This window comes from Massilia sp. MP_M2 (assembly GCF_039123635.1).
Classification (GTDB): domain Bacteria; phylum Pseudomonadota; class Gammaproteobacteria; order Burkholderiales; family Burkholderiaceae_D; genus Telluria.
The window spans coordinates 1-57671 of record NZ_JBCHJF010000014.1 but is presented as its reverse complement, the minus strand read 5'-3'; the positions used below and the strand labels follow the sequence as shown (position 1 = coordinate 57671).

Here is a 57671-nt window from a genome sequence, read left to right as displayed (position 1 = left end):
GCCTGCCGCGCGTGGCAGCTGGCCGGCATGCTCGATCCGCTCGCACCCGCGCCGCCACTGGCACCGGATTGCACGGCCGATGGCGCCGCGCTGCCGTACTTCCTGGCTGGTGGCGTGCGCACGGTGGCGCCGCACGTCGGCCGCGCCATCGGCGGCTTGCACACCGCCTCGGCCGGGGCTACCTGGCTGCTGGCGATCGAAGCGCTGCTGGGCGTGGAGCGCAACGGTTCGCGCCTGCACCTGACGCCGCACTTGGCGCCTGGCTGGGCCGGTTTCATCCTGCGCTACCGCTATCACAGCGCGATCTACGAGATCACGGTGCACGCGGGCGACGGCATGGAAGGCTTGCTGCTCGATGGCCAGCCATGTCCTGACTGGACGTTCGAGCTGCAGGATGACCGGCGCGATCATCGGGTGGAACTGTGGATTGCGGGGACGCCGGCCGGTGCATAGGGGGCTGGCGAGGGAGCGGCGCATGGCCGCCGCACCGCACCGCCCGGGGCGTGGTGGCGCAGCCACAACGGATGCTGAAATTTGCGGCATGTGGTGGCCGGGAGCGCGTTGGGAGTTGGCTGGCGCTATATAATGGAAGACACCCTGAAGCGCCATTTCCCTTCCCTTATTGCACGACCGACCGCGCTTGCCGCAGCCGGCGCTGACACCGACGACTGCATGACACTAGCCACTGACCAGAATGTTGATCGCCTCGGCATTTGTTCCACCGGGTTGCAATTCATTTCCATCCGCGACGCCGTCATGGACCGCTGGGAACGGGAAGTGCGCGCGCGCGTCGAGGGCGCCGAAAGTCTGCTGCGGCCCGTGTTGACCAACACGCTGCCAGCGTTTTTTGACAATATCGCCGAAGCCCTGAGCCCGGATCACCCGCGCACGCAGGCGGTGAGTGGTAACAATTCGGCCAGTGTCCACGGGACCGAGCGGGCCCGCATGACCCCGTTCGGCCCCGACCAGGTGGTCCACGAATACCAGATCCTGCGCGAGTCGATTGCAGTCGTGGCCAAGGGCAGGGTGTCGCTGGACGAGGACCACTGGCGCATCATCGACGCATCGATCAATGCCGCCATGCGCGAGGCAGTGCGCTCGTTCACGCAGATCCACGAAGATCTGCGGCACAAGATGGCGGCCGCCCTGTCGCACGACATGCGCACGCCGTTGTCGGTGGTCGCTCATGGCGCGCAGTTCATGACCATGACGTCCGACTGGGCGCAGGTAAAGAACGTCGCCGCCCGAATCGGCGCCAACGCCGACCGGCTCAACGAGATGATGGCCGAACTGCTCGACGCCCTGACGTTCCAGGGCGCGGCGAAGATCCCATTGCACCTGACGAACTTCGACATCCTGGGACTGACGCGCGAACTGGGCGAGCAATATGCGCATGGCCAGCACGGCACGCAGGTCGTCGTCGACGTGACCGGCGAGCCGGTCACCGGCCACTGGTGCCGCGCTTCGCTCTGGCGTGCGCTGGAAAATCTGGTCAACAATGCGATCAAGTATGGCGACGGCGGCACCGTCAGCATCATGGCGCACCAGACGCGCGGGCGTCTGATGCTGAGCGTTCACAACGAAGGCAATGCGATTCCCGAAGAGCAGCACAACCGGATCTTCGAGTACCTGCGCCGCGAAACGGGGCCTTTCTCGGCCACGGGCTGGGGCATTGGCCTGCCGTTCGTCAAGGCCGTGGGCGAAAGCCACGGGGGCAGCGTGTCGGTCGACAGTTCGCCAGAGCTGGGCACGACGTTCCTGATCGACGTCCCCGTCGATTGCCGTCCTTTTGTCGGTGACGGCGCCCAGCGCGCTATGTCGGACTGATGCCACGGCAGGGCGCGCTCAGCGGGTGACGGTCACCTTGCCGAGCAATGCCCGGACGGCGCCGAGGCTTGGTGCCTGCGTCCAGCCCACCCGGCATGCGGCGCCCCCTGCCGCCACCGCGAATGCCAGGTGCGCGTCCATGCCCGCCTCGGGCCACTGCTGCAGCGAGTAAATCAGACCAGCCATTCCTGCATCACCTGCGCCCAGCGTATCGACGACGTCGAGCACGGGCGCCTTCGCATGCCACGTCTGCGCGCTGTGATACAGCGACGCCCCACCATCCCTGCGCGTGAGCAGCACCAGCGCTGCCGGATTGCGTGCGCGCAGGCGCCCCAGCGAGCCAAGCGTGTCGTGGCTGCGAAACAGCGCACGCAGGTCGTCGTCGGCCACCTTGATCACGTCGGCCAGCTCGCTCATGCGTCGCAGCGTCGCGTCGTACGCTGGCCCCATCAGGTCATGCCAGTGCGGGTCATAGCTGATGCGCAGCCCGTGCGCTTTCGCCTGCTCGGCCAATCCGATCAGCGTGAGGTCGAGCGGTCCGCGCGCCAGGCTGATGCTGCCGACGTGCAGCCACTGTACCTCTTGCTGCCAACCGGACGGCATGTTGGTGGGGTCGAACAGCAGGTCCGCCTGGTCGTCGTGCGGCATGCCGGCCCGCTGCAGGTAGCGCAGATCCAGCCCCTCCGCCTCGCTGGCGCGCCACAGCGCATCGCCAGCCACGCAGCAGCTGATGGTGCCGGCAAAACCGCTGGCTGCGCCCAGCGCCGCCAATGCACGCGCCACGTTCCAGGTCGGGCCGCCGGCGTGGCTGCGCTTCGTGTCGCCGTCCCGGCGCAGCCGGTCGATCAGCGCTTCTCCCGCGCAGACAATGGCCGCGGGCGCAGTCATCGCGCCTCGCCGGTGCTGCTCTCGCGCGCCATCAGCCGTAGCGTGAGTGTCTGTTCGAGGTCGCATCCGGTGCGCTTGTCGAGCAGCAGGTCCACGCCCATCCGGCCCAGCAAATCCTTGTCGATGTTGATGCTCGAGAGCGGCGGCAGCGCAGCTGCGGCGGCGCTGATGTCGTCGAAGCCGACGATGGCGATGTCATGCGGGACCTTCAGGCCGCGCGCCAGGCAGTGGCGCATCGCTGCGAGCGCGGCGCTGTCGTTGTAACAGAACAGCGCATCGGGCCGCGGCTCGCGCGCCAGCAGGGCGTCGAGCGCCCCGTGCAGGTTGTCCTGCGTGTCGCCGATGCTGGGCAGCTGGATTTCAAGATCGGGATCGGCCAGCATGCGCGCCTCGAACAGGGCCTTGCGAAAGCCGCGATAGCGCTCGAGGATGCTGTGGTGCGACAGCGGGCCGGTGAGCATGGCGATGCGGCGACGTCCCAGCGTGATCAGGTGGCGCGTGGCCAGGTAGCCGCCCAGTGCATGGTCGGGATTGACCGAGCGGTAGCCGGGCAGGCGCATGTCGAGCAGCACCAGCGGCTTGCCGGTGTTGTGTAGCGCAGCGACCAGTTCCGGTTCAAAGAAGCCGGCGCACAGCAGCGCGTCCGGCTGGTGCAGGCGCACCAGATCCAGCATCGGCTCGGCCGGGCCGACCACGACGAACGAGAGCGCGATACCGCGCCTGCGGCAGGCATTCTCGGCGCCGTGCAGCACCGGCAGATAGAACGGACTGGCCGCCTGCGTGTTGTGCTGGCGATGCAGCAGGAAGGCGATGCGGCGAATCTCGCCCTGGCGCAGGTTGCCGGCGTCGTGCCCCTGCGCGCGCGCGATGTCGTGAATCGGCATCGACGGCGCCGGTCAGTACGCGCTTTGCGTGTACGGACGCGCGTCTTTCGACGTGCCCCAGTCCTTGTTCGGCGTGGCCTGCATCGTAAACACCAGTTCACCGCCGGCCGTGATGTCCTGGTGGCGCAGGAAGGTGCGCACGAGCGGCTTGCCGTTCAGGGTCACGCGCCCGACGTAGCCATTGGTGGCTGACAGGTTCTCGGCGCGCACGGTAAAGCGCTTCCCGTTTGGCAGGTTCAGCGTCGCCTTGTCGAGGAACGGGCGGCCGATCACGTACTCGTTGCTGCCCGGGGCGACCGGATAGAAGCCCAGCGCCGTGAACGCGAACCAGGCCGACATCTGGCCCAGGTCATCGTTGCCCGACAGGCCATCGGCCTTGTCGCTGTATTGCGTGGCCATGATATTGGCCAGGCGTTCCTGCGTGCGCCATGGCGCGCCAGCGTAGTTGTACAGGTAGGCGACGTGGTGCGACGGCTCGTTGCCGTGGGCATAGTGGCCGATCAGGCCCGAGATGTCTTCCATGTGGGCGTACAGGTTTTCGTCGACCTTCGCGTCGAAGACTTCGTCCATCCTGGCCACAAGCTTTGCGTCGCCACCGAGGAAGCCGATCAGCCCCGCATTATCGTGCGGCATGTACCAGGAGTACTGCCACGCGCTGCCCTCGGTGTAATCGCTGCCGAAGTTCGACTGCGCCGGATCGAACGGTGTGCGGAATTCACCGGTGGATTTGCGGGCGCGGATGAAGCCCGTGTCCTGGTCGAACACGTTGCGGTAGTTCTGGGCGCGCCGGTAGTAGCGCGCGGCGACGTCTTTCTTGCCCATCTTCTCGGCCATGCGCGCGATGGTCCAGTCGTCGTACGCGTATTCGACGGTCTTGGAGGCCGCTTCCTTTTCCAGGTCGATCGGCACGTAGCCCAGCTTCATGTAGTGTTCCAGCCCGCCGTACGGGCCGTATTCGGCGCTGGCGGTCATCGCGGCCAGGGCCTTGTCGGCGTCGAAGCCGCGGATGCCCTTCATGTAGGCGTCGGCGATCACGGGCACCGCGTGGTAGCCGATCATGGTCCAGGTTTCCAGGCCGTGGAACTGCCACACCGGCAGCACGCCATAGGGGCTGTGCTGCTGCGAGGCGATCAGCGAGTTGACGAAGTCGGCGTTGCGCTGTTCGGGCGCGACGATCGTGAGCAGCGGGTGCAGCGCGCGGAAGGTGTCCCACAGCGAGAAGGTCGAGTGGAAACGGAAGCCCTTGGCCTTGTGCACTGCATTGTCCGGGCCGCGGTAGCTGCCGTCGAGGTCCATGAACAGCGACGGCGCCAGCATCGTGTGGTACAGCGCCGTGTAGAACTGCGTGCGCATCGGCGCCGGCGCGTCGACCTTGACGGCGCCCAGTGCCTCGTCCCAGGCCTTGCCGGCGCGGCGGCGTTCGGCGTCGAAGTCCCAGCCCGGCATCTCGGCCAGGTTGGCAATCGCATTGTCTTCGCTGACGGGCGAGAGCGCGACTTTCACCAACAGGGTGCCGTCGTTCGGCACGCCGAAACTGAAGTCACCCATCAGCGCCTTGCCTTCGACCAGCGCCCGGTCGCCCGGCGTCTTGCCCGGCTGGGCAAAGCCCTTGTACTCGACCGCTTCTTCGCGGTTGAGCAGCTGGCGCGTGTCGATCGGGCGCGAGAATTGGATCGCGAAGTACAACTGGCGGCCCGGCGCCCAACCGCGCGTCTCGCGCATGCCGGTGACGGTGGTGGCGTCGCGCATGCGCAGGCGCGACCACAGGTTCTTGCCGTCGTGGTTGTAGATGCTGGTGCGCAGGTCGAGCAGTACCTTGGCTGGCTCGCCGGCCTTGAACTTGTAGCGGTGCAGGCCGACACGCTCGCTCGCGGTCAGTTCCACATCGACGTTGTGGTCTTTCAGGCGCACGGCGAAGTAGCCGGGTTCGGCCTGTTCCTGGTCGTGCGAAAAGCGCGAGCGGTAGCCCGAAAATGGCCGTTCCGGGTAGCCCGGCTCCAACTTGGTCGCGCCGCTGTAGGGCATCAGGAGCACGTCGCCCAGGTCCGAGTGGCCGCTGCCCGAGAAGTGCGTGTGCGAGAACCCGAGGATCGAGCCGTCGTCGTGGTGGTAGCCGGCGGCCCACGGATAACTCTGGCGGAAGTGGCGGTGCTGGGTATCGGGGCTGAGCTGCACCATGCCGAACGGGCGGCTCGCGCCCGGGAAGGTGTGGCCGTCGCCGCCGGTGCCGATGAAGACGTTCACCGCCGCGGCCGGGGAGCCCGGTTCGGCTGCCTGCAGGGGCGCCGCACTAAACAACAGGACCGCGATCGCGGCGAGGGGACGGGAAAGGAATTGGGGCTTGAAACAAGCTGTCATTGGTGTCTCCACACGTGGCGGGAGCGCAAAGCCCGCCGCCTGTTCTTGATACGCTGCGCCAGAGGCATGCGAGCGCGCGAAGCGATGCTGTCAACGCGCGCGCTCGAGCCTGTATGCAACTTATAAGTGGAGTCAGGTATCCCGGCAATCATTACCGGATTTTACTGTGTAGTTTAGCCAGTTTACTAAACGACGCGGCAGGTTAGCGCCGGTCGATCTTGGCGACGGCTTCGATTTCGACCAGGGTACCTGGTGACGCGAGCGAGGCGACACCGATGCCGGTCAGGGCGGGGCGGGGCAAGCCCAGGTACTGCACGAGAATCGGCGCCACGGTATCGAGGTGCTCGCCGATCTCGCCGCGCACGTAGACGCGCAGTTGCAGGATCTGTTCGACCGACGAGCCGGCAGCGTCCAGCACCGTGAGCAGGTTGCGCGCCGCGCCTTCGGTCTGCGCGGCCAGCGTGGTGTGCCTGACCTGGTAGTCTCGGTCCCAGTCGACCTGGCCGGACACGAACACCAGGCCGGTGTCATGGTCGATCGTGGCGTGCGACAGGCCGTGCGGCGCGCCGTCGTACAGGGCAGGTGGGTTGATGCGTTCGATGGTCATGGGGCGTTCCTCTGAAGGTGGCGGTAATCGGCCAGCATAGACAGGCCGGCCCCGCGCAGCAATCGTGCGCCGCTTGTAGCCGATACAAGCGGGGCTAAGCCGGGGCCTGGGCCGCTGCCGCCAGCCGCACCCTGACCCGCGCCAGCATCCACATCATGAACGGATCGTTCTGCGCAGTCGGGTGAAAGGCCGCGACCACGCCATAACCGGGCGGATACTTGGGCAGCGCAATCTCGTGGATGCCGTCGCATGGCAGCAGGCGCGCCGGCATGAAGGCCACCATCGCCGATCCCCTCAGGTATTCGAGCGCCATGAAGAACGACGGCGCCGATGCCACCACGCGCCGCTGCAAGCCCTGGCGCGCGAACCAGCCATCGGCCGATCCCGTGAAACCGGGCCCACCAGGATTGGTGACGATAAAGTCGTGCGTCACCAGTGCGGCCAGCGACATCGTTCCGGCGTCGGCCAGCGCGCGCTCGGCCGTCACGCAGCGGTACTGCTCGAGAAACAGCGGCATCGATACCAGGCCAGGGGCGGCGATGCCTTCGGCCGTGAAGATCACATCGATCTCGCCCTGGTGCAGCTTGCGTGTCAGGGAGCTCACTTCGAGGTCGACCACCGCAATCTTCACCTTCGGCGCTGCGCGGCGCAGGTCGCGCACCAGATCGGCCACGATCACCTTCTGCGTGTAGTCGGTGCCGGAGACCACCAGCGTGCGCTCGACGTCTTCCGGCCGCACGCTTGATGGCAGCGGAATCGCATGCAGGCTCGCCAGCACCTGCGCGATATGCGGCGCGATCAGCCTGGCGTACGGCGTGGCCGCCATGCCCTGGCCGGTGCGCACGAACAGCGGGTCGCCCAGGATGGTGCGGATTCTTTTCAGTTGCAGACTGACCGCCTGCTGCGACACGTCCAGATGTTCGGCCGCCGCCGAGATGGTGGCAAAGCGCGCGAGCGCGTCGAGCGTGCGCAGATGGGAGATATCGAGTTTGTCGATCATGCAGCAATATAACGAAAAGCGGGGGTCAGGTCTGACATTCGGACACGATCTCGACAGTCGCATAGTCGGAACTAGCTGGCCCCGGGCCATGCAATGCTGAGCAAGACACCATTGGAAGTGGCTAAAGCTGAGGTCGTGTCTGAATGTCAGACCTGACCCCGGCTGTGTGAGTTTGAAACTCATCAATGAACATGATCAGGATGACAACCGTAGCACGCATGGCGCAAGGTGACAGGGCGGGTAAGTTGCAAGCTTGTCATCATGAAAACTGCATATCTGCCCATTCTCGCCCTGTCGTTGTGCTGCAGCCAGGCCAGCGCCAGTCCTGCCGAACACCAGGAGTTTGACGCCACGCTGTACGCGCCATTCCACGCTGGCGCGCTGGCGGCACGCACGTTCACGCTGACGTTCGCGTATCCCGGCCTGGCGCAGCCGGCCAACGTCCACTGGCGCGTCGAGCTGCGCGCGCCGGGCGGGCGCATGGTACTGCAGTGGCGCGGCCAGGTGACGCTGACCGGTGACGAGATCACGGTGGCGGTGCCATGGTCGGGCCGCCTGGGCAAGCGGCCGGCGCCGGACGGCATCTACCGCGTGCACCTGCACGCGCTGATGCAACACGAGGACGCGATCAGCCAGGAATGGGAGATCGCGGTCGGCACGCCGCGCGCACTGGCCACGCCCGCCTTTGCACCGCTGCCCGGCGCCTTCATGCCGGGGGCAGCGCCGGCACCGGGCGCGTTGCCTTATACCGTTTGGCTGGGCAACCTGCACAGCCAGACCAACCACAGCGACGGCGGCGCCGATATCGCCAACTGCCGCAGCGCGCAGCGGCCGCAGGCAGGGCGGTATGGTCCGGCCGACGCTTTTGCCTATGCCCGTGGACGCGGCCTGGACATCCTCGTCGCCTCGGAACACAACCATATGTTCGACGGCTCGGCAGGCAGCGCGCCCGACGCCGATCCAGTCGCAGCCCGTGCCCTGTACCACGCGGGCCTGGCCGCCGCTGATACGTTCTCGCTGCAGCATCCGGGCTTTCTGGCGCTGTATGGCCTCGAATGGGGCGTCATCGAGAAGGGCGGCCACATCAACATCTTCAACAGCGACGAGTTGCTGGGCTGGGAGACGAATGCCAACGGCGCGCCCTTCGCCGACACGGTCACGCCGCGCAGCGATTACGCGGCGCTCTACACGCTGATGCGCCAGCGCGGCTGGGTGGGCCAGTTCAACCATCCGGCGCCATCGGGCCAGTTCCAGATGGGGGGCGTGCCGCTTGCCTATACCGACGATGGGGCTGCGGTGATGGTGCTGTGCGAAGTGATGAACACCAGTGCGTTTTCGAACAATGTGACCGAGACCGAAACCCGCCGCAGCAGTTTCGAAGGCGCTTGCAACCGCCTGCTCGAAGCGGGTTACCGGCTCGCCTTCAGCACCAATCAGGACAACCACTGCGCCAACTGGGGCGCATCGTACGCCAACCGCACCGGGGTGCTGCTGCCATCAGGCGTAGCGCTGAACCGCGCCAGTCTGGTCGACGCCCTTAGGGCGCGGCGCGTGTTCGCGACGATGGACAAGGCATCGCAACTGGTATTGACGGCCAACGGCCACGTGATGGGCCAGCAGTTCTCCAACCGCGGGCCGCTCACCCTGACGGTGAATTTCGCCAGCCTCGCTGGCCGGCAGGTGGCGGCAGTGGCGATCATGGAGGGCATCCCGGGCCGCAATGGCGACGTCACGCGCCTGTCGCAGCAGGCCCAGACCACGTTCACGCCGGCGCCGGGAGAACACTTCTATTATGCGAAGGTCACGCAGGACGACGGCAATGTGCTGTGGTCCGCGCCGGTGTGGGTGACGCAGGCAGCGTTGGCGGCTTCGTCAGCGACGCGCTAAGCGCTGCCGCTTTCGGTCTCCGGCACGTTCCCCGGGCGCTTTCGCCGGCCCGGCGCCCATGCTATTCTGCTTCCGCCCTCAGCCCGGCCGGGCTGCCATTACCCGCGAGAGACCATGAATAAAAGCACCCTGCTGCGCGCCACCACCGCAGCTTTCCTGGGCGCGTGGAGCGCATACGCGTTCGCGCTCGATCCCCTCAGCTACGCCAAATACGACCAGGTCAAGACCACGGCCCTGCACCTGGACCTGAAGGCCGACTTTGCAAAGAAAAGCCTGGACGGCTACGCCGAGCTGACGCTGAACTGGATCGACAAGAAAGCGACAACGCTCGACCTGGACACGCGCGAGCTGACGATCTCGAAGATCGAAGCGCAGGACGCGAAGGGCGCCTGGCGCAAGGCCGACTACACGCTCGGCAAGTTCGATGAAGAGAAAGGCCAGCCCCTGCAGATCAAGCTGCCGGCCCGCCAGACCCGCGTGCGCATCCATTACCGCACCGCGCCAACGGCCACCGCACTGCAATGGCTGCAGCCGGTGCAGACCATGTCGGGCAAGTACCCGTTCATGTTCAGCCAGTCGCAGGCGATCAATGCCCGCTCGTGGGTCCCGATCCAGGACACGCCGGCCGTGCGCTTTACCTACACCGCGCGCATCCAGGCGCCGGAAGGCCTGCGCGTGGTGATGAGCGCCGATAACGACATGAAGGCAACCGGCAAGGGCGGCTGGAAATTCACGATGCCGCAGCCGATTCCATCGTACCTGCTGGCGATCGGCATCGGCGAGCTCGAAGCGCGCACGCTGGGCGGCCGCACCGGCGTATATGCCGAGCCGCAGCGTATCAAGGCGGCCGAATACGAGCTGGCCGACACCGAGAAGATGGTCGCGGCGGCCGAGAAGCTGTACGGCCCGTATCGCTGGGGGCGTTACGACATGCTGGTGCTGCCGCCATCGTTCCCGATCGGCGGCATGGAAAATCCGCGCCTGACCTTCCTGACCCCGACCATGATCGCGGGTGACCGCAGCCTGGTCGACCTGGTGGCGCACGAACTGGCGCACAGCTGGTCGGGCAACCTGGTGACCAATGCGACCTGGAAGCACTGGTGGCTCAATGAAGGTTTTACGACCTACGTCACCACCCGCATTCTGGAAGAAATCTACGGCAAGGAAGTCGCGCTGATGAACCTGCAGCTCGAGCAGGAAGAAGCGCTCGAGATGCTCAAGGATCTGCCGCCGGCGAAACAGGCGCTGGTCTCGCGCCAGCCTGACACCAACGCAGCCGATTACCCCGACACGTCGCTGGCCTATCCGAAAGGCGCCTGGTTCCTGCACACGCTCGAGCAGCGCGCCGGCCGCGCCGCGTTCGATCAATTCCTGCGCGGCTGGTTCGACCAGCACGCGTTCCAGAGCGTGACCAACGAGCAGTTCATCGCCTACCTGCGCGCGCAGCTGCTGGCCAAGAATCCCGCCATCATGAGCGACGCGGAGCTCGACGAGTGGATTCACGGCCCGGGCATCCCGGCCAGCGGGCAGCGCGCCGTGTCGCAGCGCCTGGCCAAGCTCAATGCCTCGATCGACGGCTGGACGAAGGGCACGGTATCGACCACGCAGTTGAGCGCCAAGGACTGGAATGCCGTCGAGTGGATGAAGTTTCTGAACGATATCGACAAGAAGGCCGATGCCGCCAAGCTGGCGGAACTCGACCGCGCCTATGGCCTGGCCAAGTCGACCAACAACGAAGTGGCGTTTCGCTTTTACCGCGCGGCGGTGCACGCCGGCTACCGCGACGTGCGCCCGGACATGGAAGCATTTCTGATGAGCGTGGGCCGCCAGAAGTTCGTGGTGCCGCTGTACGCCGCGCTGCGCGAAAAGGCCGAGGACCGCACTTGGGCCGACGGCGTCTACAAGAAGGCGCGCGAGCGTTACCACCCCGAGACGCAATCGAGCGTCGACAAAGCGATGGGCAAGCCATGATGACGCGTACTTCCAGCGCACTCCTGACACACATCGCCGGCGCGGTGCTGGTCGCGTTCTGCGGCGCCGGCCTGGCCGTCGCGCAAACGGCGGCAGCGCCAACCACCACGGCAGCAGTCCCAGCCTACAACCTGGACGCCGACGTCCAGCGTGTATTGAAAACCTTCGACGTGCCGGGCATCGCCATTGCGGTGGTCAAGGACGGCAAGGTCGTCGTCACGCAGGGCTTTGGCGTGCGCAAGCTGGGCGATCCGACGCCGGTCGATGGCAAGACGCTATTCGAGATCGCGTCCAATTCCAAGGCCTTTACGGCCGCCGGCCTGGCGATGCTGGTCGACCAGGGCAAGTTGAACTGGGACGACCCGGTCATCAAGCACTTGCCGGACTTTCGCATGTACGACAGCTACGTGACGGCCGAGATGACTGTGCGCGACCTGCTCACGCACCGCAGCGGCCTGGGTCTTGGCGCCGGTGACCTGATGTGGTGGCCGACCTCCACCTTCACCAGCGACGAAATCATCCACAACCTTCGCTATATCAAGCCGGCGACGAGCTTTCGCAGCAGCTACGCCTACGACAACCTGCTCTACATCGTGGCCGGCAAGATCATCGCGCAAAAGTCCGGCAAGGACTGGGGCACGACGATGCATGAGTGGATCCTCGATCCAGTCGGCATGACCGCCACCACCACCAGCCTGGCCGCGCACACGGCCGGCATGAACGTCTCGGCGCCGCACAGCAATATCAATGGCAAGGCGGCGGTCGTCAAGCCGATGCCGGTGGCGAACGCCGTCGGCGCGGTGGGCATCAACACCAATGCCGAAGACATCGCGCGCTGGATGAACGTGCTGCTCGATAACGGCCGCCTGCCGACGGGGGCGGGCGGCAAGGAAGTGCGCCTGTGGTCCGACAAGCAGGCACGCGAGATGTGGACGGCGCAAACCCCGATGGCGATCAGCCAGCCCAAGCCGCCGCTGGCGGCGACCAGGCCCAACTTCATGGCCTACGGCCTGGGCTTCCAGCTGCGCGATTACCAGGGCAAGCTGGTGGCGATGCACGGTGGCGCTCTGCAGGGCTTTTATTCGCGCGTGCTGCTGGTGCCCGAAGCAAAGCTGGGCATCGCGATCTTCACCAACGCCGAAAGCGGTCCGTCGCTCAATGCGCTGCAATACCGCCTGCTCGATGGGTACCTGGGCGTGGCGCCGACCGACTGGATCGGCCGCATCGCCGCCATCGCGAATGAAGCGAGCGCGAAGGAAGCGGCCCGCATACAAGACGAAGGCGCCACCCGCGCGAAGGCCTCAAAACCATCGCTGGCGCTGCAGGAGTACGAAGGCGAGTACGAGGATGCGTGGTACGGCAAGGCGACGATCCGGCGCGCCGGCAGCAAGCTGGTGATGTCGTTCGCGCGCACGCCAGACCTGACGGGCGAGATGGAGCACTTCCAGCACGACACGTTCATCGTGCGCTGGAAGGAGCGCAACTTCAACGCGGACGCGTATGCGACGTTCTCGCTCGAACCCGACGGCACGATCGAGCGGCTGCGCATGAAGCCCGTATCGACCGAAACGGATTTCAGCTATGACTTCCAGGACCTGCTGTTTACGCCCGTAAAGAAGGCGAAGTAAACGCATGACGCCCGCAGGCCGGTGCGGGCGTCGTCATGGTGGTGGCAGCACGTCTTACCGCTTCTGCCACACCTTCATCATGTCGTCCGAGCCTTGCGAGCGCACGCCGTTATCCGACAAGATCGCCTCGGTCGCGTCCAGCGTCGCCTGCCGTGGCAGGATCATCGTCTCGCCATAGCGCTGATCGAACTTCATCACCACCTGCTCGTCCTTCAGGTCGCGCAGCACGGCCACCAGATGCGCCAGGCTGCGTACCGGCTTGCCATTGACCGATTCCACGACCGACCCGAAGCGGTTGCTGTAGCCGCTCACCAGCTTGTGCGGGAAGAACGGCGCGCTGATCACGACCAGCTCTTCGCGCTCTGGCGTGGGCGAATCGCCGCGCTGCGTCACGAGCGGACTGGCGTTGAACGCATACGCATTCATCCCCGGCGCGCTGCCGCTGACGAAGGCCATGAATTCGCTGCTCGCGCGCGAAAACACCACCGGGCCGTAGATGAAGTACGACGGATAACCGCCATCCAGGTCCGGGATCAGGAGTGGCCGTGCGCCGGTGGCAGGCACCTCGACCTTCATCGGCTTGCCGCCGCGGATGATCGTCATCGGCACCTTGCCGTTTTTCGCCACCTGCTGGATGCGGTACTGGAAGCGCACGCGCAGGCTCGAACCCAGCTTGACCATCGCCTGGTTGTCGATCGCATGCTCGCCGATGTGGGTGATCACGTCCCACTCCTTGAGCGGCCAGGCGGCGTCGGTGCGGTACGGCCGGTGCACCACCGCGCCCTCGACCGACTTGTCGAGCTTGAGGTACTGGCGCAGCGCCGGGCTTTCCAGCGTCTGCACGCTGTCATGCAGCAGCGGCTTGCCGTCGTAGGTGCCGTCGGCCACGTCGCGCAGGAACAGTTCGATTTCTTCGTTCGGGATCACGTAGCCGATGCTCTGCGCATTGGTCACGTTGGCGAACGCCAGGCCGATCATGCGCTCGCCGGCGATCACCGGCCCGCCGCTGTTGCCCGGGTTGATCGGCGCATCGATCTGGATGCGCAGGCCCGAGCTGAACGCGCCGTAGTTGACGAATTCCACGCGCGAGATGATGCCGGTGGTGGTCGAGAGCGAATTGCCGCCGACCGGGTAGCCGTAGGCGAACACCTGCTGGCGCACGTCCGGCAGCACGGCCGCGCGCGGCACCGGCGGGCGTTTGTCGAAGAAGCTGGGATCGTCGAGCTCCAGCACCGCCAGATCGAGCCCGCGCGCCAGCGCGATGACCTTCGCCGAGACCTTGTCGCCCGACTGGCTGGCCTGCACCTCGACCTGGCTGGCGTAGCCCACCACGTGGGCATTGGTCAGGATGCGCTTGCCCTCGATGATGACGCCGGACCCCGTGACGGCCGCCGGTGCCGACTTGGTCCAGGGCTTGTACGGGTCGGGCCGGCGCACGGTGGCAAAAATCTTGACGACCGAGTTTTCAACGGCAGGCAGGGCCGGGGCGGGCGTGGTGGTGCGCGCTGCGGCCGGGACTGCGGGGGTGGGAACGGCGGTGGCGGTGGCCGGCTGGGCCTCGGGCGGCGCGGCTTCCTGGGCGTGGAGTGCGCCGGAGACTGCCAGCGCGAGAACGGCGAATCGCAAAGTCTTCATGGTTTCCTTCGGTTGCGCGAGAGGGCTATCAACCGGAAGAATATACACGTGCGCCGCAAAAGAACATACGGGGAAGGCCTTGGCCTTCCCACGTCATGCAGGCTGCTTACTTCTTGACGAACTTGAGCGTCATGCGATCGCTCTCGCCGATCGCCATGTACTTCTCGCGGTCCTTGTCCTTGTTGGCCAGCACCGGCGGCAGCGTCCAGACGCCTTTTTCATGGTCGGCCTTGTCCTTCGGATTGGCGTTCACTTCCGATTTGGCGGCGAGCTTGAAGCCGGCCAGGTCGGCCATGCGGATCACATACGCTTCGTGCATGTAGCCGCTCGATGCCTTCGCATCCTGCGTCATCTTGGCTGGCAGGCGGTGCTCGACCACGCCCAGCACGCCGTTTGGCTTGAGGACCTTGTGGACTTCTTTCAGCGTCGTGACCACGGCTTCGTCGCCGGCGCCCAGCCAGTTGTGCAGGTTGCGGAAGGTGACGACCATGTCGGCACTGCCCGGCGCGCCCAGCTCGAAGCGGGTCGGCGGCTCGAACACGACCGGCATGACCTTGTCGTAGACCTTGGCGTCGGCGGCCAGTTTGTCGCGATAGGCCTTGCCGCCGCGGGACTCGGGCGAACCGGCAGCGCCAATCAGCTTGCCGTTATCGCGCAGGTAGGGCGCCAGGATCTCGGTGTACCAGCCGCCGCCCGGCGAGAGTTCGATGACCGTCATCGTTGGCTTGATGCCGAAGAAGGTCAGGGTTTCGTAAGGGTGGCGGAACGCATCGCGCGCCTTGTTGGCAGCGGTGCGGTGTTCGCCGGCGATGGCGGATTTCAGGGCGTCGTCCGCGTGCGCGGCGCCGGCCATGCCGGTTGCCAGCATTGCGGCCAGGATCAGTCGTTTCATCGTGCGAGGTCTCCATGATGGTGGACGACGGGCGGTGCGCCGTCGTCTCTGCGCTGATGATCCGGGAGGCACGGCGCACAGTCAAGCGTTCGTCACATATGCATATGCTGCGAGTGTTCGCGCCCGTATTGACGGGATGCAGGGAGAAAAGAAGCTGCGCAAGATACGTACAAATTTGTGCATTAAGGTGGCATAACATTTGCCTATTCAAAGTCTTAAGTTACTGCTAAGGTTGCGCGGTTTGTCACGTTTTCATCTGTCATGAAACCAGAGCATAAGAGCTGTAATTACAAGAGCGGCCCGAGCTGTTTGCGGAACCGCTGCCCGGACGAAGGTTATTCAGGAGATCTCATGGAACGCCGTACCTTTCTTAATCTCAGCAGCGGGGTAGCCGCCTCGATGCTGCTGCCTTTCGGACGCGCCATCGCTGCCGAAGAGCTCACCAGCAGCATGCCAGTGGCCGCCAAGAAGGCGCTGGCCGATGTCGCGCTCAACGCCGCCACCAAGGCCGGCGCCAGCTACGCCGACGTGCGCATCGGTCGCTACCTCAACCAGTTCATCACCACACGCGATCTGAACGTCGAAAACGTGGCCAACACCGAGTCCGCCGGCGTGGGCGTGCGCGTGATCGTGAATGGCGCCTACGGCTTTGCCGCGACGTCCGACATGTCGACCGATGGCATCGCCAACGCGGCGCGCCAGGCCGTGGCAATCGCCAAGGCGAACGCCAAGCTGCAGACCGAACCGGTGCGCCTCGCACCAGTCAAGGGCGTGGGCGACGTTTCGTGGAGCACTCCGATCAAGAAGGACTGGCGCACCGTGCCGATCGCCGAGAAGACCGACATGCTGATCGCCGCGAACAAGGCCGGCATGGAAGGCGGCGCGAACTTCATGCAGTCGATGCTGTTCCAGGTGAACCAGCAGAAGTATTTTGCCTCGACCGACGGCTCGTATATCGACCAGGACGTGCATCGCCTGTGGGCGCCGTTCTCGGCCACCGCCGTCGACAAGGCCAGCGGCAAGTTCCGCTCGCGCGACGGCCTGAGCTCCCCGGTGGGCAAGGGTTACGAATACTTCGACGCGCGTCCCGAGCACAAGATCAAGGCAGCCGGCGGCATCGCCACGCTGTACACCGAATCGTATGACATCGTCGAGGATGCCCGCGCCGCCGGCCGCGACGCCAAGCGCAAGCTGACCGCCAAGTCGGTCCAGCCGGGCAAGTACGACCTGATGCTGGCGCCCGAACACCTGTGGCTGACCATCCACGAGAACGTCGGCCACCCGACCGAACTCGATCGCGTGCTGGGCTTCGAAGCCAACTACGCTGGCACCAGCTTTGCCACGCTCGACAAGCTGCAATCGAAGACCTTCAAGTACGGCGCGCCGATCGTCAACATCTTCGCCGACAAGACCACGCCAGGCTCGCTGGGCGCCATCGGTTTCGACGACGAGGGCGTGAAAGCCAAACGCTGGGACATCATCAAGGACGGCATCCTGGTCAACTTCCAGGCCACGCGCGACCAGGCTCACATCATCGGCGAAAAAGAATCGCATGGCTGCTCGTATGCGGACGGCTGGAACACGGTCCAGTTCCAGCGCATGCCGAACGTCTCGCTGGCACCGGGCAAGACCAAGCTGACGCCGGACGAGATGGTCAAGGGGATCAAGAAGGGCATCTACATCGTCGGCGACGGTTCGTTCTCGATCGACCAGCAGCGCTACAACTCGCAATTTGGCGGCCAGCTGTTCTACGAAATCAAGGACGGCAAGATTGGCCAGATGCTGGAAGACGTGGCGTACCAGTCGAACACCCAGGAATTCTGGGGCGCCTGCAGCGCCATCTGCGATGAACGCGACTGGCGCATGGGCGGCTCGTTCTTCGACGGCAAAGGACAGCCGCCGCAGATCAGCATCGTCTCGCATGGTTCGTCGACCACGCGCTTTAACGGCATCAATGTGATCAACACCGCTCGCAAGATCGGCTAAGCAGGGGCGCACATGAGTATCTTGACCCAGGAACAAACCAAACGCATCACCGACCGCGTGCTCTCGCTGAGCAAAGCCGATGAATGCATCGTCAACATCGAGGGCAACCGCATCGGCAATATCCGCTTTGCGCGCAACGCCGTCTCGACCGCCGGCCTGGCCGACGACGCCCGCATCCAGGTGCAGGTGGCCTTCGGTAAAAAGCAGGGCACGGCCACCATCAACGAATTCGACGACAAGTCGATCGAGCGCGCGGTGCGCCGCGCCGAAGACCTGGCACGCCTGGCGCCGGACAACCCGGAATTCATCCCGGCGATCGCCAAGACCGCCTACAAGCCATCGGACACGTTCGTGCAGAAGACCGCCGACATCGATCCCGAATACCGCGCGCAGGCTGCGGCCTACGCGATCGAAGGCTGCCGCAAGCGCGGCCTGGTGTCGGCCGGTTTCTTCACCGACCGCACCAGCTTTGAAACGATCGCCAACTCGAATGGCCTGTTTGGCCACCAGGTGGCGACCTCGCTCGACTTCACGCTGACCGTGCGCACCGAAGACGGCCGCGGTTCGGGCTGGGTCAAGCGCTCGGCGCGCGACGTTACCAAGTTCGATCCGCGCGAAGCGGCCGAAATCGCGATCGAGAAAGCACTGCGCTCGGTCGACGCCAAGGCACTGGAACCGGGCCGCTACACGGTCATCATGGAACCGGCCGCCACGTCCGACCTGCTCAGCTTCATGCTGGGTGGTTTCGATGCGCGCCGCGCCGACGAGGGCCGCAGCTTCCTGTCGAAAGCGGGCGGCAAGAACCGCCTGGGCGACAAGCTGTTCGACCAGCAGGTCAATATCTGGTCCGACCCGTGGGACAAGGATGTCGCGGTGCTGCCGTGGGACGACAACATGCTGCCGCGCGAGCGCGTGGAGCTGGTCAAGGACGGCAAGATCAATGCGCTGGACTACTCGCGCTTCTGGGCGCAGAAAAAGAATCAGCGCGCGGTGGGCGCGGCCGGCAACATCATCATGGCCGGCACCAACAAGAGCACCGAGGAGCTGATCGCCAATACCAAGAAGGGCGTGCTGGTGACGCGTACCTGGTATATCCGCATGGTCGATCCGCAATCGGTGCTGCTCACGGGCCTGACGCGCGACGGCACGTTCTACGTTGAAAACGGCAAGATCAAGCATCCGATCAAGAACTTCCGTTTCAACGAAAGCCCGGTGTCGATGCTGAACAATATCGAGGAAATCGGCAAGCCGGTGGTCATCGGCGCCGACGAAGCACGCTACTCGATGCTGATCCCGTCGATGAAGATCCGCGACTTCAACTTCACGTCGCTGTCGGACGCAGTTTAAGCCCCATCGCTGCAAGACCGTCATTCCCGCCAACGCGGGGATGACGCGCAAACGCAAACGGATAACACATATGGAACGTCGACAATTCCTGCATATCGGCGCCGGCACGGCTGGCGCGCTGTTCATTCCGGTATTCGGCAACGCGATCGCGGCCGAAGACCTGCTCAACCCGATGGCGGCAAGCGCCAAGAAAGCCCTGGCCGACACCGCGATGAACGCGGCGACGCAAGCCGGCGCGTCGTACTGCGACGTGCGCATCGGGCGCTACCTGAACCAGTTCGTCATCACGCGTGACCTGAACGTCGAGAGCATCAACAACACCGAATCGAGCGGCGTCGGCGTGCGCGTGATCGCCGGCGGCGCCTACGGCTTCGCCTCGACCAACGACATGACGGTCGATGGCGTGGCCGGCGCCGCACGCCAGGCGGTGGCGATTGCCAAGGCCAACGCCCGGCTGCAGACCGAGCCGGTGCGCCTGGCGCCCGTCAAGGGCGTGGGCGAAGTGGCATGGGCAACGCCGCTCCAGAAGGACTGGCGCACGATTCCGGTCAAGGAAAAGGCCGACATGCTGATCGCCGCCAACAAGGCCGGCCTGGATGCGGGCGCGAACTTCATGACCGCATCGCTCTTCCAGATCAACCAGCAAAAGTACTTCGCTTCGACCGATGGCTCGTACATCGACCAGGACATCCACCGCCTGTGGGCGCCGATCAATGCCACTGCCGTCGACAAGAAGAGCGGCAAGTTCCGCTCGCGCGGCGGGCTTGGCGCCCCGGCGTCGATGGGGTATGAATACTTCGACGCGCGAGCCGAGAACAAGGTGCGCGCCGCTGGCGGCGTCACGAGCTTGTACAAGAATTCGTACGACATCATCGAAGACGCCCGCATGGCCGGCAAGCAGGCACGCGAAAAGCTGTCGGCCAAGTCGGTCGAGCCGGGCAAGTACGATCTGGTACTCAGCCCCGAACACCTGTTCCTGACGATCCACGAAAACGTTGGCCACCCGACGGAGCTGGACCGCGTGCTCGGCTACGAAGCCAATTACGCGGGCACCAGCTTCGCGGGCCTCGACAAGTGGGAAACCAAGAAATTCAAGTATGGTGCGGAGCGTGTCAATTTTGTGGCGGACCGCACCACGCCAGGCTCGCTGGGCCTGATCGGCTACGACGATGAAGGCGTCGCGGCCAAGAAGTGGGACATCATCCGCAACGGCGTGCTGGTGAATTACCAGGCCACGCGCGACCAGGCTCACATCATCGGCGAGAAAGAATCGCACGGCTGCTCGTATGCCGACAGCTGGAACACCGTGCAATTCCAGCGCATGCCGAACGTTTCGCTCGAGCCGGGCAAGGGTCGGCTCACCCCGGATGAGATGGTGGCCGACGTCAAGAAGGGCATCTACATTCTGGGTCGCGGTTCGTACTCGATCGACCAGCAGCGCTACAACTTCCAGTTTGGCGGCACGCTGTACTACGAGATCAAGAACGGCAAGATCACGGGCCCGCTGGAAGACGTGGCTTACCAGGCCAATACCCAGGAATTCTGGAATGCCTGCACGGCCATCTGCGACGAACGCGATTGGCGCATGGGCGGGTCCTTCTTCGATGGCAAGGGCCAGCCAAGCCAGGTGAGCGCCGTGTCGCACGGGTCGAGCACCACGCGCTTCAATGGCATCAACGTCATCAACACCGCACGCAAGATCGGCTGAGGAAACCAAGATGAAAGCGCTCAATCAGGACCAAGCAAAACGCATCACCGACCGCGTGCTCGCCATGTCGAAAGCCGACGAGTGCACCGTGTCGATCGAAGGCAGCCGTGTGGGCAACGTGCGCTTTGCGCGCAACAGCGTCTCGACCGCCGGGCTGACCGAAGACATGCAGCTCGTCGTGCGCGTGGCCTTCGGCAAACGCAGCGGCACCGCGATCGTCAACGAATTCGACGACAAGTCGCTTGAAAAAGCCGTGCGCCGCGCCGAAGAACTGGCGCGCCTGTCGCCGGAAAACCCGGAGTTCATGCCGGCGATTTCCAAGCAGGCCTACCGCGCCACCAGTACCTTCGTGCCGGCCACCGCGGCGATCGACCCGGAATTCCGGGCGGCGGTTGCCGCCACCAGCATCGAGATGGCGCGCGCCAAAAAACTCGTCACGGCGGGCTTTTTCACCGACAGCACGCGCTTTTCGACGATCGCCAATTCGAATGGCGTGTTCGGCCATCAGGACTTCACCGACCTGTCGTTCAGCCTCACCGCGCGCACCGAAGACGGCCGCGGTTCGGGCTGGGTCACCCGCGCCGCGGTCGATGCGGCGCGCTTCGATGCGCGTGAAGCATCCGAGGTCGCCATCGAAAAGGCACTGCGGTCGGTCGAGGCCCGTGCGCTGGAACCGGGGCGCTACACGGTGATCCTGGAACCGGCGGCGACGTCGGAAATCCTCGGCAATATGTTCAGCGCGTTCTCGGCCCGTTCGGCCGACGAAGGCCGCAGCTTCCTGGCCAAGAAGGGCGGGGGCAACCGCCTGGGCGACAAGCTGTTCGACAGCCAGGTCAATGTGTGGGCCGACCCATGGGACAAGGACGTACCAGTCGCGCCATGGGACAACGAATCGCTGCTGCCGCGCGAGCGCACCCAGTTGATCAAGGATGGTCGCATCGCCTCGCTGGATTACTCGCGCTACTGGGCGCAAAAGACCGGCAAGCGCGCCACTGCAGGTCACGGCAATATGATCATGGCAGGCGGCACCAAGTCGCTGGAAGAGCTGATCGAAGGGACCAAGAAGGGCATCGTCGTCACGCGCACCTGGTATATCCGCATGGTCGATCCGCAGTCGCTGCTGCTCACGGGCCTGACCCGCGACGGCACGTTCTATGTCGAAAACGGCAAGATCAAGTACCCGCTCAAGAATTTCCGCTTCAACGAGAGCCCGGTCACGATCCTCAATAACATCGATGAACTGGGCAAGCCGCAGATCATTGGTGGCGATGAAGTGCCGTTCCAGATGGTGCTGCCGCCGATGAAGGTGCGTGACTTCAACTTCACGTCGCTGTCGGACGCGGTCTGACGGTCGGGCTTATACATGGCCAGTTTTGACTTCTACTTCACGCGCCTGATGTACGAATCGGGCAACTGGGACGTGGATGTCCGCATGCCGAGCAACGTGCTGAACTCCCTCGTGGAGTACACCACGTTGCGGGTCGATACGACGGAACGCATGGTGGCCTTGTCCGACCCGAAGATGCTGGGGGCGCCGTTCTGCTACCTGGCCGGCCACAAGCTGGTGCAGTTCACACCAGCAGAGCGGCGCAACTTCGAACAATACGTGCGTGGCGGCGGCTTTGTGTTTGTCGACGACTGCAACCACGACATCGACGGCCTGTTTGCCAAGTCGTTCGAGGCCGAGATGGCGAAGATCTTCGGCCTGAACGCGCTGAAAAAAATCCCGAACAAGCACCCGCTGTACTCGTGCTTCTTCAAGTTCGAAGATGGCCCGCCCACGACCGGCATGGAGCTCAATGGCTGGGGCGACGATCTGGTACACGAATACCTGAAGGCGATCGAGATCGGCGGGCGCGTGCGCGTGCTGTACTCGAACAAGGACTATGGCTGCGAATGGGATTACGACTTTCGCAACAAGCGTTTTCTGGCGGTCGACAACACCCGCTTTGCAGTCAACATCATTCAATATGCGTTGGGAGCATGACCAGTGGCTGAAACGAGTTTTACACCTCCTCCGATAGCGTGGGACGAACAGGAAATCGCGGCACTCACGGCAAAAGTGGGCGAGCTCAAAGCCAGCATGGCGCGCGTGATCATTGGCCAGGAAGACGTCGTCAATCTGCTCGTCACGTGCCTGCTGGCCGGCGGTCACGCGCTGGTCGAAGGCGTGCCGGGGCTGGGCAAGACACTGCTCGTGAAATCCCTGGCGCAGGCGACCGACATGCAGTTCCGCCGCGTGCAGTTCACGCCCGACCTGATGCCGTCGGATATCGTCGGCACCGAGATCCTCGAAGAAGACCAGGTCACGCGCCAGCGCGCGTTCCGCTTTCAGCCTGGCCCGGTGTTTACACAAGTGCTGCTGGCCGACGAGATCAACCGCGCGCCGCCGAAGACGCAATCGGCGCTGCTCGAAGCAATGCAGGAACGGTCGGTCACCTTTGCCGGCCAGACCCACAAACTGCCGCGGCCATTTTTTGTTCTGGCCACGCAGAACCCGATCGAGCAGGCCGGCACGTATCCGCTGCCGGAAGCGCAGCTGGACCGCTTCCTGTTGCGCATCGATGTCGTGTACCCGACCGAAGACGAAGAAGTGCTGATGGTCTCGCGCACGACGCATGCCGGCTTGCAGGATGCCGAGCCGGTGATGGATGTCGCCACGCTGCTGCGCCTGCAGCAGCTGGTGCGTGACATCGAGATTGGCGAGCATCTGGTGCGGTATGCCACGCGCCTGGTGCGCGCCACGCGTCCTAGCGAGACCACGGTCGATGCCGTCAAAAAGCACATCGGCTGGGGCGCCGGGCCGCGTGCCGGCCAGGCGCTGGTGCTGGCATCCAAAGCGCGCGCGCTGATGCAGGGCCGGCTGGCCGTGACGCGCGACGACATCGGCGCGATGCTGCTGCCGGTGCTGGCGCACCGCGTGCTGCGCAACTTCGAGGCCGAAGCCGATGGCATCGCCATCGCGGACGTGTTGCAGTCGCTGCAGCGCGAGATCAGGGTAGCGTAATTGGCGATCGCAGAATGTCGTCCGTGAATCCGGCGCTGATCGCGCATACGACGCGGCTCGATCTCGTCATCCGCCACGTGCTGGCCGGGCTCGGGCACGGCATCCACGCGGGGCGCGAGCGCGGAGCCGGTGTCGAGTTTTCCGAGTACCGCTCGTACGTGCCGGGTGACGAGTGGCGCCGCGTCGACTGGAAGCTGGCCGCGCGCGCCGACCGTTATTTCGTGCGCGAGGCGGAGCGCGACAGCCACGTGGCTGTCTGGCTGATCCTCGACGCCAGCGCATCGATGGCCGAACCAAGCCGCAGCATTGAGGGCATCGATAAACTGACCTGCGCGCGCACGCTGCTGGCCTGCGTGGCCGCCATTGCGCAGCGCCAGGGCGATGCGTTCGGCCTGGTGATCCTGAGCGACGGCAAGGTGACGTTCACGCCCGCCAATCGCGGCCCGCGCCACCTGCAGCGCGTGCTGGCGCAGTTGCAGCGCGCCACGCCTGCCGGCCAGTTGCCGGACGCCGCAACGCTCAAGGCCAGCCTGCACTTTGCACTCTCGCCCAGCGCCATCTATGCGGCGAGCGACCTGCTCGACTGGCCGTCGCCGCTGTCGCTGGCATTGACCCGGCTGCGCCAGATGCGCCACGACGTGCGCGTGCTGTGCCTGCAGACGCAGGCCGAAATCGACGCCAGCTTCCCGGACACGCAGGCATACCGCGACCCCGAGCATGACGAAGGGGTGTTCCGCTTTGGCGCCGACCTGAAGGACGGCTACCGCCGCAACCTCATGGAACACTTCGACCGGGTGACGGCCCAGTGCCGCAAGAATGACATGCCATTGACGCTGGCCGCCATCGAGCAGGCGCCGGGCGACGTGCTGCGGCGCTGGCTGCGCCGGCCAGCGAGGTAATCGCCCATGAATGCACTCTGGTGGTTTGCGCTTCCCATATTGTTGTTGCCAGTCTGGTGGCACCGGCGCAAGCGCGTGCAGAACCAGGCCGCGCCCATGGCCACCGCGCGCTTCCTGCCGCGCACCGAGCCGAAACAGACGCGCGTGTGGCGCTGGAGCGATCCACTGCTGCTGCTGGTCCGGCTGTTGTTGCTGGCCTGCCTGATTGCGTGGCTGGCCGATCCCGTCTATCCGTGGCGCGGCGACACGGTCGTCGTGACTGCCGGCGCCGATCCGGCCTGGGTCGAGCGTGAAGCGGTGCAGGCCGGGCTGGCAAAGGCCGAGCGTGTGACGCTGCCGGCGGCGCAGGCACTGAGCTGGCTGCACACGCACGAGCGCGAATGGACGGGAGACGCCCGCCTGCTGGTGCTGGGCGATGTACCGATGCCGGCTGCGAAACCTGTGTTTGGGCGCGAGGTGACGGTGCGCACGCAGCCGACCGCGCCGACTAACGTGGAACGGCATGTGGTCATCGCCAGCGAGCGCCCGCAAGCGTGGCGTCGCCTGTTTGCGGCGCAGGACGGCGTCGACAAGATCGTCGTGGATGATGCACCCGGCGCCAGGACAGACCTGATCATCTGGGACCGCGCCGAGGCACCCCCTGCGGCGCTGCGGGCAGCGTTGTGGTGGGTGACCCATCCTGCGGCGTTCCCCGAGCTGGCAAAGGCGCGCACGCTGAACGGTTTGCAGTACGCCGACAGCGCGCGCGGGCGCCTGTGGCATCACCCCGCATGGCCGCCGCAGGATGTCGACGCCGCGCGTGCGCTGCTCGACACCTGGCAGCAACTGCACATCGGGCCGCGCCCCTATACATTGCCGTCGCAAGCGTTCGCCGCATCGAAAGGCGCCAACGCACCGGCGCCGAGCGGCGCATTGCGCGACATCCTGCTGGCCATCCTGGTTGGCTTGTTCGTTCTTGAAAGGAGTCTCGCGCATGCACGCAGGCGTTGAGATCACCAAGCGCGTATGGCGCGCAGCACAGCTGCGCCGCATGCCGCTATGGATCGGCGGGGCCTTGCCCTGGCTGGTCATTCCGTCGGGCCCGGGCTTGCTGGCCTGGGCCGGCTGGTGCGCGCTGGACTGGGTCAAGCTGCGCCGCCGCGTGTCCTATGAATGGCCGGCGTGGCTCGATGGCGCCGTGCCCGAGATGGAAGACAGCGCGGCCCTGCTCGACGCTGCCGATTCTCCCATCGCCCGCCTGCAGCAGCAACGCCTGTTCGCGCGGCTCGATGCGGCCGTCTCGCGCCAGCAGCTGCGCCAGATCGCGCGCCAGCATGTATCGAACGGCGCGCCGATCCTGCTGGTCAGCGCAGTGCTCGCGGGGATGGTGTGGTACGCGACCACGCGGCCGTCGGAAGAGGGCGCAGTCACGCCGCCCAGTCCCGTCAGCAGTGCGACCGCTGCCACGCTGGCCGGCCTGACGCTCAAGCTCGCGCCGCCCGCCTACACGGGCGTGGCGGCATCGGAATCCGCGCCGCGTGACTTGCAGGTGCCGGAGCAGACCGTCGTGACGTGGTGCCTGACCGGTGGCACCGGCGGCAACAACAGGATCGAGCTGGGTAATGGTCAGGTGCTGGAGCCGGGCGCGCAATGCGCGCGCTGGACGGCCACCGAATCGGTCGTGTGGCGCTGGCGCGGCGCGCGCCACACGCTGCGCGTGATTCCCGATGCGCCGCCCGAGATCACGATCAGCGCCCCGGCGCAGATGATCCAGGACCTGCGCGACAACGCGACGGGCACCACGATGACGGTTCAGGTGAAGGACGACTACCGGATCACCCGCGCGACGCTGCACATGACGCTGGCGCAGGGCAGCGGCGAGAACGTGCGTTTCACGGACCGCGAGATGCCGCTGCCGGCATCGAACAATCCAACGCTGCGTAACTGGTCCAAGACATGGGCCCTGAGCGAACTGGCGATGGCGCCGGGCGACGAGCTGTATTTTTTCGTCCGCGCGACCGACAACGCGGGCCGCGCGCAGACCGTGCAGTCGCCCACCTACACGGTGCGCCGGCCCGCGCCGGAACAGGAAGCCGAAGAAGAGAGCGCGGCGATGCCGTCGCTGGTGAAGCCGGCGTCGCTGCGCAGCCAGCGCCAGATCATCATCGACACCGAACAGCTGATCGCCGACATGCGCAGCACGAAGCTCGCAGCCGCCGACGTGCGTGACCGCAGCGAGCGGATCGGCGACGACCAGGCGCAGCTGCGCCGCCGCTACGGCCAGTTCCTGGGCGAAGAGTCGACGCTGTTCGGTGAAGAAGCGGCCAAGGCGCCACGCGCCGCCGAGAAGCCTGCCGAGGAAGAGGGCCACGAGGGCCACGACCATGCACCCGGTGGCCATGACCACGATCATGGCGAGCCAAATCAGCGCAAGGGCGGTATCGTCAACGAGACGCAGCAGATCCTGGCAACCTACGGCCACGCGCACGACGAAGCCGAGAACGCGACGATGTACGACGAAGGCACCAAGAAGGTGCTGCGCCGCGCTTTGGTCGCGATGTGGGACGCCGAAAAATCGCTGCGCGCGATCACGCCGAAAAGCGCGCTGGCCCCTGAACACAAGGCCCTGGAAGCGATCAAACAATTGCAGCAGGCCGAGCGCATCTATCTGCACAAGACCGCCTTCACGCCGCCACCGATCAAGGAAGAAAAACGCATGACCGGTGAAATGGATGGCGCCGCGAGCTACCGCCGCACGCAGGCGGACCAGGGCGCGCCGCTGCCGGAAGAACTGCGCACGCTGGTGCAGGCGCTGTCGGGCGAGGCCGCGCTGCCGGCGCTGTGGATGCGCACCGCGAACGACTGGGTGCGTACGCGCCTGGTCGAGGACGAGCAGCGCCTGGCGGCGCAGCGCGCGATCCAGGACGTGGCCGATGGCTGCATCGCCTGCCGCCCGGTGCTGCGCGCCTGGTTGCGTTCCGGCGCGGGGCAGGGGCAGGTGCTGTTGCAGGCCCGGGCCAGTGTCGACACGGCGTTCGCGCGCCGCTGGCGTGAGTCGGCCGCTGAAGCGGCCAAGCCATGAATCTGAACTGGGCAGGGACAGCCATGAACCAGCAGTGGCTCATCGCCGCCATCGCAGTAGCGGGCCTTGTCAGTGCCGGCCTGTATCTGCGCCGCCGCCAGTGGCTCGATGCGCTGCTGGTCATCGTCGCCGCCGCGAGCCTGGGCCTGTTCGCGCTGGACTTGCGCATGCCGGGCGAGGGCGGCCGCACGCTCGCCATTGATCCGGCCGCGCCGCCGGCGTCGCTGGAGGGTATCAGCAGCCTGACGCTGAAGGGCGACGGCCTGCGCGCCGCCGAATGGAACGATTTGCCGGCACAGCCGTTGGCCTGGGAAGCACCACGCGGCGGCGCGCTGCGGCTCGCGTTTCCCAGCCAGGTAGCGCTGGGCCGCCAGTTCACGCTCACGATGGAGCGCGAAGACAAGACCGACGCGCGGCTGCAGCTGCTGGCCGAAAATGGCCAGCAGCTGGCAGAGGCGCGTGGCACCGGCGACTTGCGCGTCGACTGGATGCCGCCGGTGGCCGAGCGCGTCGTGCTCAAGGCGCGGCTGCTCGACGCCCAAGACAAGTTGATTGCCGAGGGGCCGATCCCGTTCATCGTGCACGAGCCGGCGCCGCTGCAAGTGGTCGGCCGCTTCGGCGCGCCATCGTTCGACCTGCGCGCGCTGAACGACCTGCTGACCACCGGCGGCGCGCTGCTCGACTGGCAAGTCACGCTGGGCCGCGCGATCACGCGCACCGAGGCGCCGCGCGCCGAGATGGCTTCGCCCAACCTGATGGTGATCGATGCCGCGCGCTTCGAGCGGATGGCGGCCGGCGAACGCACGGCGCTGCTGGGCCGCGTGGCCGACGGCATGCCGCTACTGGTCCTGGGTGGCAATGCGAACGATCCGGGCGTCTGGTCACGCACGCTGCAATTGCCGCTGCACGCGCAGCCATTGGGCGCGAAGATCGACACGCCGTTAGAAATGCCAGTGGCCTCGCTGCTGCCCGCATCGCGCGACGCCGGCCCATGGCGCGGCACTGACAATATGGTCTGGACCCGCGACTGGCAACAAGGCCGCATCGCCTGGCTGGGCGTGACCGAATGGCACCGCCACGCGATCGCCGAGCCACGCGCGCTGGCGCTGTGGTGGCAAGGTGTGCTCGACCGCGTGGGCGTCGAAGAGCGGCAAAAGACCGAATGGCTGGCACCAGGCGACATGCCGCTGGCAGGGCAGCGCCTGGAACTCTGCGCACGCGGCGTCAGCGGCCAGGTGACGCTTCCTGATCTGAAGCAGTCGCTCGCCTGGCAGCGTCGCGCGGACCGCGCCGATGCATCGTGCGCAGCACTGTGGCCGCCAAAGGCGGGCTGGTTGCAACTGCAGGATCAGAACGCCGGCCTGCATGCGATCTACGTGTATGCCACGAACGACTGGCCCGGATTGCAGGCAGCCGAGCGACGCGACGCAACGGCGCGCTACGCGGCCCGTTCGCAGATCCAGCCGGTGAACGGACCAACACGACCTGCGCCATCCTGGCCATTCGCACTCGCGTTCGCAGCTGCCATGCTGCTGCTGTGGTGGCGCGAGCGGCGCTAAAAAAAAGCCGGGGTCAGGTCTGACATTCGGACACGGCCTCAACTTTAGCGATGCGTTTTCAGAACGGCTGTGCAACAGCAGCGCCGAAATCGATCGCAAAGGCGCACCTTCGCTTTACTTTTCTAGGCTTGGATTGAGTCCCTACTGCAGAGGTCGTGTCCGAATGTCAGACCTGACCCCCGCTGTTCTCATCAGAACGTGTAATCCGCCTTCACATATGCCGTGCGACCGTTCATGCCGAACGGGCAGGTCTCCCAGCAATAGGTGAAGCCCAGTTGCGGGAAGGGGGCTGCGCGTACCGGGTCCCATTTGGTCGGGTAGGTGTCAAACAGATTGTTGATCCCCGCCGACAGGCTCAGGCTCTTGTTGAACGTGTAGCGCCCGGTCAGGTCGACGATCCATTTGGCTTCCCACGTCTGCACGAACGGCGCCGTGAAGCCCTGGCCCTGCACTTCGCCGAAGTAGTTCGCACGCCCCGTCACGTTCCACGCGCCGGCCGTGTAGTCCGCCGACACCACGTGGTGCTTGCGCGGTTGGCCGCGTTCGATCAGCGTCACCTGTGCATCGTCGAACAGCTGCTCGCCGGTCAGCACGGGCGATTGCGAATTGCGCGCCTTGACCTCGGTCTTGTTGAAGCCCAGCTGGCCGGACAGCACCAGAGTCGAACCCTGGCCGCGGATGGTCTGCTGCGCCACCAGGTCCAGGCCCGTGGTCGACGTGTCGATTGCATTGGTGAAGAACTGCGCCTGGCCCACGCGCAGCGGATCGAGGATCGCGCGGATCGGGCACGCGGCGGGTGTCGCGCAGGCACCCGACTCCGGCGAGATCGTGCTCGAGAAGACGATGCGGTCGTCGATCTTCGTGCGATACACGTCGGCGGTCAGCGAGAACGTCGTGGTCGGCCGCAGGATCACGCCGATGCTGGCGCTCTTCGACGTTTCTTCCTTTAGCGGTGCGATGCCGAAGGCGCGCGTGACGGCGCTGTCTTCGCGCGCCGTCAGCGTTTCGGTCAGCACGCCGGCCGAATTCAGGTTGGTCGAGACCGAGCTGTAGAACTTCTGCTGCACGCCCGGTGCGCGGAAGCCCGTCGATACGCTGCCGCGCACGCCCAACGAGCGGCTCGGATCCCAGCGCGCATTGAGCTTGCCGATCGTGGTGTTGCCGAAGTCCGAATAGCGCTCGTGCCGCACTGCCGCGCCGACCGAGACATCCGGGCCGAACTTGCGTTCCAGGTCGAGGTAGAAGGACGTGTTGTGACGGCCCTGGTCGACCGCCGTCGATGGCGTGTAGCCGGGGAAGCCCTGGATGCCGGAGGCAGCGATGCCGCCGTTCTGGTCGCGGATGATGATGGCGGGATTGTTGGTGCGCCCGTACTGGTACGAGACCGGGTCGCCCGCCTCGATCTCGTAATTGTCGCGGCGCCACTCGACGCCGGCGGCGACGAACAACTCGCCGCCCATCAGGTTCACCGGGCCCTTGAAGTCGAGGTTGAACGTGGTCTGCTCGAACTTGAGCGTGCCAGTGTCAGCCTCGCGCGGCGATGCGCCGTTCTCGTACCAATAGCTGACGTTGATCGAGTTACGTTCGTGGAACTGGAGTTGGCTGCGGCCGTGGTTGACGCTCGCGTCCATCGTCCAGTCCCCGCTCAGGTCATGGCGGTAGCCGACGGCGAGCGAGGCGTCCTGCACGGTGGTGACGATGTTCGGCAGGAAGCCGTTCGGATACACGGCGGGCACGTTGCGCCCATCTTCTTTCGGGCGGAAGAAGCCGCCCGAATCGCCCTTGCGTTTCGAGGCGCCGCCGAACGCATACAGCTCGCCGCCGCCCATCGGCAAGGCCGAATTCATCCACAGGTAGTAATCCTTGGCGTTGCTGTCGCCCAGACGCTGGGTCACGCGCGGTGGATTGACGCGCGCCGTGTCCAGGCCGGCGCGGTTGGTCTCGTCGCGCTTGCGCGCTTCGACCGACAGGTTCAGGTAGCCGCCGTCGCTGCCCAGCGCGAAGCCGCGGCTGGCGCTGGCCGAGTAGTTGTCGCCATCGCCTTCGTCGGTCGTGCCGGCGCTGGCGCTGACGATGCCGTTGCCCACGCCCTTCTTGAGGATGATGTTGATGACGCCCGCGATGGCATCCGACCCGTACTGGGCGGCGGCGCCGTCGCGCAGCACTTCGATCGACTGGATCGCCGACAGCGGGATCGCGTTGATGTCGGTACCGGCCGAGCCACGGCCGATCGTCTGCTGCACATTGACCAGCGCCTGCTGGTGGCGGCGTTTGCCGTTGATCAGCACCAGCAACTGGTCGGGGCCGAGGCCGCGCAGCGTGGCGGGGCGGATGATGTCGGTGCCGTCGCTGACAAAGGTCGACGTGAAGTTGAACGATGGATCGAGGCCTTGCAGCACCTTGCCCAGTTCGAGCGTGCCGGCCGACTGGATGTCTTTCGTGCTGATCAGGCCCACGGGCACGGCAGTGTCGAGCGCCGTCTTGGCCTGGGTGCGCGAGCCGAGCACCACGACTTGCGACATATTGCTGTCGGCTTCCTGGGCACCGGCTGGTGCGAGCGCCGCCAATAAGGCCGACGCCAGCAGCGCGCGTCGTGGCAGTGTGTTCTTCTTCATCCTCTGTCCCCTCTTTGTATGGATTTTCTATGTCGCTCTGTCATCAGAGCATCATTTAATCTTAGCAACGGGGTGGGGTGACGACGACGACATACTTGAAATAAGTAAATACCAACGTGGCTCTAAAGCAAATGCGTAGTACAAAAGAGACAGCTTTGCCTATCCAACGATACTTTTATGAGTACAGAGTAATGCCTTGCGTATTGAGTAATTTTTTTGAGGAAATAATGTTTGAAAGGTATTGTTTATTTGTTACGTTATTTAACAAGTTTTTCAAATGTGCGCGCCAAAAGACACGCTAGGATAGACACGAACTGATGCCAAATAGGCATGACGGCAGGCGGGAAGCATTCCGCCACTGGATCTCGACCTTGTCTGCGCGCCGCGCGGGCCGGATCCGCCGACAACCGCAGGCAGCACACCATGATCCAGCGACGAACCGACGAGCGGACCGCGCTTGCCACCGAATACGCGCTATTTCTGGCCGAGACGCGCGGCGTCAACGCGGGTCTGGTGTACCTCGAAAGCTGCAACGTCTCACGAGCGATCCTGCTGCGCGCCATGCAGGATCCCGCCGCCCGGCGTGTCCGGGAACGGCGCCAACGGCAACGGAACGATTAGCATGAATATCACCCAGCTTTGCAAACGCTATGGCCTCGAGCATTACGGCAGTCTGGAAAGCGCCTGGGATGCCCACAGCGCCACCGGCATCGTGCTGATGCAGCTCTGGCACGCGCCCAACCAGAAGATCAACGACCACCCGCTGCCGGGTGCGCAGTTGCGCGTGCGCTGTCTTGACGCGCCGGAGATCCCGGTGCCGCCCGACGACGTGCGGGCCGCGCGCGGGCGCAGCATCGAAGCAGTGGAGGGCGGCGCGCGTGGCTATGCCGCGATGTCGATTCCGCCGACGCAGTCGCGCGGGGCCGGTGCCTGGGCCAAGTACGCCAACCTTGAACGCGTGTTCCCCGTGCTGGCACTCGAGCGCGAGTCATGCGGCGCCGTATTCGCGGTACTCGGTGCGCCGGTGCCGGCGTCCGAACTGGGCGTGGCGTCGCCCGAGCCTGGGCATCGGGCAGCCACGGCGCGTCATGTCAGCCTTGATGGTCGCGCATCCATTCCTTGAGACCGTTCACCCAGTTCTTGGCCGGCAGGTTCAGGCGCCGCTTGATTTCGCCGGCGCGTTCGTAGAGCACTGAAAAGTCGAGCTGCGGCGCATCCCTGAACGCCACCACCACCACATTGGCATCGTGCACCTCGGGCAGCCACACGACGGCGTCGAAGACCTGCTCCATGTTCAGAAAATTCTTGTCGTAGTTGCTGAAGTCGCCGAACACATTGGCGGTCATGACGCCGCCCGGCGCCAGGCAATCCAGGCAGCCCTGGTAGAACGCTTCCGAATCGAGCACCGGGCCGCGCGCGTCCTGGTCGTACAAGTCCACCTGCAGCACGTCGGCCTTGCCGTGATTCGCCTTATCGAGCACGAAGTCCATGGCGTCCTGTTCGCGCACGGCCAGGCGTGCATCGTTCTCGGGCAGGCCGAACATGGCGCGACAGATCGCGATCACGTTGGGGTTCAGTTCGACGGCCGTCACGCGCGCATCCGGAAAGCGCGCGTAACAGAACTTGGTCAGCGCGGCGCTGCCCAGGCCAAGCTGCACGATGTGGCGCGGCGCGCTCTGGAACAGCGTCCACATCATCATCATCTGCACGTATTCGAGCTCGATCGTGTCCGGCTTGGCCAGCCGCATCGCGCCCTGCACCCACGAGGTGCCAAGGTGCAGAAAACGCACGCCCTCGAATTCGTCGATGGTGGCGGGTGGATGGCCGGGCTGGGCAAAGCGCGGATCGATGACGGTGGGTGACTTGGCGGACATGGCACGAAGCGGTGGGAGGCAAAGCCGATGTTACCAGAGCCGCCACTGCGGGCTCTCAGGTCGCCGCCAGCGCCGGCAGGAACAGCGTCACGGCCAGGCCGCCGCCGTCGCGATTGGCCAGCAGGATGCGCCCGCCGTGCGCCTCGGCGATTTCGCGCGCGAGCGCAAGGCCAAGGCCGGTGCCGGCGCGCTTGGTCGAATAGAAGGGCACCAGCGCATGCGTTAGCACCGCTTCGCTCATGCCACTGCCGCGGTCCGTCACGTCGATGCGCACCTGGTCCTGCACGCGCCGTATCTGCAACTGCACGGCCTCCGGCCTGGAGCCTGACTCGTGCGCGTTCTTTAAAAGATTGAGCAGCGCCTGTTCGAGCTGCGCGGCGTCGATCCAGGCTGCATCCGGCGGCAGCTCGCCCGCAACGGTAAAGGTCACCTGGTCGGCCAGGCGCGTGACCACGGCTGGCCAGCTGCAGGCTTGCAGGTGGGGCGTCGGCAGCTTGGCAAAGCGCGCGTAGCCCGAAATGAAGCTTTCCAGGTGGCGCGTGCGTTCGCCGATCGTTTCCAGGATCTGTGGCAGGCGCTCGAGCTGACCGCGCCGTACCAGCTCGGCCCCGGAGTGCGCGAGCGACGCCAGTGGCGCCAGCGAGTTGTTCAATTCGTGGCTGATCACGCGGATGACCTTTTTCCAGGTCTGCACTTCCTGGCGCCGCAGTTCGACGGTCAGGTGGCGCAGCAGCAGCAGCTCGTGGCGCCGGCCATTGAGCGTGAACGTGCTGCGCGCCAGGTGATAGACCTCTTCGGCCTCGCCTTCGCCGGCCGTAAACGGGCCATCCCCGCCACGCGCCAGCGCGTCGCGCAGGGCCGCCGAAGCGCCATCGAGCACCGCCCGCAGGCTGTGGCCTTCGAGCTTGCGCCCGTGCGCCAGCAACTGGCGCGCGGCGATGTTGGCGAACACGATGGCGCCACCGTGCGTCGTGGACTCGGCCACCAGCAGCATTGCCACCGGCGTGTTCTGCACCATCGAGTCGAGCAGCAGCTCGCGCTGTACCAGGTCCAGGCGCTGCTCGCGCAGCACCTTGCCCAGATCGTTGTGGGCCGCGATCAGGTCACGCAGTTCATCGTTGTGCGGCCAGTGCAGGCTGCATGAAAAGTCGCCGTCGCGGTAGCTGTCGACGGTGCCTTCGAGCGCCCGGAACAGTGACAGCACGGGCTGCAACTGCGCACGCAGCGTGATGACGGCCAGCGGCACCAGCGCGAGCAGGCAGATGGCCAGCACCAGCAGCGGCCGGGCGGGCAGCAGGTGATCCAGCAGCAGCGCGGCGAGCACCGCCAGCGCGAGCAGGGTACCCACCAGCGCCGACAGCCGCGTGACCAGGGAAAACCTGGGCTGGTGCGCGCCCTCGGTCATGGCCGCGCGATGCCCAGGCGTTCCATGCGGCGGTACAGCGCCTGGCGCGACAGCCCAAGATCGGCCGCCGCCTGCGCCACCACGCCGCCCGCACGCCCCAGGGCCGCCACGAGCGCGGCGCGATCGGGTTCCGCTTCCTGGTTTTGCGCAGGCACTGGCGTGCTCGCTGCCGGCAGCCCCAGGTCGGCCACCATGACGGTGTCGCCATGGGACAGCAGGCTGGCGCGTGCCATCACGTTTTTCAGTTCGCGCACATTGCCGGGCCACGGATAGGCCATCAGCGCCGCTTCGCTGGCCGGGTGCAGCGCCTTGCCGGCGGCCAGGAACGAACGGGCCAGCGGCAGGATGTCGCCCGGGCGCGCGGTGAGTGGCGGCAGGCGCAGCTCGATCACGTTCAGGCGATAGAACAGGTCTTCGCGAAAGGTGCCGGCGCGGATCATCGCGCCCAGGTCGGCGTTGGTGGCGCTGATCACGCGCACGTGCACCTGGCGCTCGCGGTTCGAGCCCAGGCGCTCGAAGCGGCCCGTTTCCAGCACCCGCAGCAGCTTCATCTGGCCGGCCAGCGGCAGGTTGCCGATTTCGTCCAGAAACAGCGTGCCGCCATCGGCCGCTTCGAACTTGCCTTCGCGCGCTTTCGACGCGCCCGTGTAGGCGCCAGCGTCAGCGCCGAACAACTCGGCCTCGATCAGTTCGGACGGCAGGGCGCCGCAATTGAGCACCACGAACGGGCCGTCGGCCACCTGCGAGTTGGCCTTGATGATGTCGGCGATGCGCTCCTTGCCGGCGCCATTCGGGCCGGTGATCAGCACCGGCACGTCGGCGCGCGCGACCTGGCAAGCCAGGTGCAGCACGCGTTCGGTGGCCGGGTCTTGCCAGACCAGGCCGCGCAGGTCGAAGTTCTGCTCGAGCGCCAGCCGCGCCTTGCGCTCGTGCTGCAGGCGGCTGGCCAGCGCGCGGTTGGCTTGACCCAGTTCGATCAGATTGCTGACGGTAGCCAGTAAGCGCTCGTCGTTCCACGGCTTGGGCAGGTAGTCGGCCGCGCCGGCCTTGACCAGGTCGACCGCCGCGTCCAGGTGCGTCCACGCGGTCAGCAGGATCACCGGCAGGTCGGGATGGCGCGCGCGGATCGCGCGAAACAGTGCCACGCCTTCTTCGCCCGATGTGGTGTCGGCCGTGAAGTTCATGTCCTGGATCACCAGGTCGATTGGTTCGCGCCCCAGCAAATCCAGGCCTTCTGCGGGCGAGAGCGCGCGCAGCGTGGCGATGTCGTGCAGCGAAAACAGCACGTCGAGCGCCATGGCGACGGCGGCATTGTCGTCAATGATGAGAACAGTGGGCATGGCCGCCAGCATAGCATTCGCGCGCATGCTCACAGGCTGCGCGTGGCCAGCGCCGGCGAGGTGCCTGCCGCGCGCCAGGCCGGGCCGAACGCCGCCAGGATGCCGATCACCCAGAACATCAGCGCGCCGCCGATCAGGTACGTCACAGGCAGGCGCGCCATCTCGAGCTTCGTCACCAGCAGAGCGTTCAGGCCCACGCCCAGCAGCACGCCACCGGCCACACCGGCGCTCGTGATCACCACGTTCTCGACGATGAAGTAGCGCAGGATGTCGATTTTTCGGGCACCCAGCGCACGCCGCACGCCGATCTGCTTGCGGCGCTGGGTCACCCACAGGCTGGCCATGCCGACGATGCCGCTGCAGGTCACCAGCAGCAGCAGCACGCTGACCGTCACGAGCATCCACGACAGCGCGATGTCGGCGCGGTAGCGGCTCTGGCGGTCTTGTGCGACCGTTTTGACGCGCAGGATCATCGGCGTGGCCGACGACGCGCGCAGCGCCTGCTCGGCGTCTTTCATCACGCGCTCGCGCTGAGCCGGATCGGCCCGGACCACATACATTTTTCGGGGATAGCCGTACCGGCGCGAAGGCATGATCACCGAGAATTCACCATCTTCGCCCACTTGCGCATGTGCGCTTTGCAGGCGCTCGACCACACCGACCACGCGCAGGGCGGGGGCTCCTTCGCCGGTGCCGAAATAGAACGTCTTGCCGGTCGCCGGCACGCCTGGCCAGAGCTTGTCGGCCAGTGGCTTGCTCATGATCGCCAGTTCGCGAAAGCCGGCGCTGATGGTTTCGTCGACGTCGGTCACCTCGTGCGCTTGAAACTCGCGGCCTTCGATCAGCTTCAGGCCGAAGGTCTTGAGCAGCGTTTCGTCACCCTCGTAGAGCGACGTGATGGCGTTTTCGCGCTGCTGGCGCCGGTCGATGGCGACGCTGGTACTGCCGCCGCTGTTCGACAGCGGCATTTGCGAGACCTGCGATGCTGCGATCACGCCCGGCACCGCCCGCAGCATGGCCAGCTCGCGCTTGATATCGGCCAGCATTTGCTCGGGCGTGTTGTCAGTCAGGGAGCGCACGCTGAAGTAAAAGGTCGACGCCTCGTCGAGCAGGCCCGATGGGCGCGCGGCGACGGTGCGTCGTTCGTTCACGACATGCAGCGCATTGGCCAGGATCGCCAGGCTAAGCGCTACCTGCAGCGCCACCAGCAGCGGGCCGGTCTTGTTGCGCAACAGCGCCGACAGGATGGGACGGATTTCCATAATCTGCTCCGGTATGGGGTTATTGCGATTTGAGCTGGATGGCGGGCGTGACCTGGCAGGCGCGCCAGGTTGGCAGCAGCCCGGCGATCACGGCGGCGGCGACCGACATCACGAAGGTCAGGGCCAGCATTTGCCAGTCCATGCGGGCAGCTGCTGCCACGTCGCGGCTTTGCATGCCGATCAGTGCCAGCGCGGCGAAGGCCAGCCCCAGCCCCAGCACACCGCCGGCCAGGCCAACGACGCTCGTCTCGACCAGGAACTGGCGGACGATGTCGCCGCGCGAAGCGCCCAGCGCGCGGCGCACGCCCACTTCGGTGGCGCGCACCGAGAACTTGGCCATCAACAGGCCAATGGTGTTGACCAGGCACAGGATCAGGAAGCCGAACGCCAGCCAGGCGGACAGCCTGGTGTCGTTACCGACCACCTTGAGCTTTTCCATCCACTCCATGACGTTGTAGAGCTCATTCGGCGCGCTGCGTGGCAGGCGACCCAGCTTGCGCTGTTCGGCGGCGTAGTTGTCGAGCCAGGTCTGCAGCTCGGCGCGATCGAGGCTTGACCGGGTCTCGAACCAGAACTGGATCCAGGTGCAGTTCGACGTCAGCAGTGCGGCATAGCCCGAATCGCGCTGCCCGTTGCACCACATGCTGCCGTACACGGACAGTTCCATGCCGATCGCGGTGGAAAAGGGAATGATGAATTCCTCCCCGGTTGGCGGGAGCTCACCACCGACCAGCTTGTAGTAGCGCGTCACCGGCACCCAGTTGTCGAGCACCCCCACCACGGTGAACGGCTGGCCCTTCATGCGCACCTGTTTGCCTACCGGGCTGGCCTGGCCAAACAGCTTTTCTGCCACTTCGCTGCCGAGTACCACGACATTCGCACGGCGCGCGTCATCCTGTTCCGACCAGGCCTGGCCGTGGCGGAACGGCACGTCGAACATGGCGAAGAAATCGCGCGTCGCAGCCAGCCCGGAGGCATTGAACGCAGCGATGTCGCTGCGCGGCGGTTCGAGCGGCATGCTCACGCCATACAGCGCGGTGCGGCGCTCGCCCTGGCCGCTTCGCAGCAGGTTGTTCGCGTCCATGTAGGCCATCTGCATATCGACATCGTCGGCGCCCGGGATGTAGCCCTCTTTCGGGTTGAGGTCGAATTGCGGCACGAACAAGCGATCGCTCCTGGATGGAATCGGGTCGCCCGACATCGCATGCAGGATGGTCAGCGTGGACACGCTGGCGGCCACGCCGATCGCCAGCGTGAGCACCATCAGTGCAGTCAGAAACGGATTGCGGCGCAGGCTGCGCACGCCAAGCATCAGGTAATAGCCGAACATCGTCGCTCCTTAGGCCACGGCGCCGGTGTCGGCATCCATCAGCGACGGCGTGCGCCGTACCAGGTCCGACACCTGGCCGTCGATGATGTGCACGTTGCGGTGGGTGCGCACAGCCAGCTCAGGGTCGTGGGTCACCATGAGGATCGTGGTGCCGGCCGCATTGATTTCTTCGAGCAGTTCCATGACGCCGCGCGCCATCTGCGTGTCGAGATTGCCGGTCGGTTCATCGGCCAGCAGCAGTTTCGGACTGCCGGCCAGCGCGCGCGCGATCGCCACGCGCTGTTGCTGGCCGCCCGAGAGCTCCGCCGGGTAGTGCTTCATGCGCGAGGCCAGGCCCACCTTGCCCAGGGCGTCCTCGATGCGTTCCTTGCGCTCGCGCGCATTGAAGCCGCGGTAGCGCAGCGGCACGTCGACGTTGTCGAACAGGTTCAGGTCGGGGATCAGGTTGAAGCCCTGGAAGATGAAGCCAAGTTTTTCGTTGCGCAGGCGCGAGCGCGCCGTGTCGTCCAGCCCTTTGACGTTCACGCCGTCGAGAATGAATTCGCCCGACGTGAATTCTTCGAGCAGCCCGGCGATGTTCAAAAAGCTCGTCTTGCCCGAACCGGACGGGCCGGTCACGGTGACGAATTCGCCCTGGTTGACGTGGATCGCGAAGCCGCGCAGCGCGTGCGTCTCGATCATGTGGGTGCGGTACACCTTGCTCAGGTTGGTCATGCGCAGCATAGTCTGGCTCCGTGGTTCATTGATTGATTGAGACGCGAGCGGCATTGTCGAAGGCATCGGTGCCCGATACCACCACCTTGTCGCCGGCTTTCAGGCCGTCGATGATTTCAACGGCCGAGATACTGGTGGCGCCGATCCGGATCGGCGTGCGCACGGCGACGCCGTCGTGCATCACGTAGGCGTGACGCCCGCCCTCGTTCTCGACGAACGGGCCGCGCTGCACCATCAGCACATCCGGTTTTTCCTCGATCATGAGGCGCGCGCTGACGCGCTGGCTCTGGCGCAAGCCGGTCGGCTGCGCGCCATCGAAGCGTACCCGCGCCAGCACCTGGTTCTTGACCACTTCGGGCGACAGCGCCGACAGCTTGCCGGTGGCGCGCCCCGACGGCAGGGTGATTTCGGCGCGCATGCCCAGCCCCATGTCGCCCGCATAGGTTTCAGGCACTTCCAGTTCGACCTCCAGCCGCGACAGATCCACCAGCGTCATCAACGGCGCGTTCGCGGCGACCACCATCCGGTGCTGCACATTGAGCGTACCGATGAAACCATCGACCGGCGCGCGCACCGTCAGTTCGTCGACGCGGCGTTGGGCGTTGGCCATCGACAGGCGCTGGCGTTCCAGTTCATTGGTCTTGGTCTTGATCGCCAGTTCGACGTCGTCGCCTTCGAGTGCGGCGGCCTGCCTGGCGTGGCGGGCGCGGATGCCGGCCGAGTTGACCGCATCCTTCGCCTTCTGGTAATCGATCTTGGCGATGATGCCGATCTGGCCGACGCTGTCGTAGCGCTCCAGCGTGCGCTGGGCCGACAGGCGGTCGATTTCGGCGGTGTCGGCTTCGCGCTGGGCCAGCAGCTTCTGCTTGCGCGACAGGATCTGCTGGCGCGCCACTTCCGCCTTGAGCTGTTCATACGACGATACTTCGCGCTTGAGGGCGTCGGTCAGGTCGGGCGATTCGAGCAGCGCCAGCACGTCGCCCTTCTTGACCGTGTCGCCGGCGGCGACCTTCAGGTTGACAGTGGCAGGGGCGGTGGCATACAGCGTGGGGCTGACGGCAGCGACCACGCGGCCATTGACGGCAGCGTCGCGCACCAGCGTGCCGCGCCCGACCTCGGCGATGCGGATGCGGCTGGCCGAGACGCTATGTTCGCTGTTGTTCCAGGCGGCGTACAGCGTGGCGCTGACCGCGACCAGCGCGGCGGCCGCGCCGAGCATCAAGGCGCGGCGCCTGAATCGTTGCGCCGGGGGCGGCGTCAGGATGGTGTCCTGGCGGGATGGTTCGCGAATCATGGTGGTCCAGTAACGACGGTGTGATGGTCGTTATTGCACGATCCGTGCCAAGTTTTAAGTCCTTGATTCGTATAGCGGACAATCGCGGACACCGCTGTCCGCGGTGTCCGTCCGGGCGGCCGCGGACACGGCCGCCGATGGCGCTTACTTCTGCGGTTTCTGCTTCTGCGCGTACTTGCCGACGATGTCACCCTTGGCCAGTACATGGCCCTTCATCGCGGGCAGCACCTGGTCGCGGTCGGCGCCGAACGGCACGTCCAGCATCGTGTCGAGCGCCATCACCTGGAAGTGGTAGCGGTGCGCGGCTTCACCCGGTGGCGGCTTTGGCCCGTAGTAGCCCGGCGAACCGCGCGTCGTGAGGCCTTGCAGCACGCCGTCCGGATCCGACAGGCGGGCTTGCTCCTGCACGCCTTCCGGCACGCTTGTGACATTGGCCGGGATATTCCACATCACCCAGTGCACGAAGGGCAGGGCCGGTTTGGCGTCCGGGTCTTCCGCGATGATCACGTACGACTTCGCACCCGCCACCGCTTTCCACGACAGCGCCGGCGAGACGCCATCGGCGTATTCGGTGTAGCGCTCGTGCATCATGCCGTTGGCGGCAAAGCTGGACGACGATACCGTCATCTGCCCCTTGGCCTCGGTCTCGGATCGCTTGAGCGCCAGCGGCACATTGGTGCCTTTGCTGGTTTGCTGCTCCAGCGGGCCTGCCGGGGCTTTTGCCGGCGTGTTGGCCACAGCGCCAGCCTTGCCGCCGGTGTAGGTGACGCGGTAGATCACGCCGTTGGCGTCATCCGCCATCAGCAGCGAACCGTCCTTCGCCATCGCCAGGCCGACCGGGCGCGCGATGTGGGTCTTGCCGCCATCGGTCAAAAAGCCCGTGACGAACGGCTCGACCTTGGTCGGCTGGCCGTTCTGGTAGCGCACGCGCACGATTTCGTAGCCCGATGCCGGCACCCGGTTCCACGAACCGCGCATGGTCACGAACGCGTCGCCCTGGTACTCCGCCGGGAACGCGCCGCCGGCGCCGAACACCCACTGCATCGGCGCTGCATGCGCGGTGTAGCCGAGTACCATCGGCGTGCTGCGCGCTTTCCACTGCTCCTTGGTGATCTCGCCCACGGGCGTACTTTGCGGGTAGATCTCGTTGGCGCCGTACACGTGCGGCCAGCCATATTGTTTACCCAGTTCGATCTTGTTGATCTCCTCGGCCTGCACGTCGTCGCCCAGGAAGTCGATGCCATGGTCGAAGCCCCACAGCTCGCCCGTGGTCGGATGCCAGGCATAGCCGATCAGGTTGCGCAGGCCGCTGGCAAAGATGGTGCGCTGCTTGCCGTCCGGCGAAATGCCCAGCAGCGTGGCGTTTCCGGGTTGCTCTCGTTGCAGGTGTTGCAGGTGCTGCCAACGCTCAGGTACAGCATGCCGTCCGGGCCGAAGGCCATCGTGCGGTTCGGGTGCTGGCCCGAGTCGGGCAGATCGCCGATCAGCATTTTGAGTTCGCCCAGGCGGCCATCCTTCTGGATGTCGGCCACGAACAACTCCTTGACCGTCACCAGATACAGCTTGTTATCGCGGATCGCCAGGCCATGCGCGCCGGTGCGGTTGGCCACCGTGATCGGTTCGCCGTCGGCGCGGCCGTCGTTGTTGGTGTCGCGCAGCAGCAGCACGTCGCCCTGGTCACGGCGGCTCACATAGATGTCGCCGCTGGGCGCAACGGCAATGATGCGGGCGTTTTTCAGGCCGGTTGCGAATGCACTGACCGTGAAGCCGGGCGGCGCCTTGAGCGCACGGATCCGCTCTGGCGTCGCTTCGACCTTGTTGGGCTTCCAGACGTTGATCTTGGTGGAGAACTGGGTGCCGTCGCCCTGCTGGGCGGTGGCGGAGCCGAACACGAGGCATAGTGCGGCGGCGAGCGAAGCGCGTTTCATGGAGGGCCTGCCTTTCCTGGACGTTGTTATCGAGAGGGTCAGGAAAGCATCGTGCCAGTGATGACCGGCGCGGTAGCTTGGGAAGCGAACATTGTCTGAAGTGGTGTCCAATATGCTCGAAGGATAATTTCGCCTCAGGAATGTTTGCCATCTTGCAAGTTGGGATGTCGTCTGCATATTCACCTGGCAACCGGCGCCGCCGGCTCTTTCCAGGACTGACCTTGTCGTCGTTCGACCACCTGCAGCATCTCTGGCGTTCCGCCATCGCCACACTGGCACCATCGACCGCGCCGCCTCCGAAGCACTTTTTTACGCCCCAGGATATCGGCCGCCTGCACGACCAAACTGGCCCCAACCGCGCCAGCATCGATGCCCAGACCTGGGACGACCTGCTGCTGCCGTCCTTCGAGGACAAGCTTGCGCCCGATGCCAGCATCTTTGGCCACCAGGTGCTGCACCGGCGCCTGCGCGCGGGTGTGGATGATGCCGACTGCGGCGCCCAGCGCACGCGCCTGCAAGGCTTGTTGGCCGACCCGGCACACCTGGCCGCGCTGCACGCGCAACTGCGGATGCTGCGCCATGCGGATGTCGACGTGAGCGCGCTGCTGTTTGGCGAGACGCCGCCCGTGACGCCGTGGTGGACGCGCTGGTTATGGCTGTTGCCGTTGCTGCTGCTGGTGTCGGTCGCCGCTCTGGTGACGTTGCCGCTCGGCTGGATGCTGACGTTGGCTGCGCTCGCGCCGCTGATGGCGCTGCAGATCCGCTATCACCAGCAGATCGAGGGCTGGACCGCGACGATCCGCTCGCTGGGCGCGCTGCTGGCCACCGTTGGCCTGCTCGGTAAGGGTGGCGGAATGTTGACGGAACCGTTCGTGGCGGCGCGCGCGGCCGCCGCACGCCTGCACGTTCGCCTCGACCGGCCGTTCGCGCTGCGCATGATCCCGGGCGGCAGGCAGTATGCCGACTGGTTCGCTGCCGGGAATATCGCGCATTACTTCCGGACGGCGCGCATCGTGTTCGGGCAGCGCGCTTTGCTGCGTGAGTGCTATCTGGCATGCGCCAACCTGGAAGCCGACGTGGCACTGGCGCGGCATCTGAGCGCCATACCGCGCTGGTGCTGGGCCGAACGGGGCACGGCGCGTGACCTGTTACTGGATAATGGCGTGCATCCGTTGATGGCGCAGCCGACGCCGCTGTCGCTGACGCTGCATGAGCGCGGCGCGTTCGTCTCGGGCCAGAACGCGTCGGGCAAGAGCACCTTCCTGCGCATGGTGGGCCTGAACCTGATCGCGGCGCGCGCATTCGGCTTTTGCTACGCCACGCGGGCGCGCCTGCCGGCGGTGCCGGTGCGCGCCAGCATGCAGAACGAGGATTCGCTGCTCGGCGGCGAGAGCCTGTACATGGCGGAGTTGCGCCGTGCCCGCGAATTGCTCGAAGCAGCCGGCCAGCCGGCGGGCGTGTGCCTGATCGACGAGGTGTTTCGTGGCACGAACCATCTCGAGTCGGTGTCCGCTGCTGCTGCGGTACTCGAGCAGTTGGCGAAGCACGACCTGGTGTTGGTGTCGTCGCACAACCTGGTGCTCGCGCCGCTGCTGCAGGCGGGGTTCGACGCCATCTGCATCGATACGACCAACGGCCGGCCGGTGCTGCAGAAGGGCGTGCTGCGCAATCCGAACGGCATTGCGCTGCTGGCACAGCAGGGTTTCGGCGCGCAGATCGAGGGCAGGGCGGCGGAAGTGGCGCGCTGGCTGAGCGGCCACTTGCTGGAGCCGGTCACCGGCGCGCCGTTGTCGCAGCGCGCCTGACGGGCTTACTCCAGCAGCATCAGTCGAGCTGCAAGGCCCTGGCGATATCGTCCCACGCCACGGCCTTGTAGTTTTGCGCGCCATCCGGCATGCGCTTGTACCCGTCGTGCACCACCAGCATGCCGCGCGCGAACGGGCCGCCCAGATTGGCCGATGTCACTTCCAGCCCATCGGTCTCGGACGCGCCATCGATGCCGTTGACCGCATCGAGCCCCACCCGGAACGCGCCGCGCACGGCAAACGGCGCCGCCGCATCGAACACGACGTAGCTGTTGTTGCCCTGGCTCGACACCACCAGGTAGCTGCGCTTGTCGCCGTGGTAGATGCCCATGCCTTCGACATCGTCGTGCAGCCATTCACCCACCGGCATGATCATCTTCAGCGTTGCCGGCTTGTCTGCGCGCGCCGACGTCACCCACAGGCCACGGTCTTCTTCGCCCACGAACAGCAGGCCGCTGCGGTCGTCCGCCACGCAGCCTTCGGGCTGGCTCGCCAGCTTGAACGTGCGCGCCAGCCGTGCACCGAACTGGCCGTCACTGCGTGTGATCTGATAGTGCTCGTAGCGGCCATCCTTGTCGTTGACGAACGCATCGAGCCCACCTTCGGGGGTGCGCAGCAGGCAGGTACCGTAGATGTCGCCCAGACCGGTGGCCAGGCGCGCCGCTTCGCGCAGGTCGCCATTCGCATCGATCACAAACAGCACCATCGCCTGCTCGTCGCGCTGGGTGGCCACGGCCAGGTCGAAGCGCTCGGTGCCGAAGCGCACGTCCTGGCGCAGGTCGACGTTGTTCAGGCGGCCGGCTGCCAGCAGTTGCGTCTGACGGCCCTGCAGGTCATACACCAGCATGCCCTGCTTCTTGTTGGTGCCCAGGATGCGCGATTTGGCAGGGTCGGTCGGATGGATCCAGATCGCCGGATCGTCGGCCGCGTCGCCCAGCTGCGCGACGGGTTCGGTCTGCATGCGCGGCAGCACGATCGGCAGGCGTTTGGGCGGCGCGCTGCCGGCTTTCCAGGCCAGTGCCGGGGATTGCCAGCCTTGCTTCGTGCGCACGGCCAGCTTGTCGGACGCCGGCGCGAGCGCCACCAGTTGCTGCGCGCCGAGCTGGCGGGGCGGCAGCGCGCGCCAGCGCTTGCCGTCGCGCTTCCAGGTCAACAGGGCGCCCTTGTCGTCGATCGCGGCCACGCCGCCCGGAAGTACGGCCAGCGCCGTCAGTTCACCCGTCAAGCGACCGTGCGGCGCCTGCAGCGCCACCGGGGCGCGGGCCGGCGGACCTTCGGCATCGGCGCCATACGCCCACAGGCCCATGCCTTCTTCGGCCGCGAACAGCGTGCCATGCGCGTCGTCGACGCGGCACACCTCGACGCCGGACGGCAGCGCCAGGCGGCGCACCAGGCGGTGTTCGTTGCTGGCGCCGCTGCCGCTGCTACCCAGCAGCCACTGCTGCGCCTGGCCATCCTTTGCGACGAGGAACACGTAGTCGAGCTGCTGCGCATCGCGGTACAGGCAGGCTGCTTCGATGCCGAAGCCCGTATCCGGCAGCACCGGCAGTGCGCGCAGCGTGCCGGCCTTGACGTCGATCTGCACCGGCAGCGCGCGTTCGGCGTTGGCATCGACGACGATGGCCAGCGCGCCGCCGTCCAGCGCGCGCAGGTCGAGTTTTTCACCGCGCAGTGGCAAGCGGGCGCGCTCGCGGCCATCGGCGCCGACGAGACGCAGCGCGCGTTTGTCGAGGGCCAGCCAGCCGCCGCCGGGCAGCGCGGCCAGTTCTTCGGCGTCGTTCAGGGTGGCCGGCACCATTGGTGCGGCCGGCGCGGCCAGGGAGCAGGCCAGCATGACGGCCATCAGGATCGGAGAAACGGTCTTGTTCATCAGAAGATGCTCGCTTTCAGGCCGATCTTGTAGGTGCGGCCGTATTGTTCGTGCTGCGCATTGCGCGACTTGTCGCCCAGGTACACATAGTAATGTTCGTTATTCAGGTTGCTGGCATCGAACGTGACTTGCCAGCGCTTGTCCAGTTTCCACGACATCGACAAATCCAGCTGCTTCTGGGTGTCGACGAAGCGGTCTTGTGTCGCATCCAGCGTATCCTCACCCAGCTCCAGCAGGTAAGGCGACTTGTAGTTCATTGCCAGGCGCGCGCTGAACGGGCCGGCTTCGTAGCCGAGCATCACGTTGCCGACGCGGTTCGACTGACCCGGCATGCGGATCGTGCGCGCGGCGCGGCCACCGTCGCCATCGGCGCTGTCGATCGTGGCGCGCGAATTGGTGATGCTGCCGTTGATGCCGACCAGCAGGCCATTGAACGGGGCCGGCAGCATGCGCAGCGGCTGCTGCCAGGCCAGTTCGATGCCGCGCACGCGCGCCTTGTCGCCATTCTTGTACGAGATCGCGCTCGCGTAGTCAGCCCAAGCGCCGCTGCCAGCGAGATCCGTGGTGTAGGTGAAGTCGCGGATGGCCTTGGTGAAGACATAGGCCGAGACCACGCCATCGCCGCCGATCACGCGCTCGATGCCCAGGTCCAGATTGTGCGAGCGCAGCGGCGCGAGGTCAGGGTTGCCGATCGTCGCTTCGTCGTCGCCGTCCAGGCTCACGCCTGGCGCGAGCTGGGCGAAGTTGGCGCGCACGACCGAGTTGCTCCACGCCGCGCGCACGCTGGTGGCCTGGTCGACGTCAAAGCGCAGGTGCACGCCGGGCAGCCAGTTGGTGTACGAGCGGCTGGCGGAGCGCGGGGTGATGTCGTCGTCGGCCACTTGCGAGCCGTCGGCCGTAAAGCGCGTGCGCTCGGCGCGTACGCCGGCCAGCAGCGACCAGGCGCCGCGGCGCAGGCTCGTTTGCAGGTAGGCGGCGTCGATGTCTTCCTGCAGCCTGAAATCGTCCAGCGCCGAATCGACCGCCACGCGGGCCGGATCGCGCGCCAGGCCGGCCAGGCGTGCACGCACCAGGGCCGGGTCGATCGCGTTACCGAGATTGGCAAACGGGTAGTCCAGGCGCGAGCCATTGACGAATGCGCTCATCGAGGTCGGGCCGGCGCCGAAGTAATCGCCGTCGGTTGGGTCGTCGCTGCCGTATTCCCAGGCTTCGGTATCGGTCTTCTTGTCGCGGCGCGTGGTCTTGGCGCCAAACTTGACGGCGCCGTTCCAGTCGCCGGCGTCGAAGTCGCGCTGCAGGTCCAGGCGCAACTGGCGGGTGCTGTCTTTGGCCCAGGCGCGTTCGAGCGCGAACGAATCGAGTTCGTAGTTGGCGGCATCGGCCACGCCGGCGGGCGCGATCAGGTGCGGTGTGCGGGGATTGGTAAAGCCGATGCCACTGAAGCTCTCGAGATTGGTAAAGCGTGCATCGGCAATCGCGTCCGGGGTCTTGTCGGTGGCGCTGCTGGCCGCCGCTTCGGCGTGCAGCTTCCAGTACTGGCCCATGCGGCGATCGAGCGAGCCGGTGAGCGAGCGGATCTCTTGCGTGTACTTGCGCTGGCGCAGGCGGCGCTCGACGGTGGCGGTGTCCGTTTCACCTTCGAGCACACCGTCTTCATTGCCTTCGAAGTCGCCGATCGTCATGCGGTCGCGCGATTCTTGGTCCGAGAAGCGGCTGATGAAGCCGCGCAGTGCGTAGCTTGTCGTGGCGTCAGGGCGGTAATCGAGATTGATGGCGCCGGCGCGGCGTTCGCGCGTGGGCAGGTAGTCGCGCAGTTCGACGCCGGCCAGGCGCTTGCCATTCCAGTCGCCGCCCGTTTCCACGTTGTCCGAGCCGAACTTGCGCTTTTCGCCCGAGATGCCGGCGGCCACGCCCAGTTTCCCGTCCATGAAACGCTGGGCCCACAGCAGATTGGCGCTCGGGCTGTTCTGGCTCGTGTTGGTGTCGTGGCCGAGCGCAGCGCCGACGTTCAGCAATTTGCCCGGCAGGTCGAAGGCCGACAAGGTCTTGACCTCGACACTGCCGCCAAGCGAATTGGCATCCTGGTCCGGCGTGGCCGACTTGGTCACTTCGAGCGAGCGGATCATCCCGGCCGGCAGCACGTCCAGCGCCACCGCACGGCGCGTCGCTTCCGGCGACGGCACCAGCGCGCCGTTGATGGACACGCTGTTGTAGTCGGCATCCAGGCCGCGCACCACGACGTAGCGGCCTTCGCCCTGGTCGCGCTGGACCGAGACACCCGGCATGCGCGCCAGCGCTTCGGCCGCGTTCTTGTCCGGCAGGTGGCCGATATCGTCGCTGCTGACGACGCTGACGATATTGTCCGCCTGCTCCTGGGCGGCGATGGCGCGCGCCAGGCTGGCGCGCTGGCCAGTGACGATCACGCTGGCCGGTTCGGCGGCGTGCACGCCAACGGCGGCCAGCAGGCCTGCGGTAAGGGCGGGGAGGGCGAAGTGGCGCATGGGGGAGAGTCCAATAGGTTGGGATGCGGCGGATTCTGGTGCCTGAATGTGACCTATCGGTGACCACGATCGGTCGCCATCCGGTATCTGGCGCGATGCATGGGGTGCCTGAGCCGAATTGACCCTGCCGGTTCTGGCGACGCGAGTAACGATGCCATGGCGCGCTCGCCGCGCGGGGCTGCGCAGAGCAGGTCGAGGTGAGCTGTTTTGACCCTGTGCCGCGGCGCCACAGTTTTGTCATCCTGTCATCCGGCGGTCATCTGGCTGCGCTATGTTCCGGCGATCTGCCTCGACCACGTCTGCCACGTCTCCCATGTCTCCCCTGATCCGCCACATTGTATTGGTCGCCGCCCTGCTCGGCGCCGTCGTGTTCCTGTTCGCCGGTGCCGGTCCGGGCATCCCGCTTGCGGCATGGGATCTGGTGGACATCGCCAGCGAGGGCGGCACGGCGCTGCTGGCGGCGCTGTGGTGTCTGCTGGTGCTGACCAGCCGGCCGGACGGCGTGGTCACGCGCCTGCTGGCTGGTGGCCTGGCCTGCATCATGCTGGGGTCGTGGGCCGACTGCCTGGATGAAGTGTTCGATGTCGAGAAAACTGCGCTGTGGGACAACGTACTGGAGGCGCTGCTGCCGCTGGGGATGCTGGTGCTGACCGCCGGCATGGTGTATTGGCGGCGCGAGCAGGCCACGCTGTCGGACCACATGCGCAAGCGCGAACGCCTGTTTCGCAACCACCGGCCGTTCGACCGGATCACCCAGCTGGCTGACGCGGCCTACCTGCGCGCGCAGTTGCACATCGAGAGCAAACGGGCGGACGGCGGCGGCTCGCTGGTGCTGTTCGATATCGACGCCTTCCACCGCATCAACCGCGAGCATGGCCAGCCCGAGGGCGATCGCGTGCTGCAGGCCGTCGCCCACATGCTGCTGCTGAACCTGCGCAACGACGACCTGCTGTGCCGCTATGCGGGCGACCGCTTCGCCGTGCTGATGCCGGGCCTGGCCGAGCCGGAGGCGCGCGCTGCGGCTGATCACCTGTGTCGCATGGTGTCGTCGATGCGTCATCACGCAGCAGGCGGCCGGGTACCCATCACGCTGCGCCATGGCTGCGCGCCGGCGCGCGGCGCGCCGGATGCGCTCCTTAGCACCCTGTGCCGCCAGATGGACGGCCAGATGGACGCAGTGTGATCGCCTGGCAGGCCGCCACGGCAGCGTCGAGCGCGGCGCGCCGGCACAGCGCGCTGGCGCTGGAATACGGCCGCTCGCGCGATGCGCTTGACGCCGATCTGCTGCGCGGATGCGGCGACCCGGGTACCGACAGCGCACTATCTGCTGGCCAGTACCAGCAGCAGCTGGCAAATACCCTGCGCCTGCTGGACAGCCCGGACACCAGCTTCATGCTGGGCCAGCTGCTGCTGCCGGGGCACGATGGCGCAGCCAGCCACGCGCTGGCGCAGGCGCCGAATCTGCGCGCGCTGCTGCAGACCCTGTGCCGGTTTCACGCGGGTTTGACGCCGCTGCTGCGCCCGCGCTTCGAGACCTGGGACGACGTGGCGCTGCTGTACTGGGTCGACGCGTATGGCGCGCCGAGCCTGCGGCCGGCGCTGGTCGAAATGCACATGACGGCCGTGGTGGCGCTGTGCCGCTGGCTGGGTGGCGAGCGCCTGCCGTGGCGCTTCTGCTTCAATCGCGGCGCGCCGCGCCACATCGAGCAGCATCACGTCCATCTTGGCGCCGAACTGCGCTTTGGCTGCCAGCTCGACGCGATGCTGCTGCCGTCCGGCTGGCTCGACCGGCCATGGCCGCGCGCCAGCGAAATGGCGGCGCGCCTGGCGCACCAGGCGGCCGAACTGGAACCCAGGGAGGCGCCCGGTCTGCTGGCGGCGCTCTACGATTACCTGCTGGCGCACGTGCGCGAGGCGCCCACGCTCGAGCGCACGGCGGGCGACTTCGGGGTCAGTCCGGCCACCTTCAAGCGCCAGCTGCTGCGGCACCATACCCATTTCCAGGGTGAGCTCGATGGGGTGCGCACGCACGTGGCGCTCTGGCTGTTCCAGGCCGAGGGGGCCGACAATGACGCGGTGGCGCGTCACCTGGGCTTTCACGACGTGGCCAACTTCCGGCGCTCGTTCAAGCGCTGGACGGGGTTGACGCCGGGGCCGATCCGCGCTGCGCTGGCCGGAGAGCTGGGCTGGTTCGCGGGCCGCCTGCAGGGCATCTGAATTCGCTGCACCGTCGCGAAAATGGTATCGTGCGCGGTCATTGTCGCTGCCAAAGAAGAGGAATGCGCCCCAGTCCCACCCTGCATATCGTTTGTCCCACCCAGAAACGGGGCTTCCCGGCGTTCATGTCGGTGGTCTTTGTCTGGGTCGTGGCGTCTGGCCTGGGCAATGGCTGGGAGCACGACGGGTCGTTCGGATTCATGCTGCTGACTGTCGGCGCGCTGGTCATCATGGTCCTGGCGGCGTGGGCGCTGTACCGCAATTTCGTGTTCCGGGATGCGCTGTACATCGCGCGCGACGGCAGCTTGCCGTCGTCGGTGCCGCTGGCGCTCATGGCCCACGAGATTCGCGCCGTGCGCCTGCTGCCCAGGCACGAAGCCTGGACGCCGGAAGGCAAATGGGATGCGCTGGGGTTTGGTCAGGGCCGGATCGAGATCGATACCGCCACCCATCGCTACCACTTCGGCATCGGCCTGGAAGAGCACGAAGCCGAGGCCGCGCTGCAGCGCATCGTCGAATTTTGCCGCGAGCAGGGCATTGTGGCCGCTGCGGCCTGAATCGTCCGCGCCAACCTTTTATGAGAGATCGCATGTCCGCCACATTTGCCGTTCGTCTTTGCAGCCTGCTGCTGCTCATTGGTGGTATCGCCGCCCAGGCGTATGCGGCCGAGACCCCGATCACGCTCGACACGCCCACCGGGCAGCTGGCCGGCACGCTCGAACTGCCGGCGGGGGCTGACAAGCCACGCGTGGCCTTGCTCATTGCCGGCTCGGGTCCAACGGACCGTGACGGCAACAGCTCGCTGATCCCGGGCCGCAACGACAGTCTGAAGTTGCTGGCCGCGGGACTGGCCGAAGCGGGCATCGCGACGCTCCGCTACGACAAGCGTGGCATCGGCGCCAGCCAAGCGGCCGGTCCGGCCGAATCGGCGCTGCGCTTCGAGATGTTTGTCGACGATGCGGCGGCCTGGATCGCCAGACTCAAGGCCGATCCGCGCTTCGCGTCGGTGGTCGTGATCGGGCACAGCGAAGGGTCGCTGATCGGCATGCTGGCGGCGCGGCAGGCCGATGCGGCGGCATTCGTGTCGATTGCCGGCATGGCCGACGGCGCCTCGACGCTGCTGCGCAAGCAGCTCGAAGGCAAGCTGCCGCCCGAGCTGGAGAAAGAAAGCGAGCGCATCCTGGTATCGCTGGAAAGCGGCGTGGTCGTCGATCCGGTACCGCCGGCGCTGGTGACGTTGTTCCGGCCGAGCGTGCAGCCTTACCTGATTTCGTGGTTCAAGTATGTGCCGGCGCAGCGCATCGCGGAATTGACGATGCCGGTGCTGGTCGTGCAGGGCAATACCGATATCCAGGTGGATGTGGTGCAGGCCAACCGGCTGCACGGCGCCAGCAAAGGGGCGAAGCTGGCGATCATTCCGGGCATGAACCACGTGTTCAAGCACGTGCGCGCGGTGCCGGAACTGCAGGTGGCCAGCTACGGCGACCCGAGCTTGCCGGTGTCGCCGCTGCTGGTGAAGTCGATCGTGGACTTTCTGCATCAGGGCGGCGCGAAGACCCCTTGAACCCCTGCGCGGCAACATGACGGCGCCTATCCATGAATAAAATTGATATGATTTAATTTGTCCATCCATTCTGTTCATGAGTCATGATCGAACGCATTCACTTGTCCATCATCCGTGAGGTCGATCGCCGCGGTTCACTGACCGCCGCTGCCGATGTGCTGTGCCTGACCCAGTCAGCGCTGAGCCACGCGGTCAAGAAGCTCGAAGTGGGGCTGGGCACGCCGGTATGGACTCGCGAAGGCCGCTCACTGCGCCTTACCCAGGCCGGCCACGCGCTGCTGGCGCTGGCCGAGCGGGTGCTGCCGCAGCTCGAACACGCTGAAGGCCAGATGCTTGCCTACGCGCGTGGCGAGCGCGGGTCGCTGCGCATCGGCATGGAGTGCCATCCCTGTTACCAATGGCTGCTCAAGGTGGTGGAGCCCTATCTGGCGGCGTGGCCCGAGGTGGATGTCGACGTCAAGCAGCGTTTCCAGTTTGGCGGCCTGAAGGCGCTGCTCGGCTATGAGATCGACTTGCTCGTCACGCCCGATCCGCTGTTCAAGCCGGGGCTGCGCTTCGTGCCGGTGTTCGACTTCGAGCAGGTGCTGGTGGTGCATAGCGGCCATCCGCTGGCGGGGCGCGCGCATGCGGCGCCGCGCGACCTGTCCGATGAAGTCCTGATCACGTACCCGGTCGATATCGAGCGGCTCGACATCTATAACCAGTTCTTCGTGCCGGCCGGCTGCGCGCCGCGCGAGCGCAAGGCGATCGAGACCACCGACATCATGCTGCAGATGGTGGCCAGCGGGCGTGGCGTGGCGGCACTGCCGCGCTGGCTGGTCGAGGAATACGCGGGCCGCATGCCGGTCGCGCCGGTGCGGCTGGGGGAGGCGGGCGTGTTCAAGCAGATTTTTCTGGGCACGCGCGAGGTTGATGCCGGCACGACGTACCTCGATGCGTTTGTCGAGATCGCCCGCCGCGCCGAGCTGTAGCGGGCATGCCACATCGACCACGGTTTACGTCAGGACAGCTGCATACTGCCTGCGAAATCAGCAAACTGGTTGACCCATCATCACAATGCGCCTATACTCGCAGGTTCTCGATTTATTCTGCACATCGTATACGCATTCGCAGCCGCTCCATTTGCCGAGTGGCTTTCGTCGCCTTTCTTTGTCATTGTCATCGGGACTAGGTTTCAGTCCCCGGATCAGCACTTTGCAGGTTCGGGTCATTAATGAGTAGTACTTTGTTGGATTAGGAACGATGCCAACCATCAATCAACTGATTCGCAAACCGCGTGAAGCTGCGGTTGTGAAGAGCAAGTCGCCGGCACTGGAAAACTGCCCGCAAAAGCGCGGCGTGTGCACCCGTGTGTACACCACCACGCCTAAGAAGCCAAACTCGGCGCTTCGTAAAGTCGCCAAAGTGCGTCTGACCAACGGTTTCGAAGTCATTTCGTACATCGGCGGTGAAGGCCACAACCTGCAAGAACACAGTGTCGTGCTGCTGCGCGGCGGTCGTGTTAAAGACTTGCCAGGTGTGCGTTACCACATGGTTCGCGGTGCACTGGATACCCAGGGCGTCAAAGACCGTAAGCAATCGCGCTCGAAGTACGGTACCAAGCGTGCCAAGGCTGCGAAGAAGTAATTCTATGGTCGTGTCACAGACACGTCACATTAATTAGATAAGTTGAGCCGGCCGCAGGGCCGAGTAAGTGAAGGGTCAAGAGGACCTTTCGCGAGTGCGTACTGCGCACTCAACTGAAGACATGAAGGAATCGAAATGCCACGTCGTCGTGAAGTACCCAAGCGCGAAATCCTGCCGGATCCAAAATTCGGTAACCAGGATGTCGCCAAATTCGTCAACGTTCTGATGCTGTCCGGCAAAAAGTCGGTCGCAGAAAACATCATCTACGGTGCATTCGAACACATTCAATCCAAGTCGGGCAAAGACCCGCTGGAAGTGTTCACGACCGCGATCAACAACGCCAAGCCGCTGGTGGAAGTCAAGTCCCGCCGTGTCGGTGGTGCCAACTACCAGGTGCCAGTGGAAGTTCGTCCGGTTCGTCGTATGGCGCTGTCCATGCGTTGGTTGCGCGAAGCCGCAAACAAGCGCAGCGAAAAATCCATGCCGCAACGTCTGGGTGGTGAACTGCTGGAAGCGGCTGAAGGCCGCGGCGGCGCGATGAAGCGTCGTGACGAAGTGCACCGTATGGCAGAAGCGAACAAGGCGTTCTCGCACTTCCGCTTCTAAGCAAAAGGGCGAAGGTAGGGGGAATATTTCCTTGTGCTAACGTCCCCGTAGTATCTGTTGTTCAGGCCGGGCTCATTTTGATCATCAAGATGATGCTCGGTTTTGTCCATTCAAAGATTTAGGAAAAATTATGGCACGCAAGACCCCCATCGAGCGCTACCGCAATATCGGTATTTCGGCTCACATCGATGCTGGTAAAACCACCACCACCGAACGCGTCCTGTTCTACACGGGCGTCAACCACAAAATCGGCGAAGTGCACGATGGCGCAGCGACGATGGACTGGATGGAGCAAGAGCAAGAGCGCGGCATTACCATTACCTCGGCAGCGACGACCTGCTTCTGGAGCGGTATGGCCAACAACTTCGCCCCGCACCACATCAACATCATCGACACCCCGGGCCACGTTGACTTCACGATTGAAGTCGAACGCTCGATGCGCGTGCTCGACGGCGCCTGCATGGTTTACTGCGCAGTCGGCGGCGTGCAGCCACAGTCGGAAACCGTGTGGCGTCAGGCTAACAAGTACAAAGTGCCACGTCTGGCCTTCGTCAACAAGATGGACCGTACCGGTGCGAACTTCTTCAAGGTCTACGAGCAGATGCGCGCTCGCCTGAAGGCGAACCCGATCCCTCTGCAGATCCCGATCGGCGCCGAAGAGAACTTCCTGGGCGTGGTCGATCTGGTCAAGATGAAGGCCGTGTACTGGGACGACGCGTCGCAGGGCATGAAGTTCGACTACCGCGACATCCCTGCAGAACTGCAGGACGAAGCCAACGAATGGCGTGAAAAGCTGGTCGAGACCGCTGCTGAAGCGACCGAAGAGCTGATGAACAAGTACCTGGAAGAAGGCGACCTCTCGGAAGAAGAGATCAAGGCCGCTCTGCGCCAGCGTACCATCGCGTCGGAAATCGTCCCGATGATGTGCGGCACCGCGTTCAAGAACAAGGGCGTGCAAGCCATGCTCGACGGCGTGATCGAATACCTGCCATCGCCAATCGACATCCCGCCAGTCAAGGGTATGGACGAAGATGACGAGCCAGTCGTGCGTGAAGCCAAGGACGACGAGAAGTTCTCGGCGCTGGCATTCAAGATCATGACCGACCCGTTCGTGGGTCAGCTGATCTTCTTCCGCGTCTACTCGGGCACGATCAAGTCGGGCGACACCGTCTACAATCCGATCAAGAACAAGAAAGAACGTCTTGGTCGTATTCTGCAGATGCACGCAAACCAGCGCGAAGAGATCAAGGAAGTCCACGCCGGCGACATCGCCGCTGCGGTCGGCCTGAAAGATGCAACCACGGGCGAAACCCTGTGCGATCCATCGTCGATCATCACGCTGGAAAAAATGGTCTTCCCTGAGCCAGTGATTCAGCAGGCAGTCGAGCCAAAAACCAAGGCCGACCAGGAAAAAATGGGCCTGGCACTGAACCGCCTGGCACAAGAAGATCCATCGTTCCGCGTGCGTACCGATGAAGAATCGGGCCAGACCATCATCGGTGGTATGGGTGAGCTGCACCTGGAAATTATCGTTGACCGCATGAAGCGTGAGTTCAACGTGGAAGCAACCGTCGGCAAGCCACAGGTTGCTTACCGCGAAACCATCCGCAAGGCAGTCACCGACGTCGAAGGCAAGTTCGTCAAGCAGTCGGGCGGTCGTGGTCAGTACGGTCACGCAGTCCTGACGATCGAGCCGCAAGAGCCGGGCAAAGGCTTCGAGTTCATCGACGCGATCAAGGGCGGTGTGGTTCCACGCGAATACATCCCTGCAGTCGAAAAAGGTGTGCGCGAAACCCTGACCTCGGGCGTGCTGGCCGGTTACCCAGTGGTTGACGTCAAAGTCACCCTGACCTTCGGTTCGTACCACGACGTCGACTCGAACGAAAACGCGTTCCGCATGGCCGGTTCGATGGCATTCAAGGACGGCTGCCGTAAAGCCAACCCTGTCATCCTCGAGCCGATGATGTCGGTCGAAGTCGAAACGCCGGAAGACTACGCCGGTAACGTGATGGGCGATCTGTCGTCGCGTCGCGGTATGGTTCAGGGCATGGACGAAATTCCAGGCGGCGGCGGCAAGATCATCAAAGCCGAAGTGCCACTGTCGGAAATGTTTGGTTACTCGACCTCGCTGCGTTCGGCGACCCAGGGCCGTGCGACCTACACGATGGAATTCAAGCACTATTCGGAAGCGCCTAAGCACGTGATTGACGCTATCGTCACTGCCAAGTCGAAGTAATCAGCAATACAGCAATTCAAGGGAGACGGGACGTCCTGTCTCCCTTCATACAGAACATATCGTTTCTTTAAAGGAATCTGGAAATGGCAAAAGGTAAATTCGAACGGACCAAGCCGCACGTCAACGTCGGCACCATCGGTCACGTTGACCACGGCAAAACCACCCTGACGGCTGCAATCGCAACCGTCCTGTCGAAGAAATTCGGCGGTGAAGCCAAGGCCTACGATCAGATCGATGCGGCACCGGAAGAAAAAGCACGCGGCATCACCATCAACACCGCGCACGTCGAGTACGAGACCGAAAACCGTCACTACGCTCACGTTGACTGCCCAGGCCACGC

46 protein-coding genes (1 of these 46 running past the window's edge) are annotated in these 57671 nt (G+C 65.3%); 27 read left to right on the top strand and 19 right to left on the bottom strand.

Going from position 1 to position 57671, the window contains the following annotated elements; all coding sequences use genetic code 11:
• Positions 1-453 carry the final stretch of a GH36-type glycosyl hydrolase domain-containing protein gene (locus tag RCH14_RS22860; RefSeq protein WP_343028402.1) on the top strand. The gene continues 7830 nt to the left of window position 1, outside the view, so 453 of the gene's 8283 nt are visible here — the last part of the coding sequence; the start codon falls outside the window, past its left edge; the stop codon is at positions 451-453.
• Between the two features lie 219 nt (positions 454-672).
• Entirely contained in the window at positions 673-1827 is a 1155-nt protein-coding gene (locus RCH14_RS22855) for a HAMP domain-containing sensor histidine kinase (protein ID WP_343028401.1), read from the top strand.
• An 18-nt stretch (positions 1828-1845) separates the two neighbouring features.
• Here RCH14_RS22855 and RCH14_RS22850 read toward each other — a convergent pair whose 3' ends face one another.
• The 5 genes from RCH14_RS22850 to RCH14_RS22830 form a co-directional block, all read right to left on the bottom strand.
• Entirely contained in the window at positions 1846-2715 is an 870-nt protein-coding gene (locus RCH14_RS22850; protein ID WP_343028400.1) for a PfkB family carbohydrate kinase, read from the bottom strand.
• Complete coding sequence (locus tag RCH14_RS22845; RefSeq protein ID WP_343028399.1) at positions 2712-3599, bottom strand: LacI family DNA-binding transcriptional regulator; 888 nt, start codon at positions 3597-3599, stop codon at positions 2712-2714. Before RCH14_RS22845 ends, RCH14_RS22850 begins: the two co-directional genes overlap by 4 nt.
• Positions 3600-3611: 12 nt before the next feature.
• Positions 3612-5957, bottom strand: a complete 2346-nt coding sequence (locus tag RCH14_RS22840) for a GH92 family glycosyl hydrolase (protein WP_343028398.1) — start codon at positions 5955-5957, stop codon at positions 3612-3614.
• 202 nt (positions 5958-6159) lie between these two features.
• On the bottom strand, positions 6160-6564 hold the full coding sequence (locus RCH14_RS22835) for a RidA family protein (protein WP_343028397.1): 405 nt from the start codon (positions 6562-6564) through the stop codon (positions 6160-6162).
• Positions 6565-6658: 94 nt separating this feature from the next.
• Positions 6659-7564, bottom strand: a complete 906-nt coding sequence (locus RCH14_RS22830) for a LysR family transcriptional regulator (RefSeq protein WP_343028396.1) — start codon at positions 7562-7564, stop codon at positions 6659-6661.
• A 261-nt stretch (positions 7565-7825) separates the two neighbouring features.
• Between RCH14_RS22830 and RCH14_RS22825 the strand changes: the two genes are divergently transcribed.
• The 3 genes from RCH14_RS22825 (at position 7826) to RCH14_RS22815 (ending at position 13050) form a co-directional block, all read left to right on the top strand.
• Positions 7826-9451, top strand: a complete 1626-nt coding sequence (locus tag RCH14_RS22825) for a CehA/McbA family metallohydrolase (RefSeq protein ID WP_343028395.1) — start codon at positions 7826-7828, stop codon at positions 9449-9451.
• 114 nt (positions 9452-9565) lie between these two features.
• Positions 9566-11422, top strand: a complete 1857-nt coding sequence (locus RCH14_RS22820; RefSeq protein WP_343028394.1) for a M1 family metallopeptidase — start codon at positions 9566-9568, stop codon at positions 11420-11422.
• Positions 11419-13050, top strand: coding sequence for a serine hydrolase (locus tag RCH14_RS22815; protein ID WP_343028393.1), 1632 nt, complete (start codon positions 11419-11421; stop codon positions 13048-13050). Before RCH14_RS22820 ends, RCH14_RS22815 begins: the two co-directional genes overlap by 4 nt.
• A 54-nt stretch (positions 13051-13104) precedes the next feature.
• Here RCH14_RS22815 and RCH14_RS22810 read toward each other — a convergent pair whose 3' ends face one another.
• Positions 13105-14685, bottom strand: a complete 1581-nt coding sequence (locus RCH14_RS22810; RefSeq protein WP_343028392.1) for a trypsin-like peptidase domain-containing protein — start codon at positions 14683-14685, stop codon at positions 13105-13107.
• A 106-nt stretch (positions 14686-14791) separates the two neighbouring features.
• A complete protein-coding gene (locus RCH14_RS22805; RefSeq protein WP_343028391.1) occupies positions 14792-15577 on the bottom strand; it encodes a methyltransferase domain-containing protein in 786 nt (261 codons plus the stop codon).
• Between the two features lie 351 nt (positions 15578-15928).
• On the opposite strand from RCH14_RS22805, the gene RCH14_RS22800 reads away from it, so the two are divergent.
• From RCH14_RS22800 to RCH14_RS22755, 10 genes are all read left to right on the top strand, one after another.
• The gene (locus RCH14_RS22800; RefSeq protein ID WP_343028390.1) at positions 15929-17563 is read left to right on the top strand and encodes a TldD/PmbA family protein; all 1635 of its coding nucleotides are present in this window, start codon (positions 15929-15931) and stop codon (positions 17561-17563) included.
• 12 nt (positions 17564-17575) lie between these two features.
• Positions 17576-18910 carry a TldD/PmbA family protein gene (locus tag RCH14_RS22795; RefSeq protein ID WP_343028389.1) on the top strand — a complete coding sequence of 445 codons (1335 nt, stop codon included), beginning with the start codon at positions 17576-17578 and terminating at the stop codon, positions 18908-18910.
• 70 nt (positions 18911-18980) lie between these two features.
• Entirely contained in the window at positions 18981-20618 is a 1638-nt protein-coding gene (locus tag RCH14_RS22790; protein WP_343028388.1) for a TldD/PmbA family protein, read from the top strand.
• A 10-nt stretch (positions 20619-20628) separates the two neighbouring features.
• The gene (locus RCH14_RS22785; RefSeq protein WP_343028387.1) at positions 20629-21966 is read left to right on the top strand and encodes a TldD/PmbA family protein; all 1338 of its coding nucleotides are present in this window, start codon (positions 20629-20631) and stop codon (positions 21964-21966) included.
• Positions 21967-21981: 15 nt separating this feature from the next.
• Positions 21982-22605, top strand: a complete 624-nt coding sequence (locus RCH14_RS22780) for a DUF4159 domain-containing protein (protein WP_343028386.1) — start codon at positions 21982-21984, stop codon at positions 22603-22605.
• Positions 22606-22680: 75 nt separating this feature from the next.
• Positions 22681-23625: a MoxR family ATPase gene (locus RCH14_RS22775; RefSeq protein ID WP_343028385.1), complete on the top strand. Its 945-nt coding sequence runs from the start codon at positions 22681-22683 to the stop codon at positions 23623-23625.
• A 14-nt stretch (positions 23626-23639) separates the two neighbouring features.
• The gene (locus RCH14_RS22770; protein ID WP_343028384.1) at positions 23640-24524 is read left to right on the top strand and encodes a DUF58 domain-containing protein; all 885 of its coding nucleotides are present in this window, start codon (positions 23640-23642) and stop codon (positions 24522-24524) included.
• Between the two features lie 6 nt (positions 24525-24530).
• Positions 24531-25514 (top strand): BatA domain-containing protein, encoded by a 984-nt coding sequence (locus RCH14_RS22765; protein ID WP_343028383.1) that lies wholly within the window; start codon positions 24531-24533, stop codon positions 25512-25514.
• Positions 25498-27585, top strand: a complete 2088-nt coding sequence (locus RCH14_RS22760; RefSeq protein ID WP_343028382.1) for a hypothetical protein — start codon at positions 25498-25500, stop codon at positions 27583-27585. Before RCH14_RS22765 ends, RCH14_RS22760 begins: the two co-directional genes overlap by 17 nt.
• Entirely contained in the window at positions 27582-29144 is a 1563-nt protein-coding gene (locus tag RCH14_RS22755; RefSeq protein WP_343028381.1) for a hypothetical protein, read from the top strand. The genes RCH14_RS22760 and RCH14_RS22755 overlap by 4 nt, the downstream gene beginning before the upstream one ends.
• Before the next feature lie 191 nt (positions 29145-29335).
• Here RCH14_RS22755 and RCH14_RS22750 read toward each other — a convergent pair whose 3' ends face one another.
• Positions 29336-31759: a TonB-dependent receptor gene (locus RCH14_RS22750; RefSeq protein ID WP_343028380.1), complete on the bottom strand. Its 2424-nt coding sequence runs from the start codon at positions 31757-31759 to the stop codon at positions 29336-29338.
• Positions 31760-32182: 423 nt separating this feature from the next.
• Between RCH14_RS22750 and RCH14_RS22745 the strand changes: the two genes are divergently transcribed.
• On the top strand, positions 32183-32380 hold the full coding sequence (locus RCH14_RS22745) for a hypothetical protein (protein ID WP_258837139.1): 198 nt from the start codon (positions 32183-32185) through the stop codon (positions 32378-32380).
• A 1-nt stretch (position 32381) separates the two neighbouring features.
• Positions 32382-32882 carry a hypothetical protein gene (locus RCH14_RS22740; protein ID WP_343028379.1) on the top strand — a complete coding sequence of 167 codons (501 nt, stop codon included), beginning with the start codon at positions 32382-32384 and terminating at the stop codon, positions 32880-32882.
• Here RCH14_RS22740 and RCH14_RS22735 read toward each other — a convergent pair.
• The 9 genes from RCH14_RS22735 to RCH14_RS22695 all read right to left on the bottom strand — a co-directional run bounded on the left by RCH14_RS22735 (position 32851) and on the right by RCH14_RS22695 (position 42906).
• Entirely contained in the window at positions 32851-33633 is a 783-nt protein-coding gene (locus tag RCH14_RS22735) for a spermidine synthase (protein ID WP_343028378.1), read from the bottom strand. The genes RCH14_RS22740 and RCH14_RS22735 overlap by 32 nt on opposite strands.
• Before the next feature lie 55 nt (positions 33634-33688).
• Positions 33689-35038, bottom strand: a complete 1350-nt coding sequence (locus RCH14_RS22730; RefSeq protein ID WP_343028377.1) for an ATP-binding protein — start codon at positions 35036-35038, stop codon at positions 33689-33691.
• The gene (locus tag RCH14_RS22725; RefSeq protein ID WP_343028429.1) at positions 35035-36378 is read right to left on the bottom strand and encodes a sigma-54 dependent transcriptional regulator; all 1344 of its coding nucleotides are present in this window, start codon (positions 36376-36378) and stop codon (positions 35035-35037) included. Before RCH14_RS22725 ends, RCH14_RS22730 begins: the two co-directional genes overlap by 4 nt.
• Positions 36379-36407: 29 nt before the next feature.
• Positions 36408-37640, bottom strand: a complete 1233-nt coding sequence (locus RCH14_RS22720) for an FtsX-like permease family protein (RefSeq protein WP_343028376.1) — start codon at positions 37638-37640, stop codon at positions 36408-36410.
• A gap of 19 nt (positions 37641-37659) precedes the next feature.
• Complete coding sequence (locus RCH14_RS22715) at positions 37660-38970, bottom strand: ABC transporter permease (RefSeq protein ID WP_343028375.1); 1311 nt, start codon at positions 38968-38970, stop codon at positions 37660-37662.
• A 9-nt stretch (positions 38971-38979) separates the two neighbouring features.
• Positions 38980-39693 (bottom strand): ABC transporter ATP-binding protein, encoded by a 714-nt coding sequence (locus tag RCH14_RS22710; RefSeq protein ID WP_343028374.1) that lies wholly within the window; start codon positions 39691-39693, stop codon positions 38980-38982.
• 16 nt (positions 39694-39709) lie between these two features.
• Positions 39710-40978, bottom strand: a complete 1269-nt coding sequence (locus RCH14_RS22705; protein ID WP_343028373.1) for an efflux RND transporter periplasmic adaptor subunit — start codon at positions 40976-40978, stop codon at positions 39710-39712.
• A 144-nt stretch (positions 40979-41122) separates the two neighbouring features.
• Positions 41123-42271, bottom strand: a complete 1149-nt coding sequence (locus RCH14_RS22700; RefSeq protein ID WP_343028428.1) for a YbhB/YbcL family Raf kinase inhibitor-like protein — start codon at positions 42269-42271, stop codon at positions 41123-41125.
• On the bottom strand, positions 42271-42906 hold the full coding sequence (locus tag RCH14_RS22695; protein ID WP_343028372.1) for a hypothetical protein: 636 nt from the start codon (positions 42904-42906) through the stop codon (positions 42271-42273). Before RCH14_RS22695 ends, RCH14_RS22700 begins: the two co-directional genes overlap by 1 nt.
• 221 nt (positions 42907-43127) lie before the next feature.
• On the opposite strand from RCH14_RS22695, the gene RCH14_RS22690 reads away from it, so the two are divergent.
• Positions 43128-44711: a MutS-related protein gene (locus tag RCH14_RS22690; protein ID WP_343028371.1), complete on the top strand. Its 1584-nt coding sequence runs from the start codon at positions 43128-43130 to the stop codon at positions 44709-44711.
• 19 nt (positions 44712-44730) lie between these two features.
• On the opposite strand, the gene RCH14_RS22685 is transcribed toward RCH14_RS22690, so the two are convergent.
• Complete coding sequence (locus RCH14_RS22685) at positions 44731-46581, bottom strand: phytase (RefSeq protein ID WP_343028370.1); 1851 nt, start codon at positions 46579-46581, stop codon at positions 44731-44733.
• Positions 46581-49082, bottom strand: coding sequence for a TonB-dependent receptor (locus tag RCH14_RS22680; RefSeq protein WP_343028369.1), 2502 nt, complete (start codon positions 49080-49082; stop codon positions 46581-46583). The genes RCH14_RS22685 and RCH14_RS22680 overlap by 1 nt, the downstream gene beginning before the upstream one ends.
• 313 nt (positions 49083-49395) lie before the next feature.
• Here RCH14_RS22680 and RCH14_RS22675 point away from each other — a divergent pair, with 313 nt between their 5' ends.
• The 9 genes from RCH14_RS22675 to RCH14_RS22635 form a co-directional block, all read left to right on the top strand.
• Complete coding sequence (locus RCH14_RS22675) at positions 49396-50265, top strand: diguanylate cyclase domain-containing protein (RefSeq protein ID WP_343028368.1); 870 nt, start codon at positions 49396-49398, stop codon at positions 50263-50265.
• Positions 50262-51299 carry an AraC family transcriptional regulator ligand-binding domain-containing protein gene (locus tag RCH14_RS22670; protein WP_343028367.1) on the top strand — a complete coding sequence of 346 codons (1038 nt, stop codon included), beginning with the start codon at positions 50262-50264 and terminating at the stop codon, positions 51297-51299. The genes RCH14_RS22675 and RCH14_RS22670 overlap by 4 nt, the downstream gene beginning before the upstream one ends.
• A 62-nt stretch (positions 51300-51361) precedes the next feature.
• Positions 51362-51856, top strand: a complete 495-nt coding sequence (locus tag RCH14_RS22665; protein ID WP_343028366.1) for a hypothetical protein — start codon at positions 51362-51364, stop codon at positions 51854-51856.
• A gap of 32 nt (positions 51857-51888) precedes the next feature.
• Positions 51889-52863 carry an alpha/beta fold hydrolase gene (locus RCH14_RS22660; RefSeq protein ID WP_343028365.1) on the top strand — a complete coding sequence of 325 codons (975 nt, stop codon included), beginning with the start codon at positions 51889-51891 and terminating at the stop codon, positions 52861-52863.
• Positions 52864-52946: 83 nt separating this feature from the next.
• Positions 52947-53834 (top strand): LysR family transcriptional regulator, encoded by an 888-nt coding sequence (locus tag RCH14_RS22655; protein WP_343028364.1) that lies wholly within the window; start codon positions 52947-52949, stop codon positions 53832-53834.
• Positions 53835-54105: 271 nt separating this feature from the next.
• Positions 54106-54489 carry a 30S ribosomal protein S12 gene (gene rpsL, locus RCH14_RS22650; protein ID WP_343028363.1) on the top strand — a complete coding sequence of 128 codons (384 nt, stop codon included), beginning with the start codon at positions 54106-54108 and terminating at the stop codon, positions 54487-54489.
• A 135-nt stretch (positions 54490-54624) separates the two neighbouring features.
• Positions 54625-55095, top strand: coding sequence for a 30S ribosomal protein S7 (rpsG, locus tag RCH14_RS22645; RefSeq protein ID WP_183554302.1), 471 nt, complete (start codon positions 54625-54627; stop codon positions 55093-55095).
• Between the two features lie 130 nt (positions 55096-55225).
• Positions 55226-57331: an elongation factor G gene (gene fusA, locus RCH14_RS22640; protein WP_343028362.1), complete on the top strand. Its 2106-nt coding sequence runs from the start codon at positions 55226-55228 to the stop codon at positions 57329-57331.
• 83 nt (positions 57332-57414) lie between these two features.
• Positions 57415-57671 (top strand): GTP-binding protein (locus RCH14_RS22635; protein ID WP_343028361.1); only part of this gene is annotated, 257 nt, incomplete at its 3' end.

Bases quoted from the DNA above. Each gene is read 5' to 3' on its own strand.
- RCH14_RS22725 (WP_343028429.1), bottom strand. From the start codon at position 36,378: ATGCCCACTGTTCTCATCATTGACGACAATGCCGCCGTCGCCATGGCG.
- RCH14_RS22665 (WP_343028366.1), top strand. From the start codon at position 51,362: ATGCGCCCCAGTCCCACCCTGCATATCGTTTGTCCCACCCAGAAACGG.
- RCH14_RS22715 (WP_343028375.1), bottom strand. From the start codon at position 38,970: ATGTTCGGCTATTACCTGATGCTTGGCGTGCGCAGCCTGCGCCGCAAT.
- RCH14_RS22855 (WP_343028401.1), top strand. From the start codon at position 673: ATGACACTAGCCACTGACCAGAATGTTGATCGCCTCGGCATTTGTTCC.
- RCH14_RS22655 (WP_343028364.1), top strand. From the start codon at position 52,947: ATGATCGAACGCATTCACTTGTCCATCATCCGTGAGGTCGATCGCCGC.
- RCH14_RS22660 (WP_343028365.1), top strand. From the start codon at position 51,889: ATGTCCGCCACATTTGCCGTTCGTCTTTGCAGCCTGCTGCTGCTCATT.
- RCH14_RS22800 (WP_343028390.1), top strand. From the start codon at position 15,929: ATGGAACGCCGTACCTTTCTTAATCTCAGCAGCGGGGTAGCCGCCTCG.
- RCH14_RS22815 (WP_343028393.1), top strand. From the start codon at position 11,419: ATGATGACGCGTACTTCCAGCGCACTCCTGACACACATCGCCGGCGCG.
- RCH14_RS22810 (WP_343028392.1), bottom strand. From the start codon at position 14,685: ATGAAGACTTTGCGATTCGCCGTTCTCGCGCTGGCAGTCTCCGGCGCA.
- RCH14_RS22755 (WP_343028381.1), top strand. From the start codon at position 27,582: ATGAATCTGAACTGGGCAGGGACAGCCATGAACCAGCAGTGGCTCATC.
- RCH14_RS22850 (WP_343028400.1), bottom strand. From the start codon at position 2,715: ATGACTGCGCCCGCGGCCATTGTCTGCGCGGGAGAAGCGCTGATCGAC.
- RCH14_RS22710 (WP_343028374.1), bottom strand. From the start codon at position 39,693: ATGCTGCGCATGACCAACCTGAGCAAGGTGTACCGCACCCACATGATC.
- RCH14_RS22785 (WP_343028387.1), top strand. From the start codon at position 20,629: ATGAAAGCGCTCAATCAGGACCAAGCAAAACGCATCACCGACCGCGTG.
- fusA (WP_343028362.1), top strand. From the start codon at position 55,226: ATGGCACGCAAGACCCCCATCGAGCGCTACCGCAATATCGGTATTTCG.
- RCH14_RS22695 (WP_343028372.1), bottom strand. From the start codon at position 42,906: ATGAAACGCGCTTCGCTCGCCGCCGCACTATGCCTCGTGTTCGGCTCC.
- RCH14_RS22845 (WP_343028399.1), bottom strand. From the start codon at position 3,599: ATGCCGATTCACGACATCGCGCGCGCGCAGGGGCACGACGCCGGCAAC.
- RCH14_RS22745 (WP_258837139.1), top strand. From the start codon at position 32,183: ATGATCCAGCGACGAACCGACGAGCGGACCGCGCTTGCCACCGAATAC.
- RCH14_RS22760 (WP_343028382.1), top strand. From the start codon at position 25,498: ATGCACGCAGGCGTTGAGATCACCAAGCGCGTATGGCGCGCAGCACAG.
- RCH14_RS22835 (WP_343028397.1), bottom strand. From the start codon at position 6,564: ATGACCATCGAACGCATCAACCCACCTGCCCTGTACGACGGCGCGCCG.
- RCH14_RS22780 (WP_343028386.1), top strand. From the start codon at position 21,982: ATGGCCAGTTTTGACTTCTACTTCACGCGCCTGATGTACGAATCGGGC.
- RCH14_RS22790 (WP_343028388.1), top strand. From the start codon at position 18,981: ATGGAACGTCGACAATTCCTGCATATCGGCGCCGGCACGGCTGGCGCG.
- rpsL (WP_343028363.1), top strand. From the start codon at position 54,106: ATGCCAACCATCAATCAACTGATTCGCAAACCGCGTGAAGCTGCGGTT.
- RCH14_RS22840 (WP_343028398.1), bottom strand. From the start codon at position 5,957: ATGACAGCTTGTTTCAAGCCCCAATTCCTTTCCCGTCCCCTCGCCGCG.
- RCH14_RS22770 (WP_343028384.1), top strand. From the start codon at position 23,640: ATGTCGTCCGTGAATCCGGCGCTGATCGCGCATACGACGCGGCTCGAT.
- RCH14_RS22765 (WP_343028383.1), top strand. From the start codon at position 24,531: ATGAATGCACTCTGGTGGTTTGCGCTTCCCATATTGTTGTTGCCAGTC.
- RCH14_RS22750 (WP_343028380.1), bottom strand. From the start codon at position 31,759: ATGAAGAAGAACACACTGCCACGACGCGCGCTGCTGGCGTCGGCCTTA.
- RCH14_RS22795 (WP_343028389.1), top strand. From the start codon at position 17,576: ATGAGTATCTTGACCCAGGAACAAACCAAACGCATCACCGACCGCGTG.
- RCH14_RS22685 (WP_343028370.1), bottom strand. From the start codon at position 46,581: ATGAACAAGACCGTTTCTCCGATCCTGATGGCCGTCATGCTGGCCTGC.
- RCH14_RS22720 (WP_343028376.1), bottom strand. From the start codon at position 37,640: ATGGAAATCCGTCCCATCCTGTCGGCGCTGTTGCGCAACAAGACCGGC.
- RCH14_RS22740 (WP_343028379.1), top strand. From the start codon at position 32,382: ATGAATATCACCCAGCTTTGCAAACGCTATGGCCTCGAGCATTACGGC.
- RCH14_RS22705 (WP_343028373.1), bottom strand. From the start codon at position 40,978: ATGATTCGCGAACCATCCCGCCAGGACACCATCCTGACGCCGCCCCCG.
- rpsG (WP_183554302.1), top strand. From the start codon at position 54,625: ATGCCACGTCGTCGTGAAGTACCCAAGCGCGAAATCCTGCCGGATCCA.
- RCH14_RS22730 (WP_343028377.1), bottom strand. From the start codon at position 35,038: ATGACCGAGGGCGCGCACCAGCCCAGGTTTTCCCTGGTCACGCGGCTG.
- RCH14_RS22830 (WP_343028396.1), bottom strand. From the start codon at position 7,564: ATGATCGACAAACTCGATATCTCCCATCTGCGCACGCTCGACGCGCTC.
- RCH14_RS22825 (WP_343028395.1), top strand. From the start codon at position 7,826: ATGAAAACTGCATATCTGCCCATTCTCGCCCTGTCGTTGTGCTGCAGC.
- RCH14_RS22735 (WP_343028378.1), bottom strand. From the start codon at position 33,633: ATGTCCGCCAAGTCACCCACCGTCATCGATCCGCGCTTTGCCCAGCCC.
- RCH14_RS22680 (WP_343028369.1), bottom strand. From the start codon at position 49,082: ATGCGCCACTTCGCCCTCCCCGCCCTTACCGCAGGCCTGCTGGCCGCC.
- RCH14_RS22820 (WP_343028394.1), top strand. From the start codon at position 9,566: ATGAATAAAAGCACCCTGCTGCGCGCCACCACCGCAGCTTTCCTGGGC.
- RCH14_RS22805 (WP_343028391.1), bottom strand. From the start codon at position 15,577: ATGAAACGACTGATCCTGGCCGCAATGCTGGCAACCGGCATGGCCGGC.
- RCH14_RS22675 (WP_343028368.1), top strand. From the start codon at position 49,396: ATGTCTCCCCTGATCCGCCACATTGTATTGGTCGCCGCCCTGCTCGGC.